41 protein-coding genes are annotated in these 41,539 nt (G+C 37.5%); 9 read left to right on the top strand and 32 right to left on the bottom strand.

From position 1 onward, the window contains the following. Positions 1-70 precede the first annotated feature (70 nt). A complete protein-coding gene (locus HMPREF9075_RS06890; RefSeq protein WP_009415787.1) occupies positions 71-526 on the bottom strand; it encodes an isoprenylcysteine carboxylmethyltransferase family protein in 456 nt (151 codons plus the stop codon). Between the two features lie 215 nt (positions 527-741). Between HMPREF9075_RS06890 and HMPREF9075_RS06885 the strand changes: the two genes are divergently transcribed. Continuing rightward, the gene (locus HMPREF9075_RS06885; protein WP_009415786.1) at positions 742-1,662 is read left to right on the top strand and encodes a malate dehydrogenase; all 921 of its coding nucleotides are present in this window, start codon (positions 742-744) and stop codon (positions 1,660-1,662) included. A gap of 65 nt (positions 1,663-1,727) precedes the next feature. Here HMPREF9075_RS06885 and HMPREF9075_RS06880 read toward each other — a convergent pair whose 3' ends face one another. The 5 genes from HMPREF9075_RS06880 to HMPREF9075_RS06860 form a co-directional block, all read right to left on the bottom strand. Further along, complete coding sequence (locus HMPREF9075_RS06880; protein WP_009415785.1) at positions 1,728-3,056, bottom strand: (Fe-S)-binding protein; 1,329 nt, start codon at positions 3,054-3,056, stop codon at positions 1,728-1,730. A gap of 15 nt (positions 3,057-3,071) precedes the next feature. Next, positions 3,072-4,019, bottom strand: coding sequence for an MlaD family protein (locus HMPREF9075_RS06875; RefSeq protein ID WP_009415784.1), 948 nt, complete (start codon positions 4,017-4,019; stop codon positions 3,072-3,074). Positions 4,020-4,036: 17 nt separating this feature from the next. Then, on the bottom strand, positions 4,037-5,161 hold the full coding sequence (locus tag HMPREF9075_RS06870; RefSeq protein WP_034557113.1) for an N-acetylmuramoyl-L-alanine amidase: 1,125 nt from the start codon (positions 5,159-5,161) through the stop codon (positions 4,037-4,039). A gap of 73 nt (positions 5,162-5,234) precedes the next feature. Continuing rightward, a complete protein-coding gene (gene ligA / locus HMPREF9075_RS06865) occupies positions 5,235-7,226 on the bottom strand; it encodes an NAD-dependent DNA ligase LigA (RefSeq protein ID WP_009415782.1) in 1,992 nt (663 codons plus the stop codon). Positions 7,227-7,237: 11 nt separating this feature from the next. Next, positions 7,238-8,458: an aminotransferase class V-fold PLP-dependent enzyme gene (locus HMPREF9075_RS06860; RefSeq protein WP_009415781.1), complete on the bottom strand. Its 1,221-nt coding sequence runs from the start codon at positions 8,456-8,458 to the stop codon at positions 7,238-7,240. Positions 8,459-8,560: 102 nt separating this feature from the next. On the opposite strand from HMPREF9075_RS06860, the gene lysA reads away from it, so the two are divergent. Further along, entirely contained in the window at positions 8,561-9,766 is a 1,206-nt protein-coding gene (lysA, locus tag HMPREF9075_RS06855; RefSeq protein ID WP_009415780.1) for a diaminopimelate decarboxylase, read from the top strand. 56 nt (positions 9,767-9,822) lie between these two features. On the opposite strand, the gene HMPREF9075_RS06850 is transcribed toward lysA, so the two are convergent. The 10 genes from HMPREF9075_RS06850 to HMPREF9075_RS06805 form a co-directional block, all read right to left on the bottom strand. Next, positions 9,823-10,587, bottom strand: a complete 765-nt coding sequence (locus HMPREF9075_RS06850; RefSeq protein ID WP_009415779.1) for an ABC transporter ATP-binding protein — start codon at positions 10,585-10,587, stop codon at positions 9,823-9,825. After that, a complete protein-coding gene (gene fabD, locus HMPREF9075_RS06845; RefSeq protein WP_009415778.1) occupies positions 10,584-11,465 on the bottom strand; it encodes an ACP S-malonyltransferase in 882 nt (293 codons plus the stop codon). The genes HMPREF9075_RS06850 and fabD overlap by 4 nt, the downstream gene beginning before the upstream one ends. Positions 11,466-11,542: 77 nt before the next feature. Continuing rightward, positions 11,543-12,802 carry a hypothetical protein gene (locus tag HMPREF9075_RS06840; RefSeq protein ID WP_157049232.1) on the bottom strand — a complete coding sequence of 420 codons (1,260 nt, stop codon included), beginning with the start codon at positions 12,800-12,802 and terminating at the stop codon, positions 11,543-11,545. Further along, positions 12,799-13,971, bottom strand: coding sequence for a bifunctional phosphopantothenoylcysteine decarboxylase/phosphopantothenate--cysteine ligase CoaBC (gene coaBC, locus HMPREF9075_RS06835; protein ID WP_009415776.1), 1,173 nt, complete (start codon positions 13,969-13,971; stop codon positions 12,799-12,801). The genes HMPREF9075_RS06840 and coaBC overlap by 4 nt, the downstream gene beginning before the upstream one ends. A gap of 80 nt (positions 13,972-14,051) precedes the next feature. After that, positions 14,052-14,366, bottom strand: a complete 315-nt coding sequence (locus HMPREF9075_RS06830; protein WP_009415775.1) for a DNA-directed RNA polymerase subunit omega — start codon at positions 14,364-14,366, stop codon at positions 14,052-14,054. A 12-nt stretch (positions 14,367-14,378) separates the two neighbouring features. Next, positions 14,379-15,185: an outer membrane protein assembly factor BamD gene (locus tag HMPREF9075_RS06825; protein ID WP_009415774.1), complete on the bottom strand. Its 807-nt coding sequence runs from the start codon at positions 15,183-15,185 to the stop codon at positions 14,379-14,381. A 36-nt stretch (positions 15,186-15,221) separates the two neighbouring features. Continuing rightward, complete coding sequence (gene fabG, locus HMPREF9075_RS06820; protein WP_009415773.1) at positions 15,222-15,968, bottom strand: 3-oxoacyl-[acyl-carrier-protein] reductase; 747 nt, start codon at positions 15,966-15,968, stop codon at positions 15,222-15,224. 41 nt (positions 15,969-16,009) lie between these two features. Continuing rightward, complete coding sequence (locus HMPREF9075_RS06815; protein WP_009415772.1) at positions 16,010-16,333, bottom strand: translation initiation factor; 324 nt, start codon at positions 16,331-16,333, stop codon at positions 16,010-16,012. Continuing rightward, entirely contained in the window at positions 16,334-17,836 is a 1,503-nt protein-coding gene (locus tag HMPREF9075_RS06810) for a DUF4270 domain-containing protein (protein WP_009415771.1), read from the bottom strand. It abuts the gene before it with no gap. Between the two features lie 11 nt (positions 17,837-17,847). Beyond that, positions 17,848-18,657 (bottom strand): glycogen/starch synthase, encoded by an 810-nt coding sequence (locus HMPREF9075_RS06805; RefSeq protein WP_009415770.1) that lies wholly within the window; start codon positions 18,655-18,657, stop codon positions 17,848-17,850. 108 nt (positions 18,658-18,765) lie between these two features. Between HMPREF9075_RS06805 and panC the strand changes: the two genes are divergently transcribed. Further along, entirely contained in the window at positions 18,766-19,608 is an 843-nt protein-coding gene (panC, locus tag HMPREF9075_RS06800) for a pantoate--beta-alanine ligase (protein ID WP_009415769.1), read from the top strand. Positions 19,609-19,698: 90 nt separating this feature from the next. Here panC and HMPREF9075_RS06795 read toward each other — a convergent pair whose 3' ends face one another. From HMPREF9075_RS06795 to HMPREF9075_RS06720, 16 genes are all read right to left on the bottom strand, one after another. Beyond that, entirely contained in the window at positions 19,699-20,328 is a 630-nt protein-coding gene (locus HMPREF9075_RS06795) for a rhodanese-like domain-containing protein (protein ID WP_009415768.1), read from the bottom strand. 31 nt (positions 20,329-20,359) lie between these two features. Continuing rightward, a complete protein-coding gene (locus tag HMPREF9075_RS06790) occupies positions 20,360-20,695 on the bottom strand; it encodes a HigA family addiction module antitoxin (protein WP_009415767.1) in 336 nt (111 codons plus the stop codon). Between the two features lie 9 nt (positions 20,696-20,704). Beyond that, positions 20,705-21,025 (bottom strand): type II toxin-antitoxin system RelE/ParE family toxin, encoded by a 321-nt coding sequence (locus HMPREF9075_RS06785; protein WP_009415766.1) that lies wholly within the window; start codon positions 21,023-21,025, stop codon positions 20,705-20,707. A 97-nt stretch (positions 21,026-21,122) separates the two neighbouring features. After that, positions 21,123-22,508, bottom strand: a complete 1,386-nt coding sequence (gene glmM / locus HMPREF9075_RS06780) for a phosphoglucosamine mutase (RefSeq protein WP_009415765.1) — start codon at positions 22,506-22,508, stop codon at positions 21,123-21,125. 158 nt (positions 22,509-22,666) lie between these two features. Next, positions 22,667-23,524: a DUF445 domain-containing protein gene (locus HMPREF9075_RS06775; protein ID WP_009415764.1), complete on the bottom strand. Its 858-nt coding sequence runs from the start codon at positions 23,522-23,524 to the stop codon at positions 22,667-22,669. 143 nt (positions 23,525-23,667) lie between these two features. Then, positions 23,668-24,015 (bottom strand): DUF2853 family protein, encoded by a 348-nt coding sequence (locus tag HMPREF9075_RS06770; RefSeq protein ID WP_009415763.1) that lies wholly within the window; start codon positions 24,013-24,015, stop codon positions 23,668-23,670. Positions 24,016-24,053: 38 nt separating this feature from the next. Further along, on the bottom strand, positions 24,054-25,727 hold the full coding sequence (menD, locus tag HMPREF9075_RS06765; protein WP_009415762.1) for a 2-succinyl-5-enolpyruvyl-6-hydroxy-3-cyclohexene-1-carboxylic-acid synthase: 1,674 nt from the start codon (positions 25,725-25,727) through the stop codon (positions 24,054-24,056). Next, the gene (ppk1, locus tag HMPREF9075_RS06760; protein WP_034557118.1) at positions 25,728-27,830 is read right to left on the bottom strand and encodes a polyphosphate kinase 1; all 2,103 of its coding nucleotides are present in this window, start codon (positions 27,828-27,830) and stop codon (positions 25,728-25,730) included. A 3-nt stretch (positions 27,831-27,833) separates the two neighbouring features. Continuing rightward, positions 27,834-29,123 carry an ABC transporter permease gene (locus tag HMPREF9075_RS06755; RefSeq protein WP_009415760.1) on the bottom strand — a complete coding sequence of 430 codons (1,290 nt, stop codon included), beginning with the start codon at positions 29,121-29,123 and terminating at the stop codon, positions 27,834-27,836. A gap of 12 nt (positions 29,124-29,135) precedes the next feature. Beyond that, on the bottom strand, positions 29,136-30,059 hold the full coding sequence (locus HMPREF9075_RS06750) for an ABC transporter ATP-binding protein (RefSeq protein ID WP_009415759.1): 924 nt from the start codon (positions 30,057-30,059) through the stop codon (positions 29,136-29,138). A gap of 40 nt (positions 30,060-30,099) precedes the next feature. After that, positions 30,100-31,941 carry a glutamine--fructose-6-phosphate transaminase (isomerizing) gene (gene glmS, locus HMPREF9075_RS06745; protein WP_009415758.1) on the bottom strand — a complete coding sequence of 614 codons (1,842 nt, stop codon included), beginning with the start codon at positions 31,939-31,941 and terminating at the stop codon, positions 30,100-30,102. Between the two features lie 97 nt (positions 31,942-32,038). Beyond that, a complete protein-coding gene (gene coaD, locus HMPREF9075_RS06740; protein WP_009415757.1) occupies positions 32,039-32,491 on the bottom strand; it encodes a pantetheine-phosphate adenylyltransferase in 453 nt (150 codons plus the stop codon). 33 nt (positions 32,492-32,524) lie between these two features. Next, complete coding sequence (locus HMPREF9075_RS06735; protein WP_009415756.1) at positions 32,525-33,121, bottom strand: Uma2 family endonuclease; 597 nt, start codon at positions 33,119-33,121, stop codon at positions 32,525-32,527. Positions 33,122-33,131: 10 nt separating this feature from the next. Then, positions 33,132-34,109: a D-alanine--D-alanine ligase gene (locus tag HMPREF9075_RS06730; protein ID WP_034557116.1), complete on the bottom strand. Its 978-nt coding sequence runs from the start codon at positions 34,107-34,109 to the stop codon at positions 33,132-33,134. A 19-nt stretch (positions 34,110-34,128) separates the two neighbouring features. Beyond that, positions 34,129-34,788, bottom strand: coding sequence for a hypothetical protein (locus HMPREF9075_RS06725; RefSeq protein WP_009415754.1), 660 nt, complete (start codon positions 34,786-34,788; stop codon positions 34,129-34,131). A gap of 4 nt (positions 34,789-34,792) precedes the next feature. Next, positions 34,793-35,740 carry a hypothetical protein gene (locus tag HMPREF9075_RS06720; protein WP_009415753.1) on the bottom strand — a complete coding sequence of 316 codons (948 nt, stop codon included), beginning with the start codon at positions 35,738-35,740 and terminating at the stop codon, positions 34,793-34,795. A 307-nt stretch (positions 35,741-36,047) separates the two neighbouring features. Here HMPREF9075_RS06720 and HMPREF9075_RS06715 point away from each other — a divergent pair, with 307 nt between their 5' ends. The 6 genes from HMPREF9075_RS06715 (at position 36,048) to HMPREF9075_RS06690 (ending at position 41,421) form a co-directional block, all read left to right on the top strand. Then, the gene (locus HMPREF9075_RS06715) at positions 36,048-36,890 is read left to right on the top strand and encodes an HmuY family protein (RefSeq protein WP_009415751.1); all 843 of its coding nucleotides are present in this window, start codon (positions 36,048-36,050) and stop codon (positions 36,888-36,890) included. Between the two features lie 119 nt (positions 36,891-37,009). Beyond that, complete coding sequence (locus HMPREF9075_RS06710; RefSeq protein WP_009415750.1) at positions 37,010-38,941, top strand: TonB-dependent siderophore receptor; 1,932 nt, start codon at positions 37,010-37,012, stop codon at positions 38,939-38,941. Positions 38,942-39,059: 118 nt separating this feature from the next. Then, on the top strand, positions 39,060-39,266 hold the full coding sequence (locus HMPREF9075_RS06705) for a DUF2892 domain-containing protein (RefSeq protein ID WP_009415749.1): 207 nt from the start codon (positions 39,060-39,062) through the stop codon (positions 39,264-39,266). Then, positions 39,266-39,685, top strand: coding sequence for an rRNA maturation RNase YbeY (gene ybeY / locus HMPREF9075_RS06700; protein WP_009415748.1), 420 nt, complete (start codon positions 39,266-39,268; stop codon positions 39,683-39,685). Before HMPREF9075_RS06705 ends, ybeY begins: the two co-directional genes overlap by 1 nt. A gap of 46 nt (positions 39,686-39,731) precedes the next feature. Then, positions 39,732-40,643: a restriction endonuclease gene (locus HMPREF9075_RS06695; RefSeq protein WP_009415747.1), complete on the top strand. Its 912-nt coding sequence runs from the start codon at positions 39,732-39,734 to the stop codon at positions 40,641-40,643. Beyond that, entirely contained in the window at positions 40,630-41,421 is a 792-nt protein-coding gene (locus HMPREF9075_RS06690) for a DUF481 domain-containing protein (RefSeq protein ID WP_009415746.1), read from the top strand. The genes HMPREF9075_RS06695 and HMPREF9075_RS06690 overlap by 14 nt, the downstream gene beginning before the upstream one ends. Positions 41,422-41,539 lie beyond the last annotated feature (118 nt).

Genomic DNA, 41,539 nt, shown 5'->3' with positions numbered 1-41,539 from the left:
TCCTTCGCTCAACCTTCGCTCAACCTTCGCTCATAAATTGCTAACTTTGTTGTAGAGGGGAATGATGAATTTACAGCCATCGGCGCACTTTTAGGCAATAGTTTTCGTATTCTTTGCCAAATTTCAATTTTAGTACACGTTCTTCTGGAATGATTTGAAAGTGTGTCATATAGGCTATGAATAGCGGTATTCCTATCCAAGCTAGAAGATAAGTGAGCCATATAGTCCAAGCTATCAAACAGCAAGCCAAGCCTACGTACATTGGGTTACGGCTGAGCTGATATACACCCTTTGAAACAAAATGAGTAGCTTGCGAGGGGGTGAGAGGATTGATAGTAGTACGAGCTTTATGAAAACTCCAAACACCTGCGAATGCAATGCCTATACCTATCCCTGCAACGGCTATAGCCACTAGGGGCATACGAGGCAATGCTAAAAATGGTAATAAACGAGTAATCCCCCACATTATCAAGGCGCAAATAATCCATACTGCAGCTGGTGGGAGTTTGAGTTCTAAATTCTTCATTTTCTATTATTTTAAGGCAAAGGTAGTGATATTTTGATAATTAGCAAATATCGTTAAAGAACTCTAAAAATTTTGTTTTGTAAGACGAGATTAACGAAAATCAAAAAATTATAAAAAATATTTGCAAGATTCAATAAATATTAGTACATTTGTGCGATAAAATAACCCTCAGAAAGGACTTAATTAACTTCCTTCTGACTTAAATTATAGATTATATGAAAGTTACAGTTGTAGGTGCAGGTGCCGTAGGAGCGAGCTGCGCCGAGTATGTTGCAATTAAAAACTTTGCTTCAGAAGTTGTTCTAATTGACATCAAAGAAGGATTTGCCGAAGGAAAAGCTATGGACTTGATGCAAACTGCATCTCTTAATGGCTTTGACACTCGTATCGTGGGCGTTACTAACGATTATTCTAAAACGGCAGGTAGTGATGTTGCTGTAATCACTTCGGGGATACCACGCAAACCTGGTATGACACGCGAGGAACTGATTGGTACTAATGCTAACATTGTAAAATCGGTGGTAGAACAGCTTGTAAAATACTCACCCAACGTAATCGTGATTGTGGTGAGTAACCCTATGGACACTATGGCTTACTTGGTGCACAAAGCTACCAACTTACCTAAAAACCGTATCATTGGTATGGGTGGGGCTCTTGATAGTGCTCGTTTTAGATACCGCCTTGCCGAAGCACTTAACTGCCCTATCTCAGACGTTGATGGTATGGTAATTGCTGCTCACAGCGATAGTGGTATGCTTCCTCTTACTCGCCTTGCAAGTTATCGTGGTGTACCTGTATCGGAATTCCTAAGTGCTGAACACTTGGCACAAGTAGCTGATGATACTAAGGTGGGTGGTGCTACGCTCACTAAACTTTTGGGTACTTCGGCTTGGTATGCTCCTGGTGCTGCTGTATCTGCTCTCGTACAAGCTATTGCTTGCGACCAAAAGAAACTCTTCCCTTGCTCTGTATTACTTGAAGGTGAATACGGTGAAAAAGATGTATGCGTAGGAGTACCTGTACTGATAGGTAAAAACGGAGTAGAAAAAATCGTGGAATTAAAACTAAACGATGCTGAAAAAGCTAAATTTGCTGAAAGTACTGCTGCAGTACGCGAAGTGAATAAAGCACTTTAATAAGTTTACAAGAAAAGAGAGGCTGCCTCGTGTGAGACAGCCTCTCTTTTTTGTATAATAATAAACTATGCTTTATTATCAGCCCATTGTAATCTATCTGCTTGGCTATAAGCCCAAGGGGCACCATTGTTTTCTATATTATTCATCATCATATTCAGTTCATTGGGTGCTCCCGACTGTTCCATCACAACATATTGGCGCATATCCATAATTATCTCCAACGGATTAATACTCACGGGGCAAGCCTCTACGCAAGCATTGCAAGTGGTGCAAGCCCATAGCTCTTCGGCTGTAATATAATCACCTAAAAGTGTTTTGCCATCAGGTTCAAACTTTCCTTTATGACGGTCTATATTTCTACCTACTTCCTCTATTCTATCACGAGTTTTCATCATAATTGCACGAGGTGAGAGTTTTTTGCCTGTAAGATTGGCTGGGCATTCATCGGTACAACGCCCACATTCGGTACAAGTGTAGGCACTTAGTAGTTGTACCCAAGTGAGGTCGGTAACATCTTGTATACCAAATTTTTCGGGAGGAGTGGCGCTTTCAGTAGTAGTTGCAAAAGGGTCGGCTTCGGGGTTTAGCATTAGTTTTACCTCATTGGTAATGGCTTCATTTACCTTAAAAGCTCCCATAGGGCGCAAAGATGCAAAATAAGTATTAGGAAAGGCTAATAATATATGCAGATGTTTGGAGTAATACAAATAATTCAAAAAACACAAAATACCAATAATGTGTAGCCACCAACAAGTACGTTCTATAATAATAAGAGTACCTACGGAAAAGCTCTCTATCAAAGGTATCAATATTTTGCTAATAGGAAAATAGCCTGCTTGCAGATAATGAGGTGCGTTTAGTGCTTGCAGTTGTGCATCGGCAGCGTTCATCAGCAAAAAAAGAAGCATTATTGTAGTTTCGGCATAAAGAATGAAATTTGCATCTTTCTTAGCCGAGCCTTTCAACTCAGGTTTTTGAAAGCGAGATAGCTTCAGCAGATTACGCCTTACCCAAAAGGTAATAATGGCAACAATCACCAAAAGAGCTAATACTTCAAAACTACCAATAACAATATTATAGAAAGTACCTAAAACGGCAAAGATTCTGTGTGTTCCTACAATACCATCAATTACAATCTCCAGCAGCTCTATATTTATAATAAAGAAACCTACATAAACTATAATATGCAGTATTGCAGCCACAGGGCGTACTGTCATTTTGCGTTGCCCCAAAGCAATACGCAACATATTCTTGAGGCGTTGTTTCTTATTATCTTGTACATTTATAGGTTTACCTAAACGAATGTTACGGATGAGCTTCTTACAATTATAAATAAAAAAACCTCCTCCTATACAGAGAAGTACTACAAATACTATGTTAGGAATGAGGTTCATCAAATTATAAATAAGTTATTTTGCTTTTTGTTCGTCTTGAGGTTCGTATGTTTTAGCTTTTTTGCCAAATACGGAGAAGTGTACATAGCGTTTTGGATTCAGACGGAAGTCTTCTAACAAGAGTTCTAATTGTTTAGCCGATTTATCTAAATCTTTATAAAGTGCTTCGTCTTTTAGTAGTTTGCCTATTGTTCCGTTGCCACTTTCTACGCTTGCTAAAAGAGTATTGAGGTTGGCAAGTGTTTTTTGAGCGTCGGCTATTGTTTTATTAAGTTCTGTTGCTGATAATTCGCTTGATAGTTTAGCAAGTTCTGCTGTCATCTTATTGGCATTTTGCAAAGTAGCTTGCAAGTTTGCCTGATTGGCTATCAGCATATTGTTAAGTGTTACTGAAGCTTTATTGAGATTGCGCATTGTAGCACTAAGCTCGGCAATAGCACCTTTAAGTTCTGAAGTGGTTTGTGCATCTAAAATTTTATTTACACCTGTAAGGGTGGTATCAGCTTGATTTAATAAGCGATTTAGCTTTTCTTGGGTAGGCTTAATAGATGAAGAAATTGATGCCAGCATATCTTCTTGTATGCGAGCCTGAAATTCGCCTTCCGATTCGATAACAGGAGCATTGTCAAAGGCAGGAAGTATTTGCAATCCTGCACCTCCTAATAGGCTATTATACAGTTCGGCTACACTATTTTTAGAGAATTTGTATTTATCTGCACACTGCATAGTAACCTTTATTTTTCCTGTTTCTTGTTCCAAATCAACAGATTCTACATTCCCTACTTTCACACCATTTACTGTTATTTGAGTACCTGCTTTCAATCCTCCCGAATGAGGAAAGTAGGCATAATAAGTATTAGTACTTTCAAATAAAGCTCCTTTAGCTATCTTTAGCCCTATAAAAAATATTATTGCAACTGCAGCAATAAATATAAGTAATTTTAAAACTCGTGATTTTTTCATTTGTTTCTTTTTTAAGTTTATTTTTCTAACTGTTTAGCTTTTTCAACAGTAATGCGTTTGCCTTCCAAAAAAGCACATATGTAAGCATCTTTATAACCTTTTTTTTTTGCAGTATTCAGTAAATCAAGGGCTACTTTATGTTTGTTTGTATTACCGTAATAATAAACCCATACATTACCATCTTTTACCATTGATATAGGCGATAAACCACTAAAGTTAAAAGCCTTAGGCTCCACCTGCTTAGGGCTTGATGATATTTGTATTTTATAAATAGGGGTGCTATTACTTTTCGTACTACTTGTTTTAGGAGGTGTAGGACGATGTTTGCGCCCAGTACCTTGTACTGATATTATATCATCTGATGATACACCTGTACTTTGTCCTCGTACCCACTTTTTATAAGTAACAATAGCATTGGCTATATTTTCAGCAAACTCTTCTTGTCCTTTAGAAGAAAGCAAAAACTTGCGCTCCTCGTTATTTGTTAAGAAAGCAGTTTCTATAAGTACGCTTGGCATATAGGTTTGGTGCAGAACGATAAACCCTGCTTGTCGTACCCCTCTATTGGTACGCTTCATCACCCCAGTAAGCTGATTTTGTATTATCTTAGCAAGCTGAATACTCTGTTCCAAGAACTCTTCTTGCATAATAGAGAGTCCTATAATAGATTCGGGAGAATTGATATTGTATTGGGCATATTTTTTCTTGTAGTTATCTTCCAAATAAATCACAGAGTTTTCGGCTTTTGCTACCTCAAAGTTCTGTTCATTTGCATTGAGCCCCAGCACATAGGTTTCAGCACCATCCACTTGTGTTTCGTGTGCATTGCAGTGCACTGATACAAATACATCTGCTTTATTTTTATTGGCTATATCACCGCGCTCATACAAATCTATAAGTTCATCGGTTTTACGAGTGTAAATCACCTTAATATCAGGATAAGCCTCCAATTTTTTACCTACAAGTAACACTATTTTTAGTACTATGTCTTTTTCATAGATAGTTTTATCTACTACTTTACCCGGGTCTTTACCTCCGTGTCCAGCGTCTAAAACTACTTTAAATACTGGTGTTTTCTGAGCATAACCAACAGAAAACATCACCAAAAATAGCTGAAAAAGAATACAACGTAAAACAGACATTCCTATAATTTTTTCTCTAAATTTGGGCAAAGGTACGTGTTTTAGTTTAATGCACCAAACTTCTATTATTATTTTAACTGATTATTAACGATTGGAACGCTACTTCATCTATAATTTTCACACCCAAACTCTCGGCTTTTTCACGCTTGCTGGGTCCCATTTTATCACCAGCAATCACGTAATCGGTTTTAGAAGATATTGAAGAACCTACTTTGCCACCGTGTTGCTCTATGAGTGCTTTTAGCTCGTCACGTGAATATAAACTAAATCCCCCCGATACCACAAACGTCTTACCTTTAAGTGTATCCGTTTGCCCTGCAGTAGCTTCTGCCGATAATTCAAACTGCAAGCCGTATTCCTTCAGCCTATTGATAAGTTCTTTATTGTATTCTTCCTGAAAAAAGTTCACTACACTCGTAGCTATTTGGTTACCTATTTCATCTACCTCTACGAGTTGTTCCACTGTAGTATTTTCAAGAGCTGTTATATTTTTGTAATGCCGTGCCAATTTCTTAGCTACCGTTTCGCCTACATAACGAATACCCAAAGCAAATAGCACCCTTTCAAACGGCACTTCTTTAGATTTTTCAATTCCCTTTACAATATTTTCAGCACTCTTCTTCGCCATACGTTCTAAAGGCAATAACTTTTCTACCGTTATTTCATAAAGGTCGGCGTAGTTCTCTATAACGCCTGAACGGAAGAGCAGTTCTACCGTCTCCTCGCCCAAACCTTCTATATCCATAGCCTTACGCGATATAAAATGCTGTATCTTTCCAGTAATTTGAGGCGGACAGTGGTAGGTATTGGGGCAGTAATGCTGAGCCTCCCCTTCATTGCGCACCAATTCGGTATCACATTCGGGGCAATGTGTAATATAACTAACAGGTACTGCATCGGGTTCTCGCTTGTCTAAATTCACTCCCACAATTTTAGGAATGATTTCTCCTCCTTTTTCTACATATACCCAATCACCTATGTGAATATCCAATTTTTCAATTTGGTCGGCATTGTGTAATGAAGCACGTTTTACGATAGTACCTGCTAAAAGTACAGGTTTCAAATTAGCTACAGGAGTAATCGCGCCCGTGCGCCCCACTTGGTATGAGATACTCTCCAGCTGCGTATCTACTTGTTCTGCCTTGTATTTATAAGCCATTGCCCAGCGCGGCGATTTAGAGGTATAGCCCAACTCTTGTTGTTGCGCTACGTTATTCACTTTTATCACTACCCCATCGGTTTCATAAGGAAGTGTGTGGCGTTTGGTATCCCATTCATTGATGAAATCCATCACCTCTTGAGTAGAATGACATAAGCGCGAGTAATTAGGCACTTTGAATCCCCACTCTCTAGCTTTCTCTAAACTTTCAAATTGGGTAGCAATACCTGTGTCACCCACCAAAAAATACAACAAACAATCCAAGCCACGTTTTGCTACCTCAGCAGTATCTTGTAATTTCAAACTACCACTAGCCGTATTACGCGGATTCATAAAAGGATCTTCACCCGCAGCTACACGTTCTTGATTTAGTCTTTCAAAAGCCTTTTTAGGCATTACTATTTCACCCCGTATATAAAAACGCTGTGGATAATCTCCTCGCAACTGTAATGGTACTGAACCAATGGTACGTACATTAGCCGTAATATCATCTCCTTGAATACCATCTCCTCGTGTAGTAGCTTGCTTCAGCTTGCCGTCTTCATAAAGTAAGTCTATAGAAGCCCCATCATATTTCAGTTCGCAAGTAAAACTAATATCTTCACTTCCCAACGTTTTGATAATCCGCTGCTCCCATTCCTCTATATCTTCTTTAGAATAAGAGTTATCCAACGAATACATTCTATATTCGTGTACTACTGTAGGAAAATTCTTAGTAATGCTTCCTCCTACACGCACAGTAGGCGAGTTTTCATCATAAAATTCGGGGTGCGCCTGCTCCAAAGCCTGTAATTCTTTCAGTTTTTGGTCAAATTCGTAATCCGAAATTGTAGGCGTATCAAGCACGTAATAGTTATAATTATGCTGGTTTAGCTCATCGCGTAATTGTTGTATTTTTTCTTTCATATCTGTCAATTTTAAGACAACATTTTCTGGGCTTTTTTTACACCCTCCACAAAGGTATCTATTTCATCAAAGGTATTGTAAACAGCAAAACTTGCGCGTATGGTACCAGGTATATGGTAAAAATCCATAATAGGTTGCGCACAATGGTGCCCCGTACGTACCGCTATCCCCATTTTATCCAAAATAGTCCCTACATCATAAGGGTGTATACCTTTCAGGTTAAACGATATCACTGCCGTACGTTTCTCTAAATCAGGATTACCATAAAGGATAATTCCCTCTATAGTTTGTAGTTTTTCAATAGCATATGCTAGTAATTTATGCTCATAAGCAGCCATATCTGCCAGCCCCAGTGAGTGCATATAGTCTATAGCAGTTCCAAAGGCAATACCTCCACAAATATTAGGTGTTCCAGCCTCAAATTTATAAGGCAAATCAGCGTAAGTACTCTTTTCAAAGCATACCTCTTTTATCATTTCGCCCCCCCCCTGATAAGGCGGAAGTGCCAAAAGTAATGCTTCCTTACCATAAAGCATTCCTATACCTGTAGGCGCATACATTTTGTGCCCCGATACGGCATAAAAATCAACATCAAGGGCTTGCACATCTATTTGAAGGTGAGGTGCAGCTTGTGCCCCATCTACAATTACCACAGCTCCTCGCTGGTGAGCCAACTCTATAATTTCCTTTATAGGATGTATGTTCCCCAAAGCATTCGATACGTGTTGTACACAAACTATTTTAGTACGCTCAGTAAGCAAACGGCTATATGCCTCTAAATCCAAAATCCCATACTCGTTCATTGGGATTACTTTCAGGATAGCGCCACTACGTTGGCAAGCCAACTGCCAAGGAACAATGTTACTATGGTGTTCTGAAGCCGAGACAATTACCTCATCGCCAGCCTGCATTAGAGCACCATAACCACTCGCTACAAGGTTGATACCGTGTGTAGTACCCGCTGTAAAAAGTATTTCGGAAGATTTTTGTGCATTAAAGTGTTTTTGTAGTTTTTGTCGTGCTTGCTCATACAAATCGGTAGCTTCTTGGCTAAGAGTATGTACTCCTCTGTGTATGTTAGCATTCTCATACGAATAGTATTGCACTATCCTATCTACCACTTGCACAGGAGTTTGCGAGGTAGCACCATTATCAAAATAAATAAGAGGTTGTTTATTTATGAGGCGCTTCAATATAGGAAAATCAGCGCGTATTTCGTTTATCGTTTTCATACTGATTTATCAGTTTAAATCTATTTCCAACTGCAAAGAAAAGGTTTTTTTTTGAGGATAGCAAATTTTTCTTACTTTTGTGGCATAATAAATTAATTTTCAATGAAAATAGAAGACTTACAATCCATAGCCAAAACTTTTAGTAGTCCCGTATATGTGTATGATGCTGATAAAATCAGCAGCCAATACCAGCGCCTTACTAACGCTTTTGCCAATGTACCTCATTTGCGTATCAACTACGCTATGAAAGCCCTCTCCAATCTATCAGTTTTAAAGCTAATGAAAAAATTAGGGGCTGGGCTCGATACTGTTTCCATTCAGGAGGTTCAATTGGGCTTACGAGCAGGCTTTGCCCCCTCACAAATCATCTTCACTCCCAATGGTGTTTCTATGAATGAGATAGAAGAGGCTATGCAATTAGGCGTACAGCTAAACATTGATAACCTTTCTTTTTTGGAACAGTTTGGCAGTAAGCACCCCGAAGTACCCGTTTGTATCCGTATCAATCCTCACGTAATGGCAGGGGGTAATGCTAATATTTCGGTAGGTCATATTGATAGTAAATTTGGTATTAGTATCCACCAAATACCTCACATTCTTCGTATTGTAGAGAATACCAAAATGCACATCAACGGTATCCATATGCATACGGGTAGCGATATTTTAGATATTGATGTATTCCTTTATGCTGCTGAAATTCTGTTTGAAACTGCTAAACATTTCAAAGATTTACAATTTATTGATTTTGGTAGTGGTTTCAAAGTGCCCTACAAGGAAGGCGATATACAAACCAATATTGAAGAACTGGGCGAACGCCTAAGTAGCCGTTTTTTAGAATTTTGTAAAGAATACGGGCGAGACCTTACTTTAGCTTTTGAACCAGGTAAATTTCTCGTAAGCCAAGCTGGATACTTTTTAGTGAAAGTAAATGTCATCAAGCAAACTACCTCTACTGTATTTGCCGCCGTTGATTCTGGCTTTAATCACCTCATCCGCCCTATGTTTTACGGGGCTACTCATTACATTGAAAACATATCCAACCCACAAGGGCGCAAGCGTTTTTATTCGGTAGTGGGTTATGTGTGCGAAACTGATACTTTTGCATCAAACAGACAAATAGCCGAAATTACAGAAGGTGATATTTTATGCTTTCACAATGCAGGGGCTTATTGCTACACTATGGCAAGCAATTACAATTCTCGTTTGCGCCCTGCAGAGGTTCTATGGATTAACAATGAAGCAAAGTTAATTCGCAAAGCCGAGAGTTTTGATGATTTACTACGAAATCAAATCGAAATTGATATTTAAATTGTAGAGGCGATTTGCCAATCGCCCCTACAAAACAAACTTTCCGGACTTCCTTTTTAATTTTCTTTTATCATTGCTTCTCGCACTTTTTTAAAGAGCTCTGAAGAGTATACAAAGTCGGTAACAGCTTCGTTATCTGTTCTAAATATCGTATCTTTAGACCCTTCCCATTCTTTATAACCATTCTTCAAGAATACAATTTTAGCACCAATCTCCATCACCGAGTTCATATCGTGCGTATTGATAACCGTTGTAATATTGAATTCTTGGGTAATTTCTTGTATAAGATTGTCTATTACTATAGAAGTTTTAGGATCAAGACCAGAGTTAGGCTCATCACAAAACAAATAGTGCGGATTATTCACTATAGCCCGTGCTATTGCTACCCGCTTCTGCATACCCCCTGAAATTTCAGAAGGTAATTTGTGTTCTGCATTCACCAAATTTACTCGGCTAAGTACTACATCAGCACGTTCACGAATTTCACTATCGGTTTGTTCTGTAAACATCTTTAGCGGAAACATCACGTTTTCAAGTACAGTCATCGAGTCAAACAAGGCACTCCCTTGAAATACCATTCCCATTTTTTGGCGCAAGGCAATACGTTCTTTACGTTTCATATCGGCATAGCGAACACCATCGTAAATGATATCGCCGCTATCGGGTTTGAAAAGTCCTAATAAAGACTTCAGGAAGACTGTTTTTCCTGAGCCACTTTGTCCTATAATCAAATTTGTTTTCCCCTTCTCAAATGTAGTAGAAATACCCTTCAGCACCTCTACTCCATCAAATGATTTACGTAAATTTTCTACTTGTATCATATTTCTGCTGAAGCCACTACTGCCTCTTTATTGATTTTCTTTACCAATCCTTGCAATACCTTGCCAGGACCTACTTCTATGAATTCTGTAGCGCCATCAGCAATCATCTGTTGCACACTTTGCGTCCATTTTACAGGTGCTGTAAGCTGATTGATAAGGTTCTTTTTGATGTCGTTTTCATTGCTAACCGCTGTGGTAGTCACATTCTGATATACAGGGCAATAAGGCTTGCTAAAACGCGTTTGCTCTATAGCAGCTGCCAATTCCTCTTCGGCTGGTTTCATCAAAGCTGAATGAAACGCTCCTCCTACAGGCAAAATAAGGGCACGTTTCGCTCCTGCTTCTTTCATTTTCTCGCAAGCCGCTTCTACTGCTTTTATCTCTCCCGAAATCACCAACTGACCAGGACAATTGTAATTGGCAGGCGTTACAATCCCTTCTATAGAAGCGCAAAGTTCTTCTACCTTGCTATCTTCCAAGCCCAATACCGCTGCCATCGTACCAGGTTTTAGCTCGCAAGCCTTTTGCATAGCGGCTGCTCGTTTGGCTACCAACTGCAACCCATCTTCAAAAGTAAGTGTACCATTAGCCACCAAAGCCGAAAACTCACCCAATGAGTGCCCAGCAACCATTTGGGGAGCAAAAGATTTACCAAGTACTTTACTCAAGATAACAGAGTGCAGAAATATGGCAGGCTGAGTTACTTTAGTTTGTTTAAGACCTTCATCGCTACCAGCAAACATTTCTTCGGTAATAGCAAAACCTAATATATTATTAGCAGCTTCAAAAAGTGCTTTTGCTTCTGCTGATTTTTCATATAAATCGAGCCCCATTCCTACAAATTGAGCTCCTTGTCCAGGAAAAATATATGCTTTCATTATTTTATTTTTATTCTATTATTAATCACTCAAGTTACAAAGATACTTCTTTTTCAGAAAATTACCAAATAAACTACCTATTTTTTCATCGTACTATAAAAATAACGTATCTCGTATTGTTTTTTATTCTTTCTGTAGTAAGTTGTTGTTAGTACGGCGTTTTTAGAGGAAAAATCAAGCATTGCAATACCCCCTTCATCTACTACTGATTTTCGCTCTATAGCAGTATCATAGGTATAAACTGTTCTATCTACTTCGTCCCATTTATCAGCCTTGGCGTTGTACTCATAGGTGGCTGCGATAGTTCTATTACCCTCATTATCATACTGATAGGTAGCTTTTACTTTTTCTTTTGCTTCCTCGTTATAGGTTATGGCGTGCTCTAATAGGTTACCATCTTCATCGTATTTGTAGTTTTGTGCTTCTACTTGTTCAAAGCCTCCTTTATTTGTATTCCATTGGCGCTTTATATAACTTTCTATACGGTAATTTTCGTTATATTTTTCTTCAGCTAAGAAGAAGTCGTCCCATTTTTGTTCTTTTTCATTCCATCTTTGCTTCAATGAAGTTATTTTTTTAGGTGATATGCTCATTTTCTGGCAATTTCTTTCTTTAGGTTGCCATTTTCCACCTAATAACTCATAATAAACTGAATAATCTCCTACAATACTATCTTTTCCATATTCGTATTTTGCGTTATCTGTCCATTTTCCGTTTTCCCAAAGGGCTTTTACTTCTCCTTGTACTATGGTGTCGTTTCTATATATTGTTGTTATTTTTTCTTCGGGCTGCCAATCTTTTGCTTTTTGCGCTCTGTTATAGGTAATACGCTCTATTTTGTTTCCTTTTTCATTTTCTAAATAGGTTTCCTTACTATTGGGTTGCCAACGGCTCCCTTCAGGACATTTATAAACAATATAATAATAGTAATTACCTTTTTTATAGAGCTCTTCTTTGCGCTCTTTCACCCATTTATTTTTAAATGAGGTATAAACAGAAGTAGTTTTCTTGTCTTTGCCAAATTTATAGGTTTCTTTTTGGTATTTTTCCCACTTTTCATCAGATTTTCGTCTGTCATAGGTCTCATATAAGATATTTCGTCCGTCTTTATCGTATTTAAACACACTTTTTCTTATATAAGGGTTCATTGTCATTACAGTATTTTCTTTTATGAGTGTACGTTTTGCCTCATCGTAATGTTGCTTGTTTATATAAACGCCCTCTATACCACCTTCATCTGTTGCCCATAATTGGGTTTGAAGGCTATCTAAATGCATACGTTGTGCTTGTACCAAAAAAGTACTACACAGGGTCAATAATAAGAGATAGATTTTCATAAGCTCATACATTTTTGTAAAATATCTTTAGCTACCGCTTCTTTGTGTTTCAGCGGAAACTCTTGTAGTTGCTGGGCAGTGATAAAAGTGATTTTATTAGTATCAGTGCCAAAACCAGCACCTTTATCTCGCAGTGAGTTGAGTACTATGGCATCTAAATTTTTCTTTTGGAGTTTAAGCTGCGCATTTTCTACTTCGTTTTCGGTTTCTAATGCAAAGCCTATGAGTTTTTGGGTAGTTTTGAGTTTACCCAAAGAAGCAAGTATGTCTACTGTAGGTATTAATGTAAGAATAAGTTCATCACCTTTCTTTTTAATTTTCTGGGGAGCTACTTCAGCAGGGGTATAGTCAGCCACAGCTGCAGCAAGTATAGCCATATCACAAGTTTCAAATTGGGCTACTGCGGATTCATACATCTGTTGCGCACTCACTACCCTATGCAGATGAATCTTATTATCAATATTTTTTTCGGATGAAGGTCCCAATACCAAATGTACTTCAGCACCTTGTCTTACAGCCTCGTTAGCAATCGCAATACCCATTTTTCCTGTAGAAAAGTTCCCAATAAAACGCACAGGGTCTATAGCTTGATAGGTAGGTCCTGCGGTAATAAGTATTTTTTTGCCTTTCAGAGGAAGTGTTTCTTGTAAGGCTGTTTCTATAGAAGCAACTATATCTTCAGGTTCAGCCATACGCCCCTGCCCTACCAGTCCGCTGGCAAGCTCGCCATAAGTAGCAGGAATAATATGATTGCCAAAGCGTTCTAATTTAATAAGATTTTCGGTAACAGTGGGGTGGGCATACATATCTAAATCCATAGCTGGGGCTACCCACACAGGTTTCTTTGCCGAAAAATAAGTAGCTAATAGGAGGTTATCACACTGTCCTGAAGCCATTTTGGCAATAGTATTAGCAGTAGCAGGAGCAATGAGGAGTAAGTCTGCCCACTGAGCCAAAGCCACGTGGCTATTCCACTCACCATCAATAGTAGCAAAGTCGCTAAGTACAGGTTCTTTAGAGAGCGTACTAAGAGTAAGAGGGGTAACGAAATCTTTTGCTTTTTCAGTAAGGATAACGCGTACATTATACCCTTTTTTCACTAATAATCGCACCAATTGAGGAGTTTTATAGGCAGCTATACCGCCTGTAATGCCTAAGAGAATCTTCATCAGCCAAAAATTTTAGCAAAAAAGGCTTTAAACCATAAGGATAGCTTACAGTTTAAAGCCTTCATATGCAATATACCAATTTATTCAGTTTCACGATAGTATACTTTACCGTCCAACCACTCTTTTACTGCTATGGCTTGTGGTTTAGGCAAACGTTCATAAAAACGAGATACTTCTATTTGTTCTTTATTTTCAAATACCTCATCTAAGTTGTCATTATTAGTAGCAAAAGCCTCTAATTTTTCTACCAATTCTTTTTTGATTTCAGCATTTATTTGGTTAGCCCTTTTAGCTATAATCGAAATAGCTTCGTAAATATTTTGAGTAGGGGCTTCAATAGCAGCCTTGTTGTAAGTAATGGTAGAGGTAGGTGCGTCTATTCGTTTAAAATCCATAGTGAATAATAATTATTTTTCTTGTGTTATACTTTTTAATGAACTATTTACTTTGGCAAGCATTGTATTAGCATCTTTTTTGAATTTTGTATCAGGATATGCTTTCATTAAGGTTTCGTATGCCTCTTTAGCTACCTGTAGGCGCTCTTCCTTTTTGTGTTCTACACTATTTATAGCCCACTCATAAGCCGAGTGCAAACGTGTGTAAAGAGCCTCTTCTCTAAATACACTACCAGGGTTATTGAGCAAGAAGTTATCAAGAGATTTCATCGCTGCCTGATAGTCACGTATCAAATCGTATTGCTTTGCTATCTCAAATTCTTTTTTCTGGAGGCGAGTTAGCAAGTCCAATGTCAATTCATTAGCCTCTTTAGCATACTCAGAGTTACCATATTTATCTAAAAAAAGCTGTAACTTTTCCAATGCCTGATTGGTATAGGTTTGATCTACACTATATTTAGGAGATTCCATATACAACGATTTAGCTTCTAAAAAGGCAGCTTCTAAAGCCTTATCACTGCGAGGATACAATTTTTGTAATCGCTCAAAAGGATAAGTAGCCAGTGTGTACTGTCCCAACTGGTAATAAGCATCGCCTTGCAAGAAATAGATACGTTCGCCTTCAGGGCGACCCGCGTAATCGGCAGCTACCAATTCAAACAAACGCAGTGCTTTTTTGTATCGCTTTGCTTTGTATTGTTTCTCAGCCTCAGCATATCTTACAGCAGGGTCTGACGATTTGATAGCTTTTTGATATTCATTACAAGAGCTAAGCAATACCCCCAAAACACCGATAATTATATAATTCTTCATTAACATTTTGCAAAAGTAAATAGTTTTTTTGATATAACCAAATTATGTAAGCATTCCACCATCTACATTTAGTACCTGCCCTGTAATATAAGCAGATAAATCGGAAGCTAAAAACACACACGCATTGGCTACATCTTCAGGCTGCCCACCTCGTTTTAGTGGAATACTATCACGCCAGCCTTGTACTACTTTTTCGTCTAATACTGCTGTCATTTCAGTTTCTATAAAACCTGGTGCTATAGCATTGCAGCGTATATTGCGAGAGCCAAGCTCTAATGCAATAGATTTGGTAAAACCTATGATACCTGCCTTTGAAGCCGCATAATTACTTTGCCCAGCATTACCCTTTATGCCTACTACGCTACTCATATTGATAATCGAGCCTTTGCGCTGTTTCAACATTATGCGTTGCACAGCCTTTGTCATATTAAATACCGACTTCAAATTCACTTCTATCACCTTATCAAAATCTTCTTCCGAAATACGCATCAGCAAATTGTCTTTGGTGATACCAGCGTTGTTCACCAATATATCAACACCACCAAATTCAGCTATTACAGCATCTACGAACTCTTGAGATTGTGTAAAATTTGAAGCATCGCTCTGGTAACCTTTTACTTTTACCCCTTTAGCAGCGAGTTCTGTTTCTAATTTTTTAGCAGCCTCTACCGATGAGCTGTATGAAAAAGCTATATTTGCCCCTTGTGCAGCAAATACTTCAGCTATACCGCGCCCTATACCACGACTTGCTCCCGTGATAATTGCTGTTTTTCCTTCTAATAATCTCATTTTTATTATATTATCAATTATTAATTTGTTTATTGATTAGTTTATCCTCCCACTCGTTTCACTTTAAAGCCTTTTGCTTTTAAGTAATCCATAATCTTATCACGATAATCTCCTTGTATGATAATCGTTTCATCTTTAGTGCTCCCCCCTACCCCTAAATGAATCTTTAGCTCTTTGGCTAAAATTTTAAAATCATTATCGGCACCGTTATAGCCTTCTATAATGGTTACGGGCTTCCCTTTGCGCTTTTCATACTTACAAAGCAGTGGTTCGTCTTGCAACCATACATTAGAAGATTCTTCTTGAGGTTCTTCCTCTTCTATATGGTCGGGAAAAAGCGCTTTTAGCTGACTTCTAATATCCATCTACTTTACTTTTGTATAATGAATAATAAGTTTTGCATCGGTAATTACAGTGCCAAGAGGTGTTACAACACTTGTTTGAGGTACTTTACCTATTTGGCTACCTTGTTTATACGCCAATGAATTTGTATTTTTCACATTAGAAGCTACTGCAATAGCCAATGGTTCATTTACAGCATTATTATTATTGATAAGGTTCATTAAATGATTCGTAATCCTTACTCTATAATATGCCCCTTTATTATTCTCTTTGTGTAATTTGCTCAAGTGAACAAGCTCAGAATACGCCGATGTTTGCCCGTTAGCAGTAGGGTCAAAATTGTAATCAATAAGTGTAGTACCCGATGCAGCTTTGTATATAAATAAACGTTCAGGTTCTTTTTTATAAGTAACACTTTGGTCTACTGAAAGAATGATACTTGCATCGGTAATCATCATTTTTTCATTTTTCATTCGGGCAATATCACCTGCCGCAATAGTGAGGCTAATTGTGCTACCCATAGCCCCTCCTAAATAGAATTTATTAGGAGCATTCAGCTGGCTACCAGATTGATTTATCAAGTTCATTGCTACACCTTTTAGCGGCATATCAAAGCGTTTTTTGCTAAGTGCTGTAGTACCACTATAGGTATAAACTACTTCTATTTTGGCAGCACTCAAATCCATTAGCATCATTACCTCGTCCGATAAGTCGTTAAGGCTAATAGCAATACCTTTAAAGTATCTTTTAAATCTTTCTGAAGAAGAGAGCTCAGCACTACCTTCTTTGTCTATAATTTTTTGTTGGAAGAATGAAGCATCCAACGGCACTCGCAAACCAGGTGCTTGTATGTCATACTGTTTAGTAGTAGTGCTCAGTGTTTTAGCATCAAACTGATAACGCACCATAGGTTTGTTATCTATAGTTATTGCTGCGTTGGTTGCAGGAGTGATAGCATTGCCTATGTGGCTACTCACATCACTATCATTACTATAATATACCTTAGATTTCAAGTCTGTATCGATATCACTAAGGTAGTAGTTAAGTTCGTTTACAGCTACTTTAAATGAGGCACTTTTATTGCCATAGATAGAGTCTAACTGATATTCTGTATCTTTTTGGTAATTAGGTTCTTTTAGTAAGCTATTAGGAGTATAAAAAGGGAGGTACAGATAAGCCTCTGTTACTGTTTCACGTTCGTTTTTGTTAGTTCTTACCTCGTCTGCTTGCGAAGTTGCCCCAAAAGTAGGGTTAGCAGCCGGTAAATCCACCTGAGCCACAATAGTAACTGATTTAGTACCAAAAGGAACTTGGGTGTATTTACCTAATAAATAGCCTCCCAATCCATTAGTTTGTACCGCAGTTTGGTTTATTTGTTCTACCGAAATAGTAGGGGTAAATACATTTGTTAGATAATTAGGTTCTTTGAGGAGTGCATTATCTAATTCATTAAATGAATTGTCAGAACAAGCGCCTAAAAACATAAGTGCTATGGCTAAAAATAGTAATTTATAAATTTTATTCATTCAGTTATTTCTTATTTCTTTAATATTTTGGTATAAAAAGTACGGTATGACTCTTGAAAATTTTCTTTATCGCTGTTGTAAAGTACAGGTTTTCGCAAGTTTTTAAGGTATGTTTGGAAATCCTCAGGTATTTGCTCACTCACCACAATCACACCATCAGAATGCTTGATAGCGATACGCATCAGGTTGTGATAAGTAGGATTCTTTAAAGGTTCTATTGTTTTTTTGCTAATACCATCAAAAGCTACTTTATTGATAAGAGTGTTATCTAAGCTACCTTCAAAATCAGGATCGGTAACTGAGGTAATAATCTTACTTTCAGAAAAAATGGGTTCATCTTTGTAATAAGTACGCAGATATAGCGGCAAAAGCGTTGATACCCAGCCGTGTATATGAATAACATCGGGTAGCCAATTTAGTTTCTTAACAGTCTCTACAATCCCTTTAGCAAAGAAAATACAACGTTCGTCATTATCGGGATACATATTACCTTGTTCATCAAAAAGTGTGCCTGTACGATGAAAATAGTCATCATTATCAATAAAATATACCTGAATACGCTCTTTGGGGATAGAGGCGACTTTGATAATAAGCGGTACATCTATATCATTGATAACTATATTGATACCTGATAGCCTGATTACCTCGTGCAACTGGTGTCTACGCTCGTTTATATTGCCAAATTTAGGCATAAAAATGCGTATTTGCCCCCCATTAGCATTTACCATTCTCGGTGCTTCAAACGACAAATTAGCTAACTCACTGTAAGGCGAATACGGCAAAACCTCTGATGAAACGTACAGCACTTTTTTATCTTTCATAAAAGTATTTTTATGTTTTAAAATCGCTTAGAAAGCACAAAAGTACAAAAAAATATGTACATATCCACAAAAAATATATAAGTTTGCACCCAAAAACTTTTTATACCTATGATTTATACACAACAAAAAGCACTGCATTTAGCTATAGAAACCCTTAAAAATCAAGGGAAAACGATAGGTTTAGTACCTACTATGGGCGCACTTCACAAGGGGCATTTATCGCTGATAAAAAAAGCAATTGAAGAGAATGACACAGTTGTAGTAAGCATTTTTGTGAACCCTACACAGTTTAACAATCCTACTGATTTGCAACGATACCCACGCACTTTAGATGCCGATACGGCACTCATTGCTACCGTTGATAAAAATGTAATTGTTTTTGCACCCGAAGTAACCGACATTTACGGAAATGATGTTGCTGCTCAGCATTTTGATTTTGGCAATTTAGACAAGGTAATGGAAGGTGCTTCCCGTCCAGGACACTTCGATGGCGTAGGTACTATTGTTAAGAAGCTGTTTGAAATTGTGATGCCTAATCGTGCTTATTTTGGCGAAAAGGATTACCAACAGCTACTTATCATCAAAAAAATGGTACAACAAACAGGCTTGCCTGTTACGATTGTTCCTTGTCCTATAGTGCGCAATGAAGAAGGTTTAGCTCTTAGTTCGCGCAATGCTTTATTAAGCCCTGCAATGAAAGAACGTGCCACTTTTATCTATCGCACTTTATTAGCTGCTAAAGAGCGTTTTGCTACAGATAGCCCTACAGCGGTAGAAGCGTGGGTAAATGATGTTTTTGCTAAAGAAACTGATTTTCAGTTGGAATACTTTACAATTACTGATGCTGATACCCTATTACATATCACTCAGAAAGAAGAAGGCAAAAACTATCGTGCTTTTATAGTAGTACACGCCGAAGGGGTAAGGTTAATTGATAATATTAGTCTTTAATGATTAGTCGTTAGTCTTTAGTGTTTAGTCGTTGGTATATACTACAATCTAACGACTAAAGGCTAAGGACTAACGACTAATATTTAAGTTCTAATCAGCTAATTGTTTGGTTATTATAAATATATTTTCTTTTTGTACACCTATTACTTCGTGTTCTACCTCTACAGGTATTTGGTAAGTATCGAGGTCTTTAAGTATTATTTCTTCACCATTGATAAGGAAACGAACTTCCCCTTTTACCATAATAAGGGTTGCAGGCACATCGGTAGTATGTTTTTTGAGGATTGCACCTTCGCCTAAGGCTACAGCTACTTGCCTAATACTCTTACCATCTTTTACAAAATAGGTAGTTTGCCTATCGTTGCGAAAGGTAAGTTCATCGGCTAAATTCACTTTCTGCAATGATTGTATATGAGCTGCTGTTTTGCCATTTACGGCAGCAATTCCGTTTTTCTTCAAAATATCTTGTGCTTTACCTGCACGAATACCACGCCTACAGAAAAGTACTATATTTTCTTTACCTTTGAGCTGGTTGAGCTGCTTTTCAAGCTGTTCCAATGGAATATTGATAGCCCCTTCTACTGTACCATTAGCAAATTCTTCGGGAGTACGTACATCTACAAAAGTTACATTTTTAGCATTAATACGTTCAGCTAATGTTTGTGCTTTCGCTCCCACTATTGCCAATAATAGCAATAGCAACGTAATTGAATATTTCATATTTAAAATTATTTTGTTTGCAATTGTTTTGTTAGTTAATCAATAACTCTTCAAAAACTAACTGTTCTTGTTTTTGTTGTTTTGTAATTGTTTTTGCGTATTTCATTTCTATTTCTCTACTATCTAAATTGTATTGAGATTGTAGATTTAACCAAAATGAAGCTGGTATCTTCAACTCTTTTTCTAAAAGAAGGGCTATATCTACCGTTATATTTCTTTTTGCATTAAGAAGCTCGTCCAAATAGGATACTTCTACCCCCAAAAGAGAAGCAAATGTTTGCTGAGAAATATTTCGGGCTTCTATTTCATCTTTTATTACTTCTCCTGGATGAGTTGCTATAAAGGGAACTAATTTATTCGTAATCATATTCGTTTTTTATGTATAATGGTTATTAAGTTCTATTATTGAACAAATAGTAATCGCAGGAGTATCTTCTGTGATAGAACTTACAAATTCTATCCGATATTTATCATTTACTCTCACAGATTCTATTCCTTTTTTATCTCCTTTGAGTTTTTCATAATTTAAACTATTAAATAAAAATAGAGTTTCTATTTTTTCAGCAGCTTTTAGTATATCTATTGTCTTTATAAATCGTTTTACTATATCTTTCTGAAGTGTTTTATACTTTTTATGTTTTGTTTTTCCTTCCTCATATAGTTCTTTCAGACAATTTTCTCGAAAAATAATTTCCATAAAAGTTGTTTGACAATTAAAAGTTTTACTTACTTTTTATCAGTTAATGGCTTTTGTTTGTTGCTTCAGAAATAAACAATTAAATTGAAGTCCTATTTTATTTAATTGTTTTCATTTCCTCTATAAAGCGCAAGGCAAGTTCATCAGCTTCTGCTTGTGTTTTAGCCTCAGTATAAATACGTATGATAGGCTCGGTATTAGATTTTCGCAAGTGTACCCAGCTATGTGGAAAATCTATTTTAAGTCCATCAATAGTAGTTGTTTTTTCATAGGCATATTTTTCTTGTATCACTTGTAGCACGTGCTCGGGGTCAAGCCCTTGTGTAAGCTCTATTTTGTTCTTGCTCATATAGTACGAAGGATAGGTTTTGCGCAAGGCACTTACTGTAGTATTAGTTTCGGTGAGCAATGCCAAAAAGAGTGCTACACCTACTAAACCATCACGCCCATAATGCAACTCAGGATAGATAATTCCTCCATTACCTTCACCACCAATGATAGCGTCTACTTTTTTCATTTTAGCTACCACATTCACTTCGCCTACAGCAGCTGCTGCATAAGGCACATTGTATTTTTCAGCTAAATCACGCAAAGCTCGCGATGAAGATAAATTAGACACTACCGCGCCTCGCTGCTTGCTAAGTATATAATCAGCACAAGCTACCAAAGTGTATTCCTCGCCAAACATTTCACCTTCTTCGGTAATAATAGCCAACCGATCCACATCGGGGTCTACAACAATACCCAAATCAGCTTTTTCAGCAACTACTTTCTGGCATATATCGGTGAGGTGTTCTTTAAGAGGTTCCGGATTATGAGGAAAATGCCCTGTAGGCTCGCAGTATAAAGGTACTACTTCAGCCCCTAATCGCTCTAAAAGCATTGGGATAGCAATTCCTCCGGTAGAATTAACGGCATCAACTACTATCTTAAACTTCTTAGTGCGAATTGCTTCGATTGTTGAAAGCGGTAATAGCGAAAGTGCCGCATCTATATGGCGTTGTATATAACTATCGTTATAGCTTAGTTTTCCTAGCTCATCTACCTCAGCAAATACAATCTCATTGCTTTCAGCTATTTGTAATATCTCCTCTCCTTCTTCAGCATTGAGGAACTCACCCAAATGATTTAGCAATTTAAGAGCATTCCATTGTTTAGGATTATGGCTTGCTGTAATAATAATGCCCCCATCAGCTTGTTCCATAGTTACTGCTACTTCTACCGTAGGGGTTGTACTCAAACCAACATCCAATACATTAATACCCAACCCTATAAGTGTATTTTGCACTAAGTTCTGTACCATTTCGCCCGATAAACGCGCATCACGTCCTATCACTACTTTTATGTTTTTTTTACTGCGATGGTTTTTAAGCCAAGTGCCATAAGCTGCTGCAAATTTAACAGCATCGATAGGAGTTAGATTTTCATCGGGACTACCTCCTATAGTTCCACGAATTCCTGAAATAGATTTTATTAATGCCATTTTGTATTGATTTCTATATTATTGCTGCAAAGGTAATGCTTTTTTTTAAATTAAGCTATAAGATTTTCAAAGTTTTTTGAAGGAAAATTTAAGGCTGAAAGCCATCTTTTGGTATTCTGTTCGCTTTTGTTTTTGTAAAAATCAGGTGTAAATAGCCATTACAAGAATTGGGTGAGCGTGTAAATTAGCAGCCCCACCAAACCTCCTACTAAAGTACCATTAATACGAATAAACTGTAGGTCTTTACCCACTTCCAATTCCAATTTTTCACTAAGAGCTCTCCCCTCCCAATTAGTAATAGTCGAGCTAATAAGAGTACTTACTTCTGTTCTGTTTTTAAGTACAAATTGATAAGCCATTTTCTGAACCCATTTATTCATTTTGTGTTGTAATGCTTCATTAGTTTTTAATTGATGTATGAGCTTTTCAACAGTATTATTTAGCTCTGTAGGGTTGTTAGCGAGAGTTATAACGTAGTTATTAAGCCCTTCGGTTACTTTTTTAGCAATAGTTTGCGCTATAAAAGTAGGGATTATTGGTGGAAATTGACTAATAATATGGGTTTCTATCGTATTTTTATGGTTATCTACCAAATTTTTTAGCAATTGTGAAGCATTATCAGTAATAAAGCTCTTATTTTTATCATTAGAGAGCCAATTGATAAGAAAAGATGCGATATTAATATTAGTAATATAAGGGCGTATTTGCTGGGGGGTTAAGAAGTTATCAACAACAAATACTCCGAGGTTATCTCCTATATCTTTTTTTCGCTGTTCAATGAGGTTTGTATGTGGAATATTAAGATTTAAAGGTTTTCTGAAAAGAGCCGTTACAGCAAACCAGTCGGCAAGTGCTCCAACCATAGCGGCTTCGGTAAATGCTTTTATATAGCCTAAAAATGAAAGTTGAGGGTGCGATTTTAGTAAAAATACCACTGTTATATAAATACATAACATCAGTAGTAATAAGCCCGTAGCAATATTCTTATGATGTTGTAACTTCTTCTGTTTGTTCATATTATTTTGTATTGAATGGGCAAATGTACAAAATAAAAATCAGATAAATAGAAAGTTAGAAAAGGTTTAGTGCAAAGAACAAAAAATACAAAAATAATAAGCTGCTCAAAAAATGAACAGCTTATTATTGTTTTCCTTTAAAATTATTTATTGTAAACGCTTTCTTTTTTGAAGTGTTTAGCTAATAAATAATATACCACCGCACGATGTTTGTTTCTGTTAGACCTACCGTATTTTTCAATAACAGCATCAATAGCTTTGTCTAATTCAGGACTATCGGTTAGACCTAATTTCTTAATCAAGAAGTTTTGTTTCACACGGTCTAATTCAGTTTGGTCAGAGCCTGATACTTTTGAAGCATCATCGTTATAAATTGAGGGACCTAAACCTACAGTTACCTTAGTTAGGAACTCAACATCAGGGTTTGCCTCACCACATTTTTCTTTTAAATCTTGGGTGTAGACAGCAATTAAATCATCACGTTTGCTCATATTTTTATAATGTTTTACGTTTTATGGGGTAAAAGTAATCATTTTTTTAGAAACTCAAAATATTTTAACAAAACTTTATCGTTTAGAGTTCTTTCGGTTGTGAGTTCTAATAGTTTAGGTTTCTCAGTATTTTGGTAGAAAGATTGCAGATTATGTTGTAATTCTTCTATATTAGTAGCTTTTTGATAAGAAATACCAAACATTTTGCAAAAATGTTCCGCAGTTAAATTATGAGGGGTTTCAAAATAATATTCAAAATTAGGGTCGGTTTTATCACCTGGTAATATCCTGAATATTCCGCCTCCCTGATTGTTAATAAGAATGATGCGGAAGTGGGGTGGAATGTATTTATTCCACAAAGCATTGCTGTCATACAAAAAACTCAAATCGCCTGTGATGAGTATGGTGGGTTTTTGGCTACCTACAGCTGCTCCTATAGCCGTAGAAGTACTGCCATCAATACCACTAGTACCTCGATTGCAGTAAACGCGCCACGAAGGCTGCGAAGGCATTAGCTGGGCATAACGTATGGCAGAGCTGTTACTTATCTGTACTACATAATCATTCGGAATGCTTGCAAACACTTCAGCATATACTTTGAAATCTGAAAAAGGTATTTCGGCTAAATATGTATAGTGTTTTTGGGTGAATTGTTGTTGCGCTTCAAGCCATTGTTGTTGATACGTAGAGGGGACTTGCAAAAGCTGTTGTGTAGCTTGGGCAAAGAACTGATTGACAGTAATAGGGAATGAATGAGTAAGGCAATAATAAGAATCATATGCCTTGTACAAATCTATATTGTAATGGTATTGTGGCTGATAGGTACGCAAAAATTGCTTTATTTTCTTAGAAACTACCAATCCGCCAAAAGTAAGCAACAAATCGGGTTGTAGAGCTTCTTTCAGCGAAGAGTCTTTCTCGGTATAAGTAAGCAATTTATCTATATAAGGCACAAAATTAGGATGGTAAAGGTTGGACGTTGTTTCAGTAAGTACCAACACTGAAGGGTCATTAGCAAGATGCTCTACAATAGCTTTTTCTATACTATTAGGTGCTAATACACCTACCAAAACCATCTTTTTAGAAGACTGATTCCAACGAGTTATAAAATCATTATATGCCTGATCATTTATATGAGGAGTAATAGTTTCTGAAGGGACATTCTCAAAGGGAAATAACTCTTCAGTAGTGAGGTAAAGAGGCTCTTCAAAAGGTGCATTAATGTGTACCGGAGCTTGCTGTTCTACAGCCGTATTCAGTGCTTTATTAAGCTCGTAAAAATTACTTTTATCGCTATAAGTTTCATCAGAAAGATTAGCATTATAAACAGTATGGTTAGCTAACACATTTGCCTGACGAATAGTTTGCCCATCGCCTATATCTATTTTATTTGAAGGGCGATCAGCCGAGATAACTACAAGCGGAATATTACTATAAAAAGCCTCAGCTACAGCAGGATAGTAGTTCAACAACGCCGAGCCAGAAGTGCATACTACCGCCACTGGTGTATTTAATTGTTGAGCAAGTCCTAAAGCAAAAAATGCAGCACTGCGCTCATCTACTATACTATAACAGGTGAAATAAGTATTATTAGCAAAACCTATTGTTAAGGGAGCATTACGCGAGCCTGGTGATATTACTATGTGCTTTATCTCTTTAGCCTTACAAGCTTCAATAATGTGTTGTGCGAGTTTAATCTGCGGTCTTTTCATTTATTCAGTAACTTTATTTTTTGCAAGGTAGTAATCGTAAAGAGCTACTTGCGAGCGTAATAGTGGCTTGTTGTTATGTTTGTAAGTATTGTTTTGAGCCTGATTGATAATACGAGCTTTCACATTATCAGCCCAGCTAATTTCAAAAGTATCTATAAGCTCTTGTTTTATATTTTCATCGTAAATAGGGCAACCTACTTCCACACGAAAAGAAATATTGCGGGTCATCCAGTCAGCTGATGATATATATACTTTAGGATTACCATCATTGCCGAAAATAAACAAACGAGGGTGCTCTAAGAATTTATCAACAATACTAATAACTTCTATATTTTCACTCATTCCTTCAATACCAGGTACTAAGCAGCAAATACCACGTACTATCATTTGTATTTTCACTCCTGCTCTACTCGCCTCATAAAGTTTATCTATCATCTTATAGTTAGTGATATTATTCATTTTCAGCTTTATATAGGCTTTTTTACCAGCTTTAGCATTCTTAATTTCATCGTCTATAAGTTGTTTTAAATTCTTTTTGGTATAATGTGGCGATACGATAAGGTGCTTGTATTTCTGTATATTATAGTTTGTTTCAAGAAAATTAAACACTTTATTCACTTCTTTGAGTATATCCTGATTGGCAGTAAAAAGCGTATAATCGGTATATACTTTGGCAGTACTTTCATTGAAGTTGCCCGTACTGATAAAGCCGTAACGCTTGATGTCCTTACCTTCTTTTCGCTCTATAACGCATATTTTGGTATGCACTTTTAGTCCGCGTACTCCAAAAATAAGCTTTACCCCTTCAGCTTTTAGCTGTTCGGCATATTTAATATTAGATTGTTCATCAAAACGAGCTTGTAATTCTATTTGTACAGTTACTTTTTTGCCATTTTTCACCGCATTGATGAGTGAATTAACCACTTGCGAATTTTTCGCCAAGCGGTAAATGGTTATCTTCACCGATTTCACCTTAGGATCGAGGGCAGCTTCGCGCAAAAACCACACGATATTAGAAAAAGTGTGATAAGGAGTAAATTGCAAATAATCTTTTTCTGCTATTTTTTTCAAAAGACTCCCTTCTTGGGTAAGCCCTTTCACGGGTAGCGGATGTATGGGAGCATAGGTAAGGTCGGTACGCCCCATACTAGGAAAATTCATATAATCACGCCTATTATGATACCTACCACCAGGGATAATACTATCACTGCTAACAATTCCCATTTTATCAAAAAGGAATTGCAGCGTGTCATCAGCTATCATTTTGTCGTACACAAAGCGTACAGGGGCACCTTTGCGTCTATCCTCCACCCCTGTAGAGATTTTCTCTATAAAGCTCTTGCTAAGGTCGTCATCTATATCCAACTCGGCATCACGAGTGATTTTTATCATATTAGCAGAAAGCGACTCGTAATTGAAAATATTAAATATTTTGTGCAAACAAAAACGAATAATATCATCTATCATAATAATGTAGTGCTTGCCCTCTAGAGTAGGAAGCTCTACAAAGCGGTCTAAAGTAGTAGGAAGCTCAATTAAAGCATATTGTATTTTTTCTTTATAAGCTCTTGAAGAGAAGAATTTTTGTACTCCTGAAGTTTTATTGTCCTCTTTTAGGATCATTTTCACAGCCAAATAAGCAATATCATCTTTCAGCTGCGGAAATTTATCTAAATCATTCAATATAATCGTAAATAAAGCAGGGCGTACCTTATCGTAGAAGTAATTATTTACAAACTCTTCGTGAGCAGGCAGAAGTGTTTGTTCATTTACAATAAATATCTGTTCTTTCTCTAATTTTTTAGTAATATTATCAATAATCTGCAAGCTCCTATCCTGCATTTGTATTACCTCTTTGGTAATCTCCTCAAGTAATTCTTTGGCGTGTATGCCAAGTTCTTTACTGGCATTTTCGTCATTTATCAATCGTTTTACGGTAGCGTAGCGCACCTTGAAAAACTCATCTAAGTTATTAGAGAAAATACCTGCAAAACGCAAACGCTCAAGCAGAGGCACACGCTCATCGGCTGCCTCTTGTAACACCCTTCCGTTGAAGTGTAACCAACTCAGTTCCCTATTGATATAGAGGTTCTTATTTTGCATCATCTAATTTGTTTTAAGCCATTTCCACACTTCTTTATAGCTTGCTTTCTTGCCATACATCAAGATACCTATACGATATATTTTAGCTGATAGCTTGATTACCATAAAGAAGGTTAAATAAAGTATTAGTAGTGATATGAGTATTTCCCACCACGCTACGCCAAAAGGAATACGCATCAACATCACTACAGGTGAAGTGAAAGGTATATACGAAAATACTACCGATACAGTACCGTGAGTTTGCTCCATTACTGAGAACATACCTACATAAACCGCCAGCATCAGTGGGGTAATTACAGGCAAGAGAAACTGTTGGGTATCAGTTTCATTATCTACCATAGCCCCTATCATTGCATAAAGTGAACTGTACAGCAAGTAGCCCCCTACAAAGAAAAGTATAAAAAGTACAAAAGTTTCCAATAGCGGGAATTGATAGATAGCCGTTAGCACTTCCTGTATTTTAGCAGTATCGGGAGATTGTAAGGCTTCGGTAGTAGTGCCTGTCATAGGCATATCAAAAAATGTAGGAAGCAAGGCAAATAATACACCTGTAAATACAATCCATATGAAGGCTTGGGTGATCCCTGCCAATGAAGTACCTAATATCTTGCCCAACATCAAATCAAAGGGTTTTACTGATGAAATAATTATCTCAATAATACGATTATTCTTCTCCTCTATCACACTACGCATTATCATATTGCCATACATTATGATAAACATAAAGATAAGATAACCTGCCGACATTCCCAAAATAGACTTTACCAAAGTGGCCCATTCTGAGGTTTTCTCACCTGTAAAGTTTTGCAATTGCAACGATACTCGCACTTTAGCACTTTCTATTTCCTGCTGATTAATATTTTTTTCAGTAAGATTATACTGAAACAAAGTTTTCTCAAGCACTGATAACATAGCATTGGTAAGTGAAAGTGCAGGTGTTTCTTCGGTATAAAAACTAATTTGCTGATACCAATTGGGAGTATTTTTAGGAGGAATGTACAGCAATCCGTAGTTTCCTTTTTCAAGTACCTCTTTTTTAGCCGTTAGCAAGTCGGTATTTTGCAAATAATGGTAGTGTACCTCATCGGTATTGGTAAAAGCAGTTGCGAAGATATGACTTTCATCAATAATAGCAATGTTTTTCACCTCACTTTTATTTATATTTACAAGCCAGCCTATAAGTAGTATAAAAGCTACCATTATCAGCGGACTTACGAATGTCATTATAATGAATGATTTATTGCGTATCTTATTGAGGTACTCTCTTTGAGTAATAATTCTTAAAAACTTCATAGTACATAAACATTAGTGGGTTTCACAAGCCGAAATAAATATTTCATCAACAGTAGGGATATTCTCTACAAAATGGGTTATTTCGCCTTTTGTAGTCAAATACTGCAACAATTCATTCACCGTTTGTGTCTCTTTTTTCTTGATATTGATTTTCAGCTCATCATACAAACTCTTAAAGTGCGCTTCTTTCACCTCAAAATGAGTTTTAAGCTCTTCTAATACCGCAGTTTTTTGAGTTTCGGGGAGCTTTAAGCCCAGATCATAGGAGTTATTTTTGTAAGTACGCTTAATATCGGTGAGTTTACCGTCTAATATCTTTTGAGATTTATTGATAAGTGCTATATGGTCACAAAGTTCTTCTACCGATTCCATTCTGTGAGTAGAGAAGATAACCGTAGCCCCCTGATCGCGCAGATAGAGTATTTCATCTTTGATAATATTGGCATTGATAGGGTCGAAACCACTAAAAGGTTCATCAAAAATAAGCAATTTAGGCTGGTGAAGCACCGTAACCATAAATTGTATTTTCTGAGCCATTCCTTTAGATAATTCTTGTATCTTTTTATTCCACCAGTCGCCTATCTCTAAGCGTTCAAACCAAAACTTAAGTTGTTTTTTTGCTTCTTCTTTAGGGAGTCCTTTCAGTTGTGCCAAATAAAGTGCTTGTTCACCTACTTTCATCGTTTTATACAAGCCACGTTCTTCAGGTAAATAGCCTATTTGGGCTGTATGTTTAGGCTGCAAAGGCTCGCCATCAAAGAACACACGCCCTGCATCGGGCATTACAATTTGGTTGATGATGCGGATAAGAGACGTCTTACCCGCACCATTAGGACCTAATAAACCGAATATACTACCACGAGGCACTTCCAGCGAAACATCGTTCAGGGCAGTATAATCACCATATTTCTTATAAATGTTTTCAGTTCTAAGCACTTTTTTTAATGTTTAATGATTAATGTTTAACATATCTCCCCTACTCTACTGTTACCGATTTTGCTAAATTTCGGGGTTGATCTACATTACAACCACGCTTGATAGCTATATAATACGACAACAATTGTAAAGGAATAGAAGCCAATATAGGAGTGAGCGCCTCGCTTATTTCGGGTATTTCAATTACGTGATTTGCCAAGCCAGCCATTTGGGTATCCCCTTTAGTTACCACGGCTACAATCCTACCTTTACGCGCTTTTATTTCTTGAGCGTTTGATACTACCTTGTCATAGTGTCCTTTAGAAGGTGCAATAAATATAACAGGCATATTTTCATCAATAAGCGCAATAGGCCCGTGCTTCATTTCGGCAGCAGGATAACCTTCGGCGTGAATGTACGATATTTCTTTTAGTTTCAATGCTCCCTCTAAAGCAGTAGGGAAGTTGAATCCACGCCCTAAGTACAAACAATTCGTTGCTGTTTTGAAAGTATCGGCGATTGCTTCTATTTTAAGATTTACCTCTTTCAATGTACTTTCTATTAATTCAGGTATTTGTTCCAACTCGTTGCACAACTGATGATACATTTTATTGCTAAGCGTACCTTTTCTATGACCTAAGTGCAAAGCTATAAGGGTAAGCACAGTAAGCTGAGTAGTAAAAGCTTTGGTAGAAGCTACCCCTATTTCAGGTCCTGCGTGCGTATAAGTACCCGAATCGGTAACACGAGCTATAGATGAGCCCACCACATTGCAAATACCATAGATAAACGCCCCTTTTTCTTTAGCTAATTTCAAAGCTGCCAATGTATCGGCAGTTTCGCCCGATTGTGAAATAGCAATTACGATATCGCCGCGCTCAATGATAGGATTGCGGTAGCGGAACTCAGAAGCATACTCCACTTCTACAGGAATACGTGCATACTCTTCCAACAAATATTCACCCACCAAACCAGCGTGCCAAGAAGTACCGCACGCCACAATAATAATACGTTTGGCGTTTAAGAACGTTTCTATATGCCTATCTATACCCGAAAGCTTGGTAGTGCCATCGGGCAATAAGCGCCCGCGCATTGTATTTTGTATAGATTTAGGTTGCTCGTAAATTTCTTTCAGCATAAAGTGTTCGTAGCCTCCTTTTTCAATAGCTTCAAGGCTCAGCTTAAGCTCTTGTACAAAAGGATTTACCTCTTTGTTACTATTAATTTTCACAACCTTTAGCGGACGCTCTAAGTGAATAGTAGCCATTTCGCCATCCTCCAAATACACCGCATTTTGTGTATATTCAATAAAAGGGGTAGCGTCTGAAGCTATAAAAAACTCATCAGCACCAATACCTATTACCAAGGGGCTACCCAAGCGAGCTACTACTATTTCTTCGGGTTTACCCTCTTCCATTACAGCAATAGCAAAAGCACCGATTACCTCGCTAAGCGCATAGCGCACAGCAGTTTCTAAATCAACATTTTGTTTTTCTTTGAAGTATTCTATAAAGTTTACCAGCACCTCAGTATCGGTGTCAGAATAAAACTTAAATCCCTCTTTTATAAGGTTTTGTTTGATGCTTTCGTAGTTTTCTATAATACCATTATGCACTATAGCGATTTTCCCTGACTGTGAGCGGTGCGGGTGCGAATTTACATCGTTGGGTACCCCGTGAGTAGCCCAGCGAGTATGCCCCATACCGCAGCCGTAATTAGGTACATTACTACCTGCTTTAGTTACCAAATCGGCTACTTTTCCTTTTGTTTTTTCGCCGTGAAAAGTTTCGGCATTCAATATGAAGCCAGCGCTGTCATATCCTCTATATTCCAAACGTTTTAATCCATCTATAATGATAGGAAAGGCAGAACGTTTACCTAAATAGCCTACAATACCACACATTGTTAGTTGTTATTTTTAAGATTTTTAATTGACTGCAAAATTACAAAATAATTCCAAATTATGCAAATATAGTTTCTATTTTTTTCGCCCTAATGGGTTATACTCTTACGCTTTCGGGCACTAATACTTTGTAATCACCATTGTTGCGAATTACATCGCGCACTATAGAGGACGATATAAATGAAGTACGAGCTGCTGTAAGCAAGAAAACCGTTTCTATTTTGGACAATTTGCGATTGGTGTGAGCAATCGCCTTTTCAAACTCAAAATCGGCTGGATTGCGCAAACCACGCAATATAAACTGAGCTCCAATTTCTTTACAATAATCTACTGTAAGACCTTGGTAGGTAGTAACCTTCACTTTAGGTTCGCCGGCAAAAGCTTTTTCTATAAATTCTTTGCGTTGTTCTACGGAGAACATATAGTTTTTATCGCCATTTACGCCTATAGCGACAACAATTTCATCAAATAAATCTAAGGCACGTGTGATAATATCTTGATGCCCTAAGGTAATAGGGTCAAACGACCCAGGAAATAATGCTCTTTTCAATGATTAATTATTAATGATTATTCTAACAATTCATTACTTTTTAGCGAATACCTCGGCGGTACTGATTTCTAAATCGGGGAATTTTACTGAGGTTACGGTTTTACCCATAGCTACAGGTTTTTGAATAATATACTGCCCCTCTTTCAACACATTAACCCATACGGCTTCGTGCTCTGGGTCTACAATCCAATATTCGGCAACTCCAGCTTCTTCGTAAATACGGAACTTACTATCTAATTCATTTTGTAAATTACCTGGTGAAAGTATTTCAACTACCAAATCGGGGACTCCTAAGCAGCCGCGACTATCTATTTTTTCGGGGTCGCATATCACACAAATATCGGGTTGCAGCACTGTGAGAATTTCTTCGTCTTTTTCATTTTTACGAGGAATACGTACATCAAAGGGAGCGTGAAATAGTTCACACTTCTTTCCTTCAAAATAGGCATAAAATTTGACAAACAACAACCCTGATATACGTTGATGTACAGGTGAGGGGGCTGCCATTTTAAAGATTTTTCCTTTTAGCAGTTCTACGCGTTCTTGGAATTTCCACATTAGGTAATCGGCATAGCGATAAATGCCGTTTACAAGGTCTAAATCATTTATATTGGTAACTACTGCACTCATTGTAAATTTGTTATTTGTTAATTACTCGTTCTATTTCGCTTTCAAACAAAGCTTCTAAGCTGATACCCGCTACTTTAGCTTGTTGAGGAAGCAAACTTGTTTCGGTAAGCCCAGGGGTGGTATTCATTTCCAACAAATAAGGCGTATCGTCTACAATAATAAATTCACTACGGCTAAAGCCCTCCATTTTTAGCAATCGGTATACGCGTTCTGCCAATGTGTTGATTTTATGAGTCATTTCAGGAGAAAGACGAGCAGGTGTAATCTCTTTTGATTTACCTAAATATTTTGCTTCATAATCAAAAAAGTCATTTTCGGATATGATTTCGGTCATTGGTAACACCTTTGTTTCGCCCTTATAGTTAATTACCCCTATTGATACTTCGGTACCATTTAAAAATCCTTCTATAAGTATTTCATCATCTACCTGAAAAGCTTTCTCAATAGCCTCTGGTATTTTATCTTCGTCATAGACTTTATACGTTCCTAAGCTACTTCCCGATTTGTTGGCTTTCACAAAACAAGGTAAGCCCAATTTAGCCACTATATCGGCAGTATTGTAATCTTCCCCTTTATTGAGATAGTAAGAAGGTGCAGAAAGTATACCAAAAGGCTTCAGTACCGACAACATATCGCGCTTATTAAACGTAAGAGCTGAAGCGTACATACTGCAACCTGTGAGTGGCAAACCTATCAGCTTGAAATACGCCTGCAGATAACCATCTTCACCAGGGGTGCCGTGAATAGCATTGAACACTGCTGCAAACTTAATTTTTTCACCTTTTATAGTAAGTGAAAAATCATTTTTATCAATATCGTATTCTTTTCCTTGTTCATCAGTATACACCCACCTTACCTTATCGATACGGATAAGGTAAGAGGTGTATTTTTCTTTGTTGAGATGGGCAGCCACTACGCTACCACTTTTCAAGGAGACTTCAGCTTCACCTGAAAAACCTCCCATTATTACGGCTATATTTTTTTTCATTTGTTTAATATTTTTGTCTTTAATAACAATCTCCTTCATAAAAACTATTCCATCGTATGCGTTCATTGGTAACATCATAGCAATGGGTAGTATCAATACAATACTGGGGGTGTTGTTTATCGGTATGCTTGAGTGTTTCGGTAGAAACTACACGCCACTGCCCATTTACATAGGCAACATTGATATTTTTTGTATCTAAAGTGCTATTGGTAACCGAGACAATCTTCAGATACTGTGGACTGGCAGGACTGCATTGCGAAGAAGCATTTTGGTAAATAGTAGTAAACTCACCTTGTTTTAGTACAGGGTAAGCTATATCGGCAATATTGAAAACTAACTCAGTAATTTTTTTGTAGTTACCATTTTCGTTTATAAAGATTTTGTACAGATAATCGGGTTCTTGGTTCATTTCGGTACGAGAATATTCCCAAGCCCTTTCCCAATTATTTACATCTTCGGCACTACCAAAAACAGAGTCATTAACCATTATTTGCCGTGTTACCAAAAATTCTTCTTTTTGCTCATCGCCTTTTACATCTATCAAATAATATACCGAATCACGTTCGTAATTTACTACAGGAGGTTCTTTTGCGAGTTTTTCGAGTTCTTTTTCGCGAGAAACGTTGTTATTACAAGCTATAACAAACAGCAGAGCGAAAATAAAGCCTATTTTTTTCATTGTCTTAATGATGATTTACTGAGAAATTCATCACTTCTTTAAAAATTTTTGTATAATATTCTCTTTCGGGAAGCCCATTCGTTCCCCCATTAATTTTAACACTTACAGCTCGTACGTCATCTTTATCAGCCAGAGCATTCAGGTTGTTTTTATTCCAAAACCATCCTGCACAATCTACGGCATAATGGATATTAGTAGCCAATTGCGGGGCAAATTGTCGTACCTGCTGCATTACACTTTCCAATTTGAGGGCATCGTTTTTCAGAGCAGGATCGTTTTTTATTCTACAGATATAATCATACACACCCTCGCCTATTTTGTTTTTATAGAGCTTGCTATGAGCTGTACCATTTACGGCATCGTAGTAAGCCAAATAGTTATAGTCATTAGTGAGGTGTATAAGTCCTCGTCCTAAGAAATCGGCACCACCTTTATAGCCAGCGGCGCGTGCTCCTGCATCTTCATAAGCCTTAGTAAAGCGGAAAGTCTCTAAATAACACTGAGCCAAAAAGTGAATTTTTCTGACGCAAGTATTGATGCCATATTTGCTGAAAGCTGCGTTGAGTTCTTTAGCAAAAGCGGCATAATCGGGTTGTGGTGACATTTTTTCATTGGTATTGTTATGAAAAAGGTTGTCTTTAAACAGGGTATAGTCGCTTTTGTTTTGCACGTAGAACACGGGAGTTGTTCCTGCATCTACGGTAATTTTTGTGCCTTTTTGTAGTGAATAATAGTCGGCAGCCCCATATTTTATTACCAATTCGCCTTTGTAGGTATAAATTGGATTTTTTTGGTAGTTGGGGTACTTTTTGTGAAAAGCAGCTATTTCCGAAGGAGGAAAGCTACTCAAAAATTGTTTTTGAGCCACTACGTTGCTTTTCTCTCTCACATTTTTGATAATGTTTTTCAGGTCTTCAGCCGAAAAATCGGCATTGCAATAACATTTGTTCATAATATCAATTAGTTTTAAAAATTAGAGTTTCAGAGGTATGATTGTATGGATTGATATTCGGTGCAAATATACAAAATAATTTTGAATTTTGAGTTATGAATTTTGAATTATTATCCTTCAGTGCGAGCCGCACAGGCTTTTATCCTTCGCTCATCCTTCGCTGAACCTTCGCTCATTGTTTGGTGGGACGGGTAGGAGAATTTTGAATTCTGAATTTTGAATTGGCGGGATAAAAACATTATTAAAATTATTTTGCGTATTTCTAAATAAGTTGTATCTTTGCGCCATTAATTCTAAAAGAAATATTATGAAGTTACGTTTTGTTACCGCTGCTTTATTAGCAGGAATGACGTTGCTAACTGTGGGTTGCAACAAAGAGAAAAATGAACCTGAAACCCCTACTGATCCTTATCTTGGTTACAAAAACCTTGATGTGAAAGCAGGAAACGTTAAAGAAATAGCTAATTTAAAAGCTAACACTGATGGAGAATGGGTGTACTACTCTTTGACAAAAGGAGTGGTAGAAGTAACAACCGCTACGCCTACCGTTAGCAATTGGGATGTAGCTTTTAGCCGCTACCACGTAAAGACCAATAGCGGAACTTCGGGCAAGGGACAAGGAGGAGCTGTAAAAACAGCTGAAACAGACCTTAGCAAAGTAGCTACTGCTTCGGTTACTGCCTCTTATACCGTTGATAAACCATTAAATGTTTCTTCTTTTGGTGGCGGAAAACCAGGTCAATCAAGAATTTCGGCTTCGCCTATTTTTGAAATAGGACACGGAGAAGGCTTTTGGAGTATGGTAAAAGAAGGAATACTAAAACAAGCTGCTCAAAAGTTTGCTGAGAAAACAGTACCTAATTTTAAAAACCTTCCTGATGCACAAAAAGAAACAATAGTGAACGGACTTATACCAACCTTAGAACAAAATATTAAACCTTCATTAGTACACGATAACGGTTGGCTTACTATGGATTACGCTCAAGGTGCTGTAGCTCCTACTTACAAATACAACAACTGGGTGTATGAAATAAAAACGCACGATGGTAAGTTTGCTAAAATACAGCTTACTGACTATAAGAACCAAAAAAACCAAACAGGGTATGTAACCTTTAAATACGCTCTTGCTAAAGAAGACGGCAAATACTAAACCGTCATTTTACACAAGATAAAACTCCCTTTGAAAAGGTAGCATTAGCTTATAACTACAAATGGCTCACTATCTTTGCAAAGGGATTTTTTATGTTTTAATATATTTTTTAGGTTTATATGAGGTGTTTTTATATTACATTTTTACTAACAGTTTGGGGTACAGCAGCTTGTTGGGCACAAGATGAGGGTGAGAAAGAAATTGTGCTAAAAGAGGTAGTAGTAACTGCTACACGAGCTGCAAAAAACCTTAAAGATGTACCCATAACAGTACAAGTAATTACGGCTGAGGATATTCGCAAATCACAGGCTACGAACTTTCAGTCGTTTTTAGAAAGTGAGTTTGCTGGGATTAACTTCACCTATGATGGAGGTATGCCCAACATCAATATGCTGGGTTTTGGGGGTAAATACGTGCTATTCCTGATGGATGGCGAGCGTATGGCAGGAGAAACCTTTGATAATATTGATTATAACCGCATAGATTTAGATAATATTGAGCGTATTGAGATTATAAAAGGGGCATCGTCATCGCTTTACGGCTCGAATGCCTTAGGAGGAGTGATAAATATTATTACCAAAGAGGCTAAAAAGGCTTTTGAGGGGAACTTAAGCTATCTTTACGACACGAGCTACAACTATAAAACCAATGTGGGAGTAGGCACAAAACTGCGCTGGGGAAGCATACGGCTCACTTCGTTTTACAACTTTAGAGCACCTTATGTGTTGAAAGATACCGAACCGCTGATCAGTTACAAAAATGGAGTGCCCGTAGCAGGAGCCCTCTCTACACTGCCCATTGCAGGCTTTACCAATTACGGTATTACACCTAAAGTAAGCGTAAAGCTATTGCCCAAAACAGAGCTTAGCCTCACCCCCAACTACTACTTTAGTGAGCGCAATAGAGGAGATAACGAACGGGTATTAGACCGCTATTACAACTATGCACTATCGGGGAAGGTTACTACAGACTTCGGTGAAACGCAAAAACTGAGTTTGTCGGGGGCTTTTGACCGTTACGACAAACTTTACTACTATAAATTGCTAAACGAGGAAGAAAAGAACTACGAAAATACCATTTGGCGCGGTGCAGGGCAATACAACCTGACGGTAGCAGGGAAGCATTCGGTAGTGGCTGGTGCTGAAGTATTGCAAGATGAGCTGTTGAGTTTTCGTTTCAACGATGCAGGTACTGCACTTAGGAAAAATGCTGAGAACTATACCCTTTTCACACAACAAGAGTGGAAACTTCTGCCTGATTTTACCTTAGTAACAGGGGGGCGTGTGGATTATCATTCGTTATTCAAGGCACATTTTACTTATCGGTTATCGGGGTTGCTAAAAGTAGAAAAGTTTAGTTTTAGGGGAGGTTTTTCCACCGGATTTAGGTCGCCTACGCTCAAGGAGCTTTTTACCAATTGGTTTCACCCTTGGGGAGGCGGTTTTCAGATTATGGGTAACCAGCACTTGAAGCCAGAAACGAGTAGAAATTTCAACTTTTCAGTAGATTACGACACGCCCAAGCTAAATGTTACGGCAATGACACAGCTATCGTCTGTAAGAGAAAAGATAGGATTTAGGTGGACAGCTTCATCGGATTCTATACGTTACGTAAATTTTTCGGGTGATACACGCATTATAAGTTCGGAGCTATCGGCTACCTATCGCCCTCATAAGGCTGTGAGGCTAAAAGGCTCATATGCTTATTATTACACAGCTAAAAATATGGACGAGAACCGTCCGTACACTTTTACTGTGAAAGGGGAATACATACCCCCTTATGGGGCTAAATACGTGCCTAATGTGGTGCTTAGTGGTAAATACGTAAGTGCTGCGAAAGTGTATGATGCAAGCAATGTGACTGAGGAGGTTTATACGCGTTATGAGCCTTATAGTATATGGAACTTACAACTATTCAGCAAACTGCCTTATCATTTTACGGTAAGTGCTGGCGTGGATAATCTGCTGGGGTATGTGGCTAAGAGTACGAGTTTTTATTCGAGTATTACCCCAGGTCGTACTTATTTGATAGGGCTGAAATGGGGGTATTAGTTTTTAGTTATTAGTAGGCAGGTGATGTGTAAGAGGAAAAAAGTTTATGTAATTTTGGTAATTGAAAAAATAGTATTAAATTTGCAGAGAAATAAAGATTGACAAAAAATAATATAATATGAAAAGAAATCTTGGGAAACGCGACAAGAGCGTTCGTTTGATTATTATTGCAATTATTGCAATTTTAGGATTGTTCAATGAATTTTCAATTGGGGTAGCCTCAGTATTGGGGATGGTGTCTATACTTTTATTGGTATCTATTCTTATCAATTTTTCACCTTTGTACTATGTGTTAGGAATTAGTACCTATAAAGAAAATAAATAATGATTGCTTTTTTTGAAGAAACGCCTTTTAAATTTCCTTTTAAAAAAAATGCAGTAAAACAATGGGTAAAACTGCTTTTGGAGAAAGAGGGGAAACAGGCTGGCGACATCAATTACATTTTTTGTGATGATACCTACCTGCATAACATCAATGTTACGTATTTGCAACACGATACTCTTACTGATATTATCACTTTTGATTATAATGAGGGTGAGGTAGTGCATTCGGATATTTATATTTCGGTGGAGCGTGTGCGTGAAAATGCAGGGATTTTTGGTGTTAACTTTGAAGATGAGTTACTGCGAGTATTGGCACACGGACTGCTACACTTATGTGGCTATAAAGATAAAACAGAGGCTGATAGTGCTATGATGCGTACCAAAGAAGAGGAGGCTATGAAACTTTATAACGATAAATGACAGAGGGATAAGACAGCGCAAGGGATAACTACTTAATAGGGGAACAATGCTTATGGATATTCCTGATTTTCAGAAATTAATGCTTCCTTTTCTGGAAGTAATAAAAGATGGACGTGTGTACTCTACTGAGCAGATAGTGGAGATGCTACGCGTGCATTTTGGTCTGACAATGGAGGATATGAAGGTGAAAGTACCTAATGGTAACCAATCTCTTTTTAGAAATCGGATTGACTGGGCTTCGAATCACTTGCACCAAGCGGGACTTGTGGTAAGTTTTCTGAAAGGATATTACCAAATTACAGAGGCAGGGGAGCAAGTGCTTAGCCAAGAGCAAGTGAAGATGGATGCTGCTTACTTGCGAAAGTTTGACCAGTTTCAGTTGTGGGAATCGATGTTTGACACGCCGCAACGCTTATTGGAAGGGGAGCGGGAAACTGAATTACAGAACGAGACACCTGAAATTGTTATTGGTAAAGCTACGGTGATGCTCTATCAGTCGCTAAAGTTTGAGCTATTGAGTCTTATAAAGCAACGTCCTATTTCATTTTTTGAGTACTTTATAGTAGAATTGATGAGAAAAATAGGCTATAAGGGGGTAGATTCTTCAAATTTTGATATTATAGGGAAGCGTGAGAAAGAAGGTATTGAGGGGATAATGTATATGGACGAGCTGGGAATAGAAAAGATATATATGCAAGCTAAGAAGTGGCAAATGGAGGTTACCTCAAAAGATATTAGGAATTTTATGGGGGCACTAAACCTAAAGGGCACACGCAAGGGGGTGTTTATAACCACCTCTACTTTTTCGCAAGAGGCTAAGGCAGAAGCTACTACCAACCCGATGAACAAAATTGTGCTGGTGGATGCAGATAGGCTGATGCAATTGGCTATAATGTACAATGTAGGAATACAAACAAAAAGAGTTGTTGAAATAAAAGGTCTTGATGAAAATTTTTAAATACACTATTTTACTCTGGTTGCTTGGTTACACTTCATTACAAGCTCAAATCATTTTTACAGAAAGTCTTGCTCCTGTGATAGATACTACACGGAGTTGGCAAGGTAATATAGCTCCTGAACTCAATTTTAAGACTGAAAAAGATACTTATTTTATGGTGAAGAACAATGCCAACGTAAGTTTCTTACTCAGGAAGAAAAAAGCTGTTACAATACTCAATCAGGTAGAGATAGCAAAATCGGGCGACAAGTTGAATGTGAGCAATGGTTTTGTGCATATGGAGTACCGTTACTTGTACAAACCAACCTTAGAGGTATATCCGTTTGCAGAAGGGGTATGGGCACCCAGCCGAGGACTGCTGACCCGTGTGGCTGGTGGTTTCCAATTACGTTACCTATTCTTGCATACTGATCATTTTACTTGGCGGGGTGGTGTAGGTATTTTCTACGAATATGAACGTTGGAACCACGATGGGGTTCCTAACCTTACCACTGATAATATAGAAGTGTACCAAGAGAGTATTAAATCACGATTGGCTACGGGTATAAGTATTAACTTTACCGAACGTTCTTTTTTGCAGGCGAGCTTTTATATTCACAACCGAATGGATAGCAACGTAAAAAATCCGCGTTATGCTTATTGTATAGACCTAAAATACAAAATTACTGATAATCTTGGATTATGGCTTTCTTATCAGGCTATACAACATACCAAACCTATAGTACCTGTGAAGAAATTATATGTAGTACTTGGTAGTGGCGTGTATTTATCGTGGTAATAGCCAATCTTCAAGTTCGTTTTGTTTTGTGAGGGCGATTTGCCAATCGCCCCTACAATGTGGTTTGATTATAATTAACTTTGTCAAACTTTGAAAGTTTGCCAAAGTGTGTGGCGCA

Origin of the sequence: Capnocytophaga sp. oral taxon 332 str. F0381, from assembly GCF_000318275.2 — a bacterium.
GTDB classification, from domain to species: domain Bacteria; phylum Bacteroidota; class Bacteroidia; order Flavobacteriales; family Flavobacteriaceae; genus Capnocytophaga; species Capnocytophaga bilenii.
This window is presented reverse-complemented; position numbering and strand designations above follow the sequence as displayed.

Bases quoted from the DNA above. Each gene is read 5' to 3' on its own strand.
- HMPREF9075_RS06890 (WP_009415787.1), bottom strand. From the start codon at position 526: ATGAAGAATTTAGAACTCAAACTCCCACCAGCTGCAGTATGGATTATT.
- HMPREF9075_RS06885 (WP_009415786.1), top strand. From the start codon at position 742: ATGAAAGTTACAGTTGTAGGTGCAGGTGCCGTAGGAGCGAGCTGCGCC.
- HMPREF9075_RS06880 (WP_009415785.1), bottom strand. From the start codon at position 3,056: ATGAACCTCATTCCTAACATAGTATTTGTAGTACTTCTCTGTATAGGA.
- HMPREF9075_RS06875 (WP_009415784.1), bottom strand. From the start codon at position 4,019: ATGAAAAAATCACGAGTTTTAAAATTACTTATATTTATTGCTGCAGTT.
- HMPREF9075_RS06870 (WP_034557113.1), bottom strand. From the start codon at position 5,161: ATGTCTGTTTTACGTTGTATTCTTTTTCAGCTATTTTTGGTGATGTTT.
- ligA (WP_009415782.1), bottom strand. From the start codon at position 7,226: ATGAAAGAAAAAATACAACAATTACGCGATGAGCTAAACCAGCATAAT.
- HMPREF9075_RS06860 (WP_009415781.1), bottom strand. From the start codon at position 8,458: ATGAAAACGATAAACGAAATACGCGCTGATTTTCCTATATTGAAGCGC.
- lysA (WP_009415780.1), top strand. From the start codon at position 8,561: ATGAAAATAGAAGACTTACAATCCATAGCCAAAACTTTTAGTAGTCCC.
- HMPREF9075_RS06850 (WP_009415779.1), bottom strand. From the start codon at position 10,587: ATGATACAAGTAGAAAATTTACGTAAATCATTTGATGGAGTAGAGGTG.
- fabD (WP_009415778.1), bottom strand. From the start codon at position 11,465: ATGAAAGCATATATTTTTCCTGGACAAGGAGCTCAATTTGTAGGAATG.
- HMPREF9075_RS06840 (WP_157049232.1), bottom strand. From the start codon at position 12,802: ATGAAAATCTATCTCTTATTATTGACCCTGTGTAGTACTTTTTTGGTA.
- coaBC (WP_009415776.1), bottom strand. From the start codon at position 13,971: ATGAAGATTCTCTTAGGCATTACAGGCGGTATAGCTGCCTATAAAACT.
- HMPREF9075_RS06830 (WP_009415775.1), bottom strand. From the start codon at position 14,366: ATGGATTTTAAACGAATAGACGCACCTACCTCTACCATTACTTACAAC.
- HMPREF9075_RS06825 (WP_009415774.1), bottom strand. From the start codon at position 15,185: ATGTTAATGAAGAATTATATAATTATCGGTGTTTTGGGGGTATTGCTT.
- fabG (WP_009415773.1), bottom strand. From the start codon at position 15,968: ATGAGATTATTAGAAGGAAAAACAGCAATTATCACGGGAGCAAGTCGT.
- HMPREF9075_RS06815 (WP_009415772.1), bottom strand. From the start codon at position 16,333: ATGGATATTAGAAGTCAGCTAAAAGCGCTTTTTCCCGACCATATAGAA.
- HMPREF9075_RS06810 (WP_009415771.1), bottom strand. From the start codon at position 17,836: ATGAATAAAATTTATAAATTACTATTTTTAGCCATAGCACTTATGTTT.
- HMPREF9075_RS06805 (WP_009415770.1), bottom strand. From the start codon at position 18,657: ATGAAAGATAAAAAAGTGCTGTACGTTTCATCAGAGGTTTTGCCGTAT.
- panC (WP_009415769.1), top strand. From the start codon at position 18,766: ATGATTTATACACAACAAAAAGCACTGCATTTAGCTATAGAAACCCTT.
- HMPREF9075_RS06795 (WP_009415768.1), bottom strand. From the start codon at position 20,328: ATGAAATATTCAATTACGTTGCTATTGCTATTATTGGCAATAGTGGGA.
- HMPREF9075_RS06790 (WP_009415767.1), bottom strand. From the start codon at position 20,695: ATGATTACGAATAAATTAGTTCCCTTTATAGCAACTCATCCAGGAGAA.
- HMPREF9075_RS06785 (WP_009415766.1), bottom strand. From the start codon at position 21,025: ATGGAAATTATTTTTCGAGAAAATTGTCTGAAAGAACTATATGAGGAA.
- glmM (WP_009415765.1), bottom strand. From the start codon at position 22,508: ATGGCATTAATAAAATCTATTTCAGGAATTCGTGGAACTATAGGAGGT.
- HMPREF9075_RS06775 (WP_009415764.1), bottom strand. From the start codon at position 23,524: ATGAACAAACAGAAGAAGTTACAACATCATAAGAATATTGCTACGGGC.
- HMPREF9075_RS06770 (WP_009415763.1), bottom strand. From the start codon at position 24,015: ATGAGCAAACGTGATGATTTAATTGCTGTCTACACCCAAGATTTAAAA.
- menD (WP_009415762.1), bottom strand. From the start codon at position 25,727: ATGAAAAGACCGCAGATTAAACTCGCACAACACATTATTGAAGCTTGT.
- ppk1 (WP_034557118.1), bottom strand. From the start codon at position 27,830: ATGCAAAATAAGAACCTCTATATCAATAGGGAACTGAGTTGGTTACAC.
- HMPREF9075_RS06755 (WP_009415760.1), bottom strand. From the start codon at position 29,123: ATGAAGTTTTTAAGAATTATTACTCAAAGAGAGTACCTCAATAAGATA.
- glmS (WP_009415758.1), bottom strand. From the start codon at position 31,941: ATGTGTGGTATTGTAGGCTATTTAGGTAAACGTTCTGCCTTTCCTATC.
- HMPREF9075_RS06735 (WP_009415756.1), bottom strand. From the start codon at position 33,121: ATGAGTGCAGTAGTTACCAATATAAATGATTTAGACCTTGTAAACGGC.
- HMPREF9075_RS06730 (WP_034557116.1), bottom strand. From the start codon at position 34,109: ATGAAAAAAAATATAGCCGTAATAATGGGAGGTTTTTCAGGTGAAGCT.
- HMPREF9075_RS06725 (WP_009415754.1), bottom strand. From the start codon at position 34,788: ATGAAAAAAATAGGCTTTATTTTCGCTCTGCTGTTTGTTATAGCTTGT.
- HMPREF9075_RS06720 (WP_009415753.1), bottom strand. From the start codon at position 35,740: ATGAACAAATGTTATTGCAATGCCGATTTTTCGGCTGAAGACCTGAAA.
- HMPREF9075_RS06715 (WP_009415751.1), top strand. From the start codon at position 36,048: ATGAAGTTACGTTTTGTTACCGCTGCTTTATTAGCAGGAATGACGTTG.
- HMPREF9075_RS06710 (WP_009415750.1), top strand. From the start codon at position 37,010: ATGAGGTGTTTTTATATTACATTTTTACTAACAGTTTGGGGTACAGCA.
- HMPREF9075_RS06705 (WP_009415749.1), top strand. From the start codon at position 39,060: ATGAAAAGAAATCTTGGGAAACGCGACAAGAGCGTTCGTTTGATTATT.
- ybeY (WP_009415748.1), top strand. From the start codon at position 39,266: ATGATTGCTTTTTTTGAAGAAACGCCTTTTAAATTTCCTTTTAAAAAA.
- HMPREF9075_RS06695 (WP_009415747.1), top strand. From the start codon at position 39,732: ATGCTTATGGATATTCCTGATTTTCAGAAATTAATGCTTCCTTTTCTG.
- HMPREF9075_RS06690 (WP_009415746.1), top strand. From the start codon at position 40,630: ATGAAAATTTTTAAATACACTATTTTACTCTGGTTGCTTGGTTACACT.